50 protein-coding genes (1 of these 50 only partly in view) are annotated in these 57,211 nt (G+C 69.2%); 31 read left to right on the top strand and 19 right to left on the bottom strand.

Features of this window, described 5'->3' with window-relative positions:
* Positions 1-29: 29 nt before the first annotated feature.
* Both ACFSVL_RS20940 and ACFSVL_RS20945 read right to left on the bottom strand, forming a co-directional pair.
* On the bottom strand, positions 30-1,223 hold the full coding sequence (locus ACFSVL_RS20940) for a cation:proton antiporter (protein WP_378306598.1): 1,194 nt from the start codon (positions 1,221-1,223) through the stop codon (positions 30-32).
* 40 nt (positions 1,224-1,263) lie between these two features.
* Positions 1,264-1,581 carry a hypothetical protein gene (locus tag ACFSVL_RS20945; protein WP_378306599.1) on the bottom strand — a complete coding sequence of 106 codons (318 nt, stop codon included), beginning with the start codon at positions 1,579-1,581 and terminating at the stop codon, positions 1,264-1,266.
* A 290-nt stretch (positions 1,582-1,871) separates the two neighbouring features.
* Here ACFSVL_RS20945 and ACFSVL_RS20950 point away from each other — a divergent pair, with 290 nt between their 5' ends.
* Positions 1,872-2,720 (top strand): chitosanase, encoded by an 849-nt coding sequence (locus ACFSVL_RS20950; RefSeq protein WP_378306600.1) that lies wholly within the window; start codon positions 1,872-1,874, stop codon positions 2,718-2,720.
* A 24-nt stretch (positions 2,721-2,744) separates the two neighbouring features.
* On the opposite strand, the gene ACFSVL_RS20955 is transcribed toward ACFSVL_RS20950, so the two are convergent.
* The 3 genes from ACFSVL_RS20955 to ACFSVL_RS20965 are packed head-to-tail and all read right to left on the bottom strand — an operon-like array spanning position 2,745 to position 4,920.
* Positions 2,745-3,740 carry a PHP domain-containing protein gene (locus ACFSVL_RS20955; RefSeq protein WP_378306602.1) on the bottom strand — a complete coding sequence of 332 codons (996 nt, stop codon included), beginning with the start codon at positions 3,738-3,740 and terminating at the stop codon, positions 2,745-2,747.
* A gap of 18 nt (positions 3,741-3,758) precedes the next feature.
* Complete coding sequence (locus tag ACFSVL_RS20960; protein WP_378306604.1) at positions 3,759-4,262, bottom strand: metallophosphoesterase family protein; 504 nt, start codon at positions 4,260-4,262, stop codon at positions 3,759-3,761.
* Between the two features lie 4 nt (positions 4,263-4,266).
* Positions 4,267-4,920, bottom strand: coding sequence for a GntR family transcriptional regulator (locus tag ACFSVL_RS20965; RefSeq protein ID WP_378306606.1), 654 nt, complete (start codon positions 4,918-4,920; stop codon positions 4,267-4,269).
* 119 nt (positions 4,921-5,039) lie between these two features.
* On the opposite strand from ACFSVL_RS20965, the gene araD reads away from it, so the two are divergent.
* Both araD and ACFSVL_RS20975 read left to right on the top strand, forming a co-directional pair.
* Positions 5,040-6,758, top strand: a complete 1,719-nt coding sequence (gene araD / locus ACFSVL_RS20970) for an L-arabinonate dehydratase (protein ID WP_378306608.1) — start codon at positions 5,040-5,042, stop codon at positions 6,756-6,758.
* Positions 6,759-6,882: 124 nt separating this feature from the next.
* The gene (locus ACFSVL_RS20975) at positions 6,883-8,661 is read left to right on the top strand and encodes a VanW family protein (RefSeq protein ID WP_378306610.1); all 1,779 of its coding nucleotides are present in this window, start codon (positions 6,883-6,885) and stop codon (positions 8,659-8,661) included.
* On the opposite strand, the gene ACFSVL_RS20980 is transcribed toward ACFSVL_RS20975, so the two are convergent.
* Complete coding sequence (locus tag ACFSVL_RS20980; protein WP_378306612.1) at positions 8,642-9,319, bottom strand: TetR/AcrR family transcriptional regulator C-terminal domain-containing protein; 678 nt, start codon at positions 9,317-9,319, stop codon at positions 8,642-8,644. The two genes, ACFSVL_RS20975 and ACFSVL_RS20980, sit on opposite strands and share 20 nt — an antisense overlap.
* A 79-nt stretch (positions 9,320-9,398) precedes the next feature.
* On the opposite strand from ACFSVL_RS20980, the gene ACFSVL_RS20985 reads away from it, so the two are divergent.
* From ACFSVL_RS20985 to ACFSVL_RS21005, 5 genes are all read left to right on the top strand, one after another.
* Positions 9,399-9,956 (top strand): ester cyclase, encoded by a 558-nt coding sequence (locus ACFSVL_RS20985; protein WP_378306614.1) that lies wholly within the window; start codon positions 9,399-9,401, stop codon positions 9,954-9,956.
* Positions 9,957-9,998: 42 nt separating this feature from the next.
* Positions 9,999-10,769 (top strand): ABC transporter ATP-binding protein, encoded by a 771-nt coding sequence (locus ACFSVL_RS20990; protein WP_370935257.1) that lies wholly within the window; start codon positions 9,999-10,001, stop codon positions 10,767-10,769.
* Positions 10,745-12,328 (top strand): hypothetical protein, encoded by a 1,584-nt coding sequence (locus tag ACFSVL_RS20995; protein ID WP_378306616.1) that lies wholly within the window; start codon positions 10,745-10,747, stop codon positions 12,326-12,328. The genes ACFSVL_RS20990 and ACFSVL_RS20995 overlap by 25 nt, the downstream gene beginning before the upstream one ends.
* Positions 12,329-12,406: 78 nt before the next feature.
* Positions 12,407-12,766, top strand: coding sequence for a YciI family protein (locus ACFSVL_RS21000; protein WP_378306618.1), 360 nt, complete (start codon positions 12,407-12,409; stop codon positions 12,764-12,766).
* Complete coding sequence (locus ACFSVL_RS21005) at positions 12,763-13,953, top strand: RNA polymerase sigma factor (RefSeq protein ID WP_378306620.1); 1,191 nt, start codon at positions 12,763-12,765, stop codon at positions 13,951-13,953. The genes ACFSVL_RS21000 and ACFSVL_RS21005 overlap by 4 nt, the downstream gene beginning before the upstream one ends.
* Before the next feature lie 625 nt (positions 13,954-14,578).
* Here the strand turns inward: ACFSVL_RS21005 and ACFSVL_RS21010 are convergent.
* Complete coding sequence (locus ACFSVL_RS21010) at positions 14,579-15,931, bottom strand: TrpB-like pyridoxal phosphate-dependent enzyme (protein WP_378306622.1); 1,353 nt, start codon at positions 15,929-15,931, stop codon at positions 14,579-14,581.
* 218 nt (positions 15,932-16,149) lie between these two features.
* Here ACFSVL_RS21010 and ACFSVL_RS21015 point away from each other — a divergent pair, with 218 nt between their 5' ends.
* A complete protein-coding gene (locus ACFSVL_RS21015; protein WP_378306624.1) occupies positions 16,150-16,929 on the top strand; it encodes a PIG-L family deacetylase in 780 nt (259 codons plus the stop codon).
* 732 nt (positions 16,930-17,661) lie between these two features.
* Here ACFSVL_RS21015 and ACFSVL_RS21020 read toward each other — a convergent pair.
* The 3 genes from ACFSVL_RS21020 to pucD form a co-directional block, all read right to left on the bottom strand.
* Positions 17,662-18,144: a (2Fe-2S)-binding protein gene (locus ACFSVL_RS21020; protein WP_378306626.1), complete on the bottom strand. Its 483-nt coding sequence runs from the start codon at positions 18,142-18,144 to the stop codon at positions 17,662-17,664.
* Positions 18,135-19,013 carry an FAD binding domain-containing protein gene (locus ACFSVL_RS21025; RefSeq protein WP_378306628.1) on the bottom strand — a complete coding sequence of 293 codons (879 nt, stop codon included), beginning with the start codon at positions 19,011-19,013 and terminating at the stop codon, positions 18,135-18,137. Before ACFSVL_RS21025 ends, ACFSVL_RS21020 begins: the two co-directional genes overlap by 10 nt.
* 244 nt (positions 19,014-19,257) lie before the next feature.
* Positions 19,258-21,567, bottom strand: a complete 2,310-nt coding sequence (gene pucD, locus ACFSVL_RS21030; protein ID WP_378306630.1) for a xanthine dehydrogenase subunit D — start codon at positions 21,565-21,567, stop codon at positions 19,258-19,260.
* 83 nt (positions 21,568-21,650) lie between these two features.
* Here pucD and ACFSVL_RS21035 point away from each other — a divergent pair, with 83 nt between their 5' ends.
* Entirely contained in the window at positions 21,651-22,643 is a 993-nt protein-coding gene (locus tag ACFSVL_RS21035) for a LacI family DNA-binding transcriptional regulator (protein ID WP_378306632.1), read from the top strand.
* A gap of 25 nt (positions 22,644-22,668) precedes the next feature.
* Here ACFSVL_RS21035 and ACFSVL_RS21040 read toward each other — a convergent pair whose 3' ends face one another.
* Complete coding sequence (locus ACFSVL_RS21040; RefSeq protein WP_378306634.1) at positions 22,669-23,652, bottom strand: amidohydrolase family protein; 984 nt, start codon at positions 23,650-23,652, stop codon at positions 22,669-22,671.
* 340 nt (positions 23,653-23,992) lie between these two features.
* On the opposite strand from ACFSVL_RS21040, the gene ACFSVL_RS21045 reads away from it, so the two are divergent.
* The 6 genes from ACFSVL_RS21045 (at position 23,993) to ACFSVL_RS21070 (ending at position 31,328) form a co-directional block, all read left to right on the top strand.
* The gene (locus ACFSVL_RS21045) at positions 23,993-25,393 is read left to right on the top strand and encodes an amidohydrolase family protein (RefSeq protein ID WP_378306636.1); all 1,401 of its coding nucleotides are present in this window, start codon (positions 23,993-23,995) and stop codon (positions 25,391-25,393) included.
* Between the two features lie 32 nt (positions 25,394-25,425).
* Positions 25,426-26,784 carry a nucleobase:cation symporter-2 family protein gene (locus ACFSVL_RS21050; RefSeq protein WP_378306638.1) on the top strand — a complete coding sequence of 453 codons (1,359 nt, stop codon included), beginning with the start codon at positions 25,426-25,428 and terminating at the stop codon, positions 26,782-26,784.
* 209 nt (positions 26,785-26,993) lie between these two features.
* Positions 26,994-28,346, top strand: coding sequence for a nucleobase:cation symporter-2 family protein (locus ACFSVL_RS21055; protein WP_378306640.1), 1,353 nt, complete (start codon positions 26,994-26,996; stop codon positions 28,344-28,346).
* A 9-nt stretch (positions 28,347-28,355) separates the two neighbouring features.
* On the top strand, positions 28,356-28,961 hold the full coding sequence (locus tag ACFSVL_RS21060; RefSeq protein ID WP_378306642.1) for a UbiX family flavin prenyltransferase: 606 nt from the start codon (positions 28,356-28,358) through the stop codon (positions 28,959-28,961).
* Positions 28,958-30,319 (top strand): UbiD family decarboxylase, encoded by a 1,362-nt coding sequence (locus ACFSVL_RS21065; RefSeq protein WP_378306644.1) that lies wholly within the window; start codon positions 28,958-28,960, stop codon positions 30,317-30,319. The genes ACFSVL_RS21060 and ACFSVL_RS21065 overlap by 4 nt, the downstream gene beginning before the upstream one ends.
* Positions 30,320-30,332: 13 nt before the next feature.
* The gene (locus ACFSVL_RS21070) at positions 30,333-31,328 is read left to right on the top strand and encodes a CobW family GTP-binding protein (RefSeq protein ID WP_378306646.1); all 996 of its coding nucleotides are present in this window, start codon (positions 30,333-30,335) and stop codon (positions 31,326-31,328) included.
* Here the strand turns inward: ACFSVL_RS21070 and ACFSVL_RS21075 are convergent.
* Entirely contained in the window at positions 31,289-31,705 is a 417-nt protein-coding gene (locus tag ACFSVL_RS21075) for a RidA family protein (protein ID WP_378306648.1), read from the bottom strand. The two genes, ACFSVL_RS21070 and ACFSVL_RS21075, sit on opposite strands and share 40 nt — an antisense overlap.
* Before the next feature lie 43 nt (positions 31,706-31,748).
* On the opposite strand from ACFSVL_RS21075, the gene mtnA reads away from it, so the two are divergent.
* The gene (mtnA, locus tag ACFSVL_RS21080; protein WP_378306650.1) at positions 31,749-32,699 is read left to right on the top strand and encodes an S-methyl-5-thioribose-1-phosphate isomerase; all 951 of its coding nucleotides are present in this window, start codon (positions 31,749-31,751) and stop codon (positions 32,697-32,699) included.
* A gap of 414 nt (positions 32,700-33,113) precedes the next feature.
* Here mtnA and ACFSVL_RS21085 read toward each other — a convergent pair whose 3' ends face one another.
* Together ACFSVL_RS21085 and ACFSVL_RS21090 are read right to left on the bottom strand one after the other, a co-directional pair.
* Entirely contained in the window at positions 33,114-33,386 is a 273-nt protein-coding gene (locus ACFSVL_RS21085) for a ferredoxin (protein WP_378306652.1), read from the bottom strand.
* On the bottom strand, positions 33,332-34,522 hold the full coding sequence (locus ACFSVL_RS21090; protein WP_378306654.1) for a cytochrome P450: 1,191 nt from the start codon (positions 34,520-34,522) through the stop codon (positions 33,332-33,334). Before ACFSVL_RS21090 ends, ACFSVL_RS21085 begins: the two co-directional genes overlap by 55 nt.
* A gap of 148 nt (positions 34,523-34,670) precedes the next feature.
* On the opposite strand from ACFSVL_RS21090, the gene ACFSVL_RS21095 reads away from it, so the two are divergent.
* From ACFSVL_RS21095 to ACFSVL_RS21120, 6 genes are all read left to right on the top strand, one after another.
* Positions 34,671-35,792, top strand: a complete 1,122-nt coding sequence (locus ACFSVL_RS21095; protein WP_378306657.1) for a sensor histidine kinase — start codon at positions 34,671-34,673, stop codon at positions 35,790-35,792.
* Positions 35,789-36,445: a response regulator gene (locus tag ACFSVL_RS21100; protein WP_378306659.1), complete on the top strand. Its 657-nt coding sequence runs from the start codon at positions 35,789-35,791 to the stop codon at positions 36,443-36,445. The genes ACFSVL_RS21095 and ACFSVL_RS21100 overlap by 4 nt, the downstream gene beginning before the upstream one ends.
* A 124-nt stretch (positions 36,446-36,569) precedes the next feature.
* Positions 36,570-37,337, top strand: coding sequence for an FkbM family methyltransferase (locus ACFSVL_RS21105; RefSeq protein ID WP_378306661.1), 768 nt, complete (start codon positions 36,570-36,572; stop codon positions 37,335-37,337).
* Positions 37,338-37,384: 47 nt separating this feature from the next.
* The gene (locus tag ACFSVL_RS21110) at positions 37,385-38,119 is read left to right on the top strand and encodes an alpha/beta hydrolase (protein WP_378306663.1); all 735 of its coding nucleotides are present in this window, start codon (positions 37,385-37,387) and stop codon (positions 38,117-38,119) included.
* A complete protein-coding gene (locus ACFSVL_RS21115; protein ID WP_378306665.1) occupies positions 38,116-38,847 on the top strand; it encodes a class I SAM-dependent methyltransferase in 732 nt (243 codons plus the stop codon). Before ACFSVL_RS21110 ends, ACFSVL_RS21115 begins: the two co-directional genes overlap by 4 nt.
* A 50-nt stretch (positions 38,848-38,897) precedes the next feature.
* Complete coding sequence (locus ACFSVL_RS21120) at positions 38,898-39,650, top strand: maleylpyruvate isomerase family mycothiol-dependent enzyme (RefSeq protein ID WP_378306667.1); 753 nt, start codon at positions 38,898-38,900, stop codon at positions 39,648-39,650.
* A gap of 10 nt (positions 39,651-39,660) precedes the next feature.
* Here the strand turns inward: ACFSVL_RS21120 and ACFSVL_RS21125 are convergent, their stop codons facing one another.
* Complete coding sequence (locus ACFSVL_RS21125) at positions 39,661-40,059, bottom strand: hypothetical protein (RefSeq protein ID WP_378306669.1); 399 nt, start codon at positions 40,057-40,059, stop codon at positions 39,661-39,663.
* Positions 40,056-40,592, bottom strand: coding sequence for a MarR family winged helix-turn-helix transcriptional regulator (locus ACFSVL_RS21130; RefSeq protein ID WP_378306670.1), 537 nt, complete (start codon positions 40,590-40,592; stop codon positions 40,056-40,058). The genes ACFSVL_RS21125 and ACFSVL_RS21130 overlap by 4 nt, the downstream gene beginning before the upstream one ends.
* A gap of 63 nt (positions 40,593-40,655) precedes the next feature.
* Here ACFSVL_RS21130 and ACFSVL_RS21135 point away from each other — a divergent pair, with 63 nt between their 5' ends.
* The 6 genes from ACFSVL_RS21135 to ACFSVL_RS21160 all read left to right on the top strand — a co-directional run bounded on the left by ACFSVL_RS21135 (position 40,656) and on the right by ACFSVL_RS21160 (position 47,206).
* The gene (locus ACFSVL_RS21135; protein ID WP_378306672.1) at positions 40,656-42,089 is read left to right on the top strand and encodes an FAD-dependent monooxygenase; all 1,434 of its coding nucleotides are present in this window, start codon (positions 40,656-40,658) and stop codon (positions 42,087-42,089) included.
* Positions 42,090-43,508 carry an MFS transporter gene (locus ACFSVL_RS21140; protein ID WP_378306674.1) on the top strand — a complete coding sequence of 473 codons (1,419 nt, stop codon included), beginning with the start codon at positions 42,090-42,092 and terminating at the stop codon, positions 43,506-43,508.
* A 127-nt stretch (positions 43,509-43,635) separates the two neighbouring features.
* Entirely contained in the window at positions 43,636-44,838 is a 1,203-nt protein-coding gene (locus tag ACFSVL_RS21145; RefSeq protein WP_378306676.1) for a cytochrome P450, read from the top strand.
* Positions 44,839-44,910: 72 nt separating this feature from the next.
* Positions 44,911-45,477: a TetR family transcriptional regulator gene (locus ACFSVL_RS21150; protein WP_378306678.1), complete on the top strand. Its 567-nt coding sequence runs from the start codon at positions 44,911-44,913 to the stop codon at positions 45,475-45,477.
* Positions 45,478-45,893: 416 nt separating this feature from the next.
* Positions 45,894-46,820, top strand: a complete 927-nt coding sequence (locus tag ACFSVL_RS21155; RefSeq protein WP_378306680.1) for an aminoglycoside phosphotransferase family protein — start codon at positions 45,894-45,896, stop codon at positions 46,818-46,820.
* Between the two features lie 131 nt (positions 46,821-46,951).
* On the top strand, positions 46,952-47,206 hold the full coding sequence (locus ACFSVL_RS21160; RefSeq protein WP_378306682.1) for a hypothetical protein: 255 nt from the start codon (positions 46,952-46,954) through the stop codon (positions 47,204-47,206).
* 15 nt (positions 47,207-47,221) lie between these two features.
* Here the strand turns inward: ACFSVL_RS21160 and ACFSVL_RS21165 are convergent, their stop codons facing one another.
* Positions 47,222-47,848, bottom strand: a complete 627-nt coding sequence (locus ACFSVL_RS21165) for a YigZ family protein (protein WP_378306684.1) — start codon at positions 47,846-47,848, stop codon at positions 47,222-47,224.
* A 524-nt stretch (positions 47,849-48,372) separates the two neighbouring features.
* Between ACFSVL_RS21165 and gltB the strand changes: the two genes are divergently transcribed.
* Both gltB and ACFSVL_RS21175 read left to right on the top strand, forming a co-directional pair.
* Entirely contained in the window at positions 48,373-52,941 is a 4,569-nt protein-coding gene (gene gltB, locus ACFSVL_RS21170) for a glutamate synthase large subunit (RefSeq protein WP_378306686.1), read from the top strand.
* A complete protein-coding gene (locus ACFSVL_RS21175) occupies positions 52,934-54,385 on the top strand; it encodes a glutamate synthase subunit beta (protein WP_378306688.1) in 1,452 nt (483 codons plus the stop codon). The genes gltB and ACFSVL_RS21175 overlap by 8 nt, the downstream gene beginning before the upstream one ends.
* A gap of 341 nt (positions 54,386-54,726) precedes the next feature.
* Here ACFSVL_RS21175 and ACFSVL_RS21180 read toward each other — a convergent pair whose 3' ends face one another.
* The gene (locus tag ACFSVL_RS21180; protein ID WP_378306690.1) at positions 54,727-56,382 is read right to left on the bottom strand and encodes an amidohydrolase; all 1,656 of its coding nucleotides are present in this window, start codon (positions 56,380-56,382) and stop codon (positions 54,727-54,729) included.
* A gap of 5 nt (positions 56,383-56,387) precedes the next feature.
* Positions 56,388-57,211, bottom strand: the 3' portion of a protein-coding gene (locus tag ACFSVL_RS21185) for an MFS transporter (protein ID WP_378306692.1). Its footprint extends 487 nt past the window's final position; 824 of the gene's 1,311 nt are visible here — the last part of the coding sequence; its start codon lies beyond the right edge, outside the window; it ends in the stop codon at positions 56,388-56,390.

The raw sequence follows: 57,211 nt of genomic DNA on the forward strand, positions 1-57,211 counted from the left end.
GCCGCGAGTGACAGCCCTGGCTCCCCGGCTCACGGCACCGGGGCTGGCCGCGGCCGTACGAGCTTGGCCGGAAGCAGCCAGGTCAGCCGGTCCGAGCGGAGCACGGCGAGCGGTCCGATCACTGCCAGGAGCAGCACGTACCCGGCGACGAACGGGGCCACCCGCGAGTCGAGCCCGGCCGTGGTCGCCATCGCCGCCAGAACCAGCGAGAACTCGCCCCGGGTGAGCACGGTCAGCCCGATGTTCACGCCTTCCTGCCGGTCGAAGCCGTGCAACCGGGCGGCGAACGCTCCGGCGGCAAGGTTCAGCACCACCGTCAGCACGACCGCGGCGAGCACCGGGAGGACGACCGTGCCGACCGCGCCCGGATCGATCGACAGCCCGAAGATGAAGAAGAACAGCGCGCCGAACGCGTCCCGCAGCGGCAGCACCAGCTTGTGCACCCGCGGCGCGACCTGGGAATTGCCGAGCATCATGCCGACCATGAACGCGCCGATCGCATCGGACACGCCCACCTCCTCGGCCACCGCGGCGCCGAGCACGGCCACGCCGACGAAGCAGACGGTGAGCAGTTCGTCGTCGGCCGAACCGAACAGCCGCGACACCAGCCGTCCGCCCCAGCGGGCCAGCGCGGCGAGCACGAGCAGGAAGCCGAACGCCTTGCCGAAGTCGGCGAGCGCCGCGCCGAATCCGTCCGCACCGCTGAGCACCGGCTGCAGCAGGGCCAGATACAGCGCGAGGAAGAGGTCTTCCAGCACGATGATGCCCATGATCAGGCGGGATTCCCGGTTGTTCATCCGCCGGGTTTCCAGGAGCAGCTTGGTGACGATGGCCGAGGACGAGATGCCGATCGCGCCGGCGATCACCAGCGCCTCGCGCGCGCCCCAGCCCAGCGCGAAGCCGAACGCGAGCCCGCCGCCGACGTTCAGCACCAGGTACGCCAGGCCCGCGCCGGCGAGTCTGGCGCCGCCGCGGGCGAGGTCGTCGAGCGAGAACTCCAGTCCGAGGTAGAAGAGCAGGAAGACGAGACCGAGCCCGGCCAGTACGCCGAACTCGGCTGGATCGTCCACAAGGGACAGTCCGGGGGTGTGCGGGCCGAAGACGAAACCGGCCAGCATGAACAGGGGAATCGTGGGCAGCCCGATCCGGGCGCCGACGCGGGCGAGGGCGCCGGCGGCGAGAAAAGCGCCGCCGACGGCCAGCAAAGCATGACCGTTGCTCATAGTGTCCTCTTGAGAGCCGGGTACAGGGGGAACCGAGTACTCAGCAGTCGGGAGGAGCCCGCGCCGCGGCGGGCACGGGCGCGCGGTCCAGTTCGACCGGCGGCGCGCCGGGGAACGAGACGGTGCACCACTCCGGCCGGGCGAGGCGGATCTCGCCCGGGGCGTCGGCGAGCGGCAGCGGGTGCGCGGCGACGAGATGCGGGCCCTGTTCCTGCACCAGGGCCGGTTCGGGATCGTGCGGACGCGGGCCCGCCGGACCGGGGCCGGGCACGGCGACGCCGAGCAGCAGCAGGGCGGCGAGCACCACGACGAGGATGGACCGGTGCCGCGGCGCGGGAGCGGCGGCAGGAGTCGTCATCTCGATCCGAGTTTACCATGTCTTTAACCTGCGCCGATGGCTCCCGCTTTAGTCCACAGTGGACGCTCCACTGCCGAGACTTGCGGCATTGGCTGCTTTTCGGCCGCCTTCAGGCAATCTTCATCGTCCATAGTGGACCACTCGCGTTCACATCCGTGAAACCTCGGCGCATCCCTTGCCCTGCCGCTTCACGCTCGGTTATCGTGGCGCTACGCCGCAGCAGTACCCGGAACCGGTCCATTCGCCGGTCCGGCCGCCTTGCCCACGTACCGCGGAAAGGGATTCCCCTCATGCGCAAGACGATGCGGCCCACGCTGGTCGCCGGTCTCACGGCTGCCTCGGCCCTCGCCCTCGTGTTCAGCACTCCCGCGCTCTCGGCCGCCGCCGTGCCCGCCCCGCTCGCCGCCTCGGCGTCCGTGCTGGGTTCGGGCGGCGATCTCGCGTCTCCGGAGAAGAAGGAGATCGCGATGCAACTGGTGTCGAGCGCGGAAAACTCCTCGCTCGACTGGAAGAAGCAGTACTCCTATATCGAGGACATCGGCGACGGCCGCGGCTACACCGCGGGCATCATCGGGTTCTGCTCCGGCACCGGCGACATGCTCGAACTGGTGCAGGCCTACACCAAGTCCGTGCCGGACAACCCGCTGGCGAAATTCCTGCCCGCGCTGGAAAAGGTCAACGGCTCCGATTCGCACGAGGGCCTCGGCTCGGCCTTCGAAAGCGCGTGGAAGGAGGCCGCGGGCACCGAGGAATTCCAGTCCGCGCAGAACAGCGAACGCGACCGCGTGTACTTCGATCCCGCGGTGAACCAAGGAAAATCCGACGGTCTCGGCGCACTCGGCCAGTTCGTCTACTACGACGCCATCGTGATGCACGGCCCCGGCACGAGCAGCGACAGCTTCGGCGGCATCCGCGACGCCGCGCTGTCGAAGGCGAAGCCGCCGGCACAGGGCGGCGACGAAACCGCGTACCTCAAGGCGTTCCTCGACGCGCGCAAGGTGGTCATGAAGCAGGAAGAGGCGCACGCGGACACGTCCCGGGTGGACACCGAACAGCTGGTGTTCCTCAACGACGGCAACCTCGATCTGCACACGCCGCTGAAGTGGAAGGTCTACGGCGACCCGTACGAGATCAACTGACCCTCGTGAGTGGCAATGCCGGTTCTAACCGGCATTGCCACTCACGAGCACCTCGGCTGTCCGCGCATTAATCACCCGCTCCGCCCCAATCCCCGCCTTCTCCGCCCGCTCGCACCCGTAAACCTGCCAGTCGAGCTGCCCCGGCGCGTGCGCGTCGCTGTCGATCGCGAACTCGCACCCCAGCTCGACCGCCTGGCGCAGCAGCCGCGTCGGCGGGTCGAGCCGGTCCGGCCGCGAGTTGATCTCCACCGCCACCCCGTTCTCCCGGCAGGCGGTGAACACCTTCTCCGAGTTGAACTGCGACTCCGGCCTGCTGCGTCCGCCGACGAGCCGTCCGGTGCAGTGGCCCAGCACGCGGACGTGCGGGTTCTCGACCGCGGCCAGCATCCGCGGCGTCATCTCCCGCGCCGGCATCCGCAGCTTCGAATGCACGCTCGCCACCACGAAGTCCAGTTGCCCCAGCAGTTTCTCGGTCTGATCGAGCCCGCCGTCGTCAAGGATGTCGACCTCGATGCCGTGCAGTACGCGAAACGGCGCCAGCTGCTCGTTCACCCGTGCGACCTCGTCCATCTGCGCACGCAGCCGTTCAGCGGACAGGCCGCGCGCGACCGTCAGCCGCGGTGAATGGTCGGTGAGCACGATCCACTCGTGCCCCAGCTCGCGGGCCGTCTCGGCCATCTCCGCGATCGGGCTGCCGCCGTCGGACCAGTCGGAATGCGTGTGACAGTCTCCGCGAAGCGCCGTACGCAACGCACCGCCGTCCGGCAGCGTGCTGTGAGGCAGCTTCGCCGCGTACGCGGGCGTACGGTCGTGCCACGCGTCCTCGATGACTCCTGCAGTGGCTTTGCCGATCCCCTTCAACGCCTGAAGCGTCTTCGCGCCGACGCGCGACGCCAGCTCGTCCTCGGACAGCCGGTCGACCACTGCGGCGGCCTGACGGAACGCGCGCACCCGGTAAGTCGGTTCACCGGCGCGTTCGAGCTGGAAGGCGATGTCGCGCAGGGCGCGGGCCGGGTCCATGCCTCCTGTTTTACCCGCTCAGCCGCGCCGGGGCAGCTCGTGCAGCTCCACGTCGCCGAGACGGCCGTCGCGGATCTCGGCGGTCTGGTAAGTGCAGAACGGCTGCCGTCGCCGGTCGGTGGGCGAACCGGGGTTGAGCAGCCGCAGCCCGCCGGGCGTCACCGAATCCCACGGGATGTGGCTGTGCCCGAAGATCAGCACGTCGACGTCCGGATACGCCGCGTCGCACCGTGCCGGGCGGCCCTTCGCGTCGCCGGTCTCGTGGACGACCGCCAGCCGGACGCCCTCCAGCGTCTCCCTGGCGACCTCCGGCAGGCGTTTCCGCAGTTCGGGGCCGTCGTTGTTGCCGTAAACGCCGATCAGCCGGGCGCTTCGGGCGTCAAGAGCGTCGAGAGTGTCCACGTCGACCCAGTCGCCCGCGTGCACCACGACGTCCGCTCGCTCGACTTCGTCCCAGACCTGCGCGGGCAGTTCCTTCGCCCGCTTCGGCAGGTGAGTGTCCGCGAGAAGCAGCAACCGCACGCCGTCACTCCTCCCCGATCGCCTCGAGCACATGGTCGAGGAACGCCGCGATGTGCGCGCGCAGCAGCTCGGCCGCGCCGTCCTCGTCGCCCTTCTTCGCGGCGGCGAGCACCGCCTTGTGCTCGTTCCATTCCTTGCGCCAGCTGGGATTCGCGTCCCAGCCGACCACGGTGATCAACGCCGCGCGGTCGCGCAGGTCGTCCAGCATCGACACCATCAGCGGATTGCCGCAGCCCGCATACAGCGCACGGTGGAACCGCCGGTTCAGCAGGCTCAGCGTGGTCTGGTCGGCGTCCGCGGCCGACGCTTCCTTGAGGATCTGCCCGGCCTCGTCGAACGACGCGCGGTCCGCGGCGCGCACGGCGCGGCGCAGCGCTTCCGGCTCCAGCACCATCCGCACGTCGTAGACCGACCGCGCCAGCTCCGCGTCGACCACGCACACCGACGCGCCCTTGTAGGGGCTGAACGTGACCAGCCCGGTGTTGGACAGCACCTTGAGCGCCTCGCGCACCGGCGTCTTCGACACCCCGAGCCGCGCGGCCAGCTCCGCCTCCACCAGCTGCTGGCCGGGCAGCAGCTCGCGGGCGAGAATGCCGCGCCGGATCTCCTCCAGCACCACCTCGGTGCGGGAGGCGGGGAGGCTGAACGTGGACGGCATGCCGACCCTCCTGGCTTTCGCGCTCGTCCCCGCACATTCAACCAGGCGGGCGTCTCCGAGCGTCGACACGTACGATCATATATCAGATGCCATCCGTCGGCGAAGGGACCGCAGCAGCGATGAAAGCACCCGAGGACCTGCGCAGCCACCGCTGGTTCGGCGGCGGCGACCTGCGGAATTTCAGCCACCGCACCCGCGCCCGGCAGCTCGGCTACGAGCCGGAAGAGCACCTGGGCAAGCCGGTCATCGGCATCCTCAACACCTGGAGCGACATCAATCCGTGCCACCAGCACCTGCGCGAACGCGCGGAGCAGGTCAAGCGCGGCGTGTGGCAGGCGGGCGGATTCCCGCTGGAGTTCCCGGTCGCGACGCTGTCGGAGACCTATCAGAAGCCGACGCCGATGCTGTACCGGAATCTGCTGGCGATGGAGACCGAGGAGCTGCTGCGGTCGTATCCGGTCGACGGCGCGGTGCTGATGGGCGGCTGCGACAAGACCACCCCGGCGCTCCTGATGGGTGCGGCGAGCGCCGGGTTGCCGTCGATTTTCGTGCCCGCCGGTCCGATGCTGCGCGGAAACTGGCGCGGCGAGGTGCTCGGCAGCGGCACCGACATGTGGAAGTACTGGGACGAACGGCGCGCGGGCACGATCGGCGACCGCGAACTGGCCGAGCTGGAACGCGGCCTCGCCCGCTCCCCCGGCCACTGCATGACGATGGGCACCGCGTCGACCATGACGTCCGCCGCCGAGGTGCTGGGGCTGACGCTGCCCGGCGCGGCGTCGATCCCGGCGGTCGATTCCGCGCACCACCGGATGGCCGCGGCGAGCGGCGCGCGGATCGTGGACCTGGTGTGGGAAGACCTCACGATCACGAAGCTGCTCGACGAACGCGCGTACGCCGACGCGATCACCACCGTGCTGGCGCTCGGCGGGTCGACCAACGCGGTGATCCACCTGATCGCGATGGCCGGGCGCAGCGGGATCTCCTTGTCCCTGAAGGATTTCGACGCGATCGCGCGCCGCGTGCCGGTGCTGGCGAATATCCGGCCGGGCGGCGACTGGCTCATGGAGGACTTCTACTACGCGGGCGGCCTGCCCGGATTGCTGTCCCGCCTGACCGATCTGCTGCACCTCGACCGCATCACCGTCACCGGACGCCCGCTCGCCGATTCCCTCGCCGAAGCCCGCGTGCACAACGACGACGTGATCCGTCCGCGCGACAATCCGGTGGCGAGCGAAGGCGGCGTGGCCGTGCTGCACGGCAACCTCGCTCCCGGCGGAGCGGTGATCAAGCACATCGCCGCCGACCCCGCCCTGCTCACGCACACCGGCCCGGCGGTGGTTTTCGACAACTACGCGGACCTGAAGAAGCGCATCGACGATCCCGCGCTGGGCATCACCGCCGATTCCGTATTGGTACTGCGCGGGTCCGGTCCGCTCGGCGGTCCCGGGATGCCCGAGTACGGCATGCTGCCGATCCCGGCGCACCTGCTGGAGCAGGGCGTGCGCGACATGGTGCGGATCTCCGACGCCCGGATGAGCGGCACCAGTTACGGCGCGTGCGTGCTGCACGTGGCACCGGAATCACACGTCGGCGGACCGCTCGCGCTCGTCCGCGACGGGGACCTGATCACCCTGGACGTGCCGTCCCGGACCTTGCAGCTGCAGGTCGACGACGCTGAACTGGAGCGTCGTCTCGCTTCGTGGGCCGCCCCGGCGCCGCGGTTCGAGCGGGGTTACGGTGCCCTGTACGCGGAGCACATCACGCAGGCTGATCAGGGCTGCGACTTCGACTTTCTCGCCCGCGCCGGTGCCAATCCGGAGCCGGACGCAGGGTGACGCTCGGACCCCGCCACCCACGACACAGGGTGACCGGTTTGTTCCGCTGGGGGCAGTAGTCCGGCATGTCCGGCTCGGCCCGTACTCTGTGCCCTTGACCGCAGCGAATCGAAGGGGTCGTGAGGTGCAGTACGAACCGCGCTGGCCGGAAACCGACAGCGACCAGACCGAGATCCTGCCGGTCGTGCCTCCGGAAGAACCTCCGCCCCCGCCTCGCGGGCGAGGCCTGCGCAAAGCGGGCTGGATCAGCGGCGGCGTGCTCGGCGTGCTGGTCGTCGCCTACCTCATCGACCTGCTGACCAGCCAGGGCCGGGTGCCGCGCGGCGTCGTCGTGGCCGGCGTGGACGTCGGCGGGCTGGAGCGGCCGGTCGCCGAACGCGAGCTGCGCGGGAAGATCGAGCCGCGGCTCACCCAGCCGCTCACCGTCACCGCGGGCAACGCGCACACCAAGCTGTCGCCGACCGAGGCCGGGCTCGGCCTCGACTGGAGCGGCACCCTCGACCAGGCGGGCGACCAGCCGATCAACCCCTTCACCCGGCTCACGTCGTTCTTCAGCACCCGGGAACTCGGCGTCGTGTCGCACGCCGACGACGCCAAGCTCAACCCGGCGCTCGAGGAGCTGCGCGGCCGCGTCGACCGCGATCCGGTCGAGGGCACGATCCGGTTCGACGGTGCCAACCCGGTCGCGGTCCCGCCGCAGCCCGGGCAGAAACTGGACGTCGCGGCGGCTCGCGCGAAGGTGCTGAGCGGCTGGGCTTCCAGCAGCGAACTCACGCTTCCGGTCGCGCCGGCCCCGGTGCGCACCACCGCCGAGGGCGTCCAGCGGGCGCTCGCCGAATTCGCCAAGCCCGCGGTGTCCGCGCCGGTCGTGGTCAAGGGCGAAGGCGCGGACGCGACGCTGACGCCGGAGCAGATCGCCGGCGCGCTCACGTTCGTGCCCGGCGACGGCGGCAGCCTCGCCCCGCAGATCGACCCGAAGAAGGTCACCGACGCGCTCGCGCCGCAGCTGAAGTCCACCGAGCAGGAGGGCAAGGACGCGGCCATCGCGTTCTCCGGCGGCAAGCCGGTCGTCGAGCCGTCCGCGGACGGCAACACGGTCGACTGGGAGCAGAGCCTCAAGCCGCTGCCGAACACGCTCAAGCAGACCGACGCCCGCGAGCTGAAGGCGATCTACAAGAAGACGCCCGCGAAGGTCACCACCGAGCAGGCGGACAAGCTGGGCGTCAAGGAAGTCATCGGCGAATTCAGCACCGGCGGGTTCGCCCCCGACTCCGGCACGAACATCCGCGTGGTCGCCGAGAAGGTGAACGGCGCGATCGTGAAGCCGGGAGAAACGTTCAGCCTCAACGGGTTCACCGGTCCGCGCGGACGTCCGCAGGGCTACGTCGAGGCGGGCGTGATCGAGAACGGCGCGCCCGCGCGCGAGGTCGGCGGCGGCATTTCGCAGTTCGCCACCACGCTGTACAACGCGGCGTACTTCTCCGGGATGAAGGACGCCGGGCACAAGGAACACAGCTACTACATCAGCCGCTACCCGGCCGCGCGCGAGGCGACGGTGTTCCAGAATCCCAATGGCGCCAGCGTGATCGACCTGAAGTTCACCAACGACTCGGACACCGGCGTCGCGATCCAGACCGTCTGGACGTCGTCATCCATCACCGTGAAGCTGTGGGGCACCAAGCGATACACCGTCGAGTCGGTCCCCGGCGAGCGGACGAATCCGACGCCGCCGCCGACGAAACCGGGCCCGGCGGAGAACTGCCACGCGTCCAACGGCGCGCCCGGGTTCACCGCGAGCGACACCCGGATCCTGCGCGACGCCGCGTCGGGCCGGGAGGTTTCGCGGCACACGCGGTCGGTCCGCTACAACCCGCAGCCGAAGATCACCTGCGGGGAGCAGTAAGCCGCCGCACCACCGCGGAAACCGCGAGATCGACGGCGAAAGCGAACTCCGCCTCGTGATCGCACCGCGCCAGATGCGGCGCGGATTCGACGACGGCGGGCAGTTCGGTCTGCTCCAGATCGGCGCGGCGGCGGGCGATTCCGTCCTCGTCGGTGACGCCGAACGCCGGTCCCGCGCCCGCCTCGCGCAGGAGCGAGCCGACCACGACGGCCAGGAGCGAGCGCAGCAGGTGCACCGCTTCCTCGGGAGACGCGCCCGCCTTGCGCAGCACCGAAAGCACCGCCTCGACCGGCGCGAGCGCGGCGATCGAGGGCAGCTGCCTGGTGAGGACCAGCGCGGCGGCCTGCGGATGCGCTCGCGTCGCGGTCCGGAAGGATCGGGCGATCGCGCGGAGGTCTTCTTCGGGCTGCCCGGTCAGTTCCGGGAGGCCGATCCCGCCGAGCACGTGCCCGGCGACCGCGTCGAGCAGACCCTCTTTGCCGTCGATGTGGTGGTAGAGGCTCTTCGCGTCCACGCCGAGGCGCTGCCCGACGGTCCGCATGCTCACCGCTGCCGCTCCGCCGGCGTCGACCACTTCCAGCGCGACCGTCAGGATCGCCTCCCGCGTCAGCCGGGCGTCGCCCTTGCGCGGACGTCCCCGGCGAGTCGTGGTGTTCACGGGTCCATCATGGCGCACTTGCGTTAAACCCACGGCGTGGATTAAATTGCGGCTTCGCTTTCCCGGCTTGGAGGAACCCGTGGACCCGTTGGCCATGCCCGCGCCGGAAGTGCTGCACGCCCGGCAGAAGCTCGTCCTCGACCACTTCCGCGACGAGGTGCGCCAGGACTGGGACGACGTGCTGGCGACGTTCCCGCATCCGCGCTACGAGATCGTCCCGACGATGACCGTGCACGACGGCGATTCCGCGGTGCGCGGCTACTACGCCGAAACGCGCCGCGCTTTTCCCGACCAGGACCACGAAATCATCGCGCTGCGGCACAGCGCTGATGCGGTAATCGTCGAGTTCTGGCTTCTCGGCACACACCGCGGGCCGCTCGGCAAGATTCCCCCGACCGGACAGCGATTCCGGGTCCGGATGACCGCGTACTTCCTCTTCGACGCCGACGAACAACTGGTGTGCGAACGGATTTACTTCGACACGCTCACCATGCTGCGCCAGCTGCTGAGTGCGTACGACGTCCGGAAACCAGCCTCGTGGCCCAAACTCGTTCGGGCGGTGCGCGGGCTGCTGGCGATGTCCGGAACTCCGGATCCCCGTCTCTCCGACACCACTCCGCCCGCTTTTTGTCGGTGACCCCGCGTACAGTCGGGCGCACACCACGGGAAGGGGGAACCGGTGTCCGACGACGCGGCCATGGGGCTTTACGGACTCACCAAACGGTTCGGGACCACGCTGGCAGTAGACAATGTGGGGCTGGAGGTGCCACGCGGGTCGTTCTTCGGCCTCGTCGGCCCGAACGGCGCCGGGAAAACGACGTCGCTGTCGATGGCGGTCGGCCTGCTGCGGCCGGATGCCGGCGAGGCGCGCGTGTTCGGAGTGGACGTGTGGCGAGAGCCGGAACGGGCGAAAAGCCTGATCGGCGTTCTTCCGGACGGATTGTCCATTCCGGAGCGACTGACCGGGCGGGAACTGCTCACGTACATGGGCCTGCTGCGCGGGCTCGCGCCGGACACGGTCGCCGAACGCGCCCAGGAACTGCTCGGCGTGCTGGAGCTGACGGACGCCGAGCGCACGCTCGTCATCGACTATTCCGCGGGGATGCGCAAGAAGATCGGCCTCGCGACGGCGTTGCTGCACGGGCCGCGGCTGCTCGTGCTGGACGAGCCGTTCGAAGCGGTCGACCCGGTGTCGGCGTCGACGATCCGCACGATCCTGCAGCGGTTCGTCGCCTCCGGCGGCGCGGTCGTGCTGTCGAGCCACGTGATGGCGTTGGTGGAACAGCTGTGCAGCCACGTCGCGGTGATCACGCGCGGCCGCGTCGTCGCCGCTGGCGCGGTGGCGGACGTGCGGGGCGAAGGCACGCTGGAAGACGCGTTCGTGCACATTGTCGGCGGGCGGACCGGTGGAGCGGAGGGGCTGGCGTGGTTGGCGTCCTCGTCCGACTGAAGCTGCGGGTCCTGCGCAATTCGCTGCGCGGGCGGCAAATCGCCGGCATGATCATCGGCGGGATCTTCGGTCTGCTGGCGGCTCTGTTCACCATTGGTGTCGCGGTGGTCCCGGTGCCGGAAGCCCGGATCACGGTCGACCTGCTCACCTCGATCTACGCGGTCTGGATGGCGGGCTGGGTGCTCGCGCCGATCGCGACCGGCGGCGGGGACGACACCCTGCGGCCAGAACATTTCGCGCTGCTGCCCATCGGCCGGCGCAAGCTCGCGGTCGGCCTGCTGGCGGCGAGTTTCGTGGGCGTCACCGCGTTGGTGAGCCTGCTGGCGTTTCTCGGATTGGTGTTCTACGGGCTGCGTTTCGGGGCTGGCGCGGCGTTGGTCGGGCTCGTGTTCACCGTGCTGCAGCTGGCGTTCGTGGTGTTGCTGTACCGCGTGGTGATGGCCGCGCTCGGTGCGCTGCTCACGTCGCGCAAGGGCAAGGAGCTGGGCATCATCCTGGTGGCGCTCACCGGGTTGTCCGGCGTCGCGGTCAACTACGTCATCAACAGCCTCGGCCCGGCGATCGTCTCCGGCCGGATGCCCGGCTTCGTCAGCGTCGTGGACGCACTGCCGTCTGGCTGGGGCACGCTCGCAGTGCACGCGGCCGGGGCAGGCGAATGGGGCACCGTCGGCGGCCTTTTCGCCGCACTGCTCGGAGTCGTCGCGGTCTTGGTCGTCCTGTGGGGCGCGCTGCTGGCTCGCCAGGTCACCACCCCCTCGTTCCGCGGAGCCTCGCGCACCCGCGCGAAAAGCACCCGCACCCGCCGGAGCCTGCTGCCTCCTACTCCAGTAGGTGCCGTGGCACGCAAGGAGCTCTACACCTGGTGGCGAGACGCCCGCCGACGCGTCGCCCTGCTGTCGACGCTGCTCATCGGCTTCGCCATTACCGTGGTGCCATCCTTTTCCAACGGCCCGCAGTCGGTGATGCTGCCGTACTTCAGTGTCGCCGTGGTGATTTTCGCGTCCATGCAGTCCGGCAACCTGTACGGAATGGACGGCAGCTCGCTGTGGCACACGCTGGTCGTCCCCGGCGCCGAACGCGCCGACATCCGCGGCCGCCAGCTGGCGTGGGCACTGATCGTCGCCCCTCTGGCCGTGGTGCTGGCCCTAGTCCTGCCCGGCGTCACCGGCGTACCAGGTGCGTACCCGTGGGTCCTCGGCCTGGTCCCGGCAACGCTGGGCGCGGGAGCCGGAGTCCTGATGCTGCAGTCCGTCTTCCTCGCCTTCCCGCTGCCAGATCAACGCCGCAGCGGCAGCCCGTGGTCGTCCGGCGGACGCCCCGGCTGCGCCCGAGCCGCCCTGATGCTGGCGACGACGCTGCTCATCGTGCTCGGCGCGTTGCCGGTAGTGGCGCTGTGCGTGGCCGGGCAACTGGCGGACCTGCCGGTGCTGCAGTGGCTGGGCGTCCCGGCCGGGATCGCGACCGGCGTCGCACTGGCGTGGTGGTGGGGTTCGCTCGCACAACAACGGCTGGTGACCCGGGGCCCGGAACTGCTGGCGACGGTCTCCAAAGAACGGTGACGTTTTTCTTGCCGAGGTGTCGAATGGCGTCCAGCGCGTTCGTAGCCAAGGTAAGAGACCCCGTTTGAGGAGTTCGCCATGAAGCAGTACCTGCTAGCCGTGCACGCAGACGAAACCGCCCTGGAGACCGGTGCCGAACTAGCCGCCCAGATGGCCCGCACCACCAAGGTCACCGACGACATGAAGGCCGCCGGCGCCTGGGTGTTCGTCGGCGGCCTGCGTCCTTCGCACGCCACCACCGTGGTCCGCCCCGCGAACGGCGGCGTCACGATGACCGACGGCCCGTTCGCCGAAACGAAGGAGCAGCTAGGCGGTTTCTGGGTCATCCAGTGCGCGGACCTGGACGAAGCCCTGTCCTGGGCCGACAAATGCGCACAGGCCTGCGGCCGCCCCATCGAAGTACGCCCGTTCGCCGACGGCCCGGAAGACGTCGCGTGACACTGGCCGCGATCTACCGAGCCGAGTACGGCCGCTGCGTCGCCACCCTGACCCGCCTCCTCGGCGACATCGGACTAGCCGAGGAAGCGGTTCAGGACGCCTTCGCCACCGCCGTCACCGCCTGGTCCGAGTCGTTGCCAGCCAACCCCGGCGCCTGGATCGTGACCACCGCCCGAAACCGCGCGATCGACCGCCTGCGCCGGGAATCCACCCGCGAAGCCCGCCACGCGCAAGCCTTGCTCCTCCACCAACCCGACGAACCAGCCGAGGTGGGCCCCGTGCGCGACGACCAGCTTCGGATGATCTTCACCTGCTGCCACCCCGCGCTGTCCCCGCTCGCGCAAACCGCCCTGACCCTGCGCCTGCTGGGCGGCCTGGAAACCGCCGAGATCGCGCGGGCGTACCTGGTACCGGAACCGACGATCGCCCAGCGCATCGTCCGCGCCAAAAAGAAAATCCGCGACGCCGGCATCCCGTACCGAGTCCCCGACGAAGCCGCCTTGCCAGACCGCCTGGCGTCCGTCCTGACTGTCCTGTACCTGGTATTCAACGAGGGCTACACCTCGACTTCCGGCACGCTGGTGCGCACGGACTTATGCCTGGAAGCCGTCCGCCTGACCCGCGCCCTGGCCGACCTGATGCCCGACGAACCGGAAGTCCAAGGCTTGCTAGCCCTGCTCCTCCTGACCGAAGCCCGCCGCCCAGCCCGCGTCGACTCCGCCGGTGCCCTGGTCGTCCTGGCCGCACAAGACCGCTCCCTCTGGAACCAGGACCTGATCGCGGAAGGCCACGCTTTGGTACGCCAATGCCTGCGCCGCGGACAGCCCGGACCGTACCAACTGCAAGCCGCCATCAACGCCGTCCACACCGACGGCGCGACAACAGACTGGCCGCAAGTCCTGGCTCTCTACGACCAACTCCTGGCCCACACCCCGACCGCCGTCGTCGCACTGAACCGCGCCGTCGCCGTCGCCGAGGTCCACGGCCCGGAGCTGGCCCTGGCCCTCGTGGACACCCTCGACCTGCCCGGCTACCACCTGCTCCCCGCCGCCCGAGCGGATTTCCTGACCCGATTGGGCCGCACCACCGAGGCTTCCGCCGCCTACACCGAGGCGATCGCGCTGGCCACCAACGAGACCGAACGGACTTTCCTGGAAACCCGGCGGTCCCGCCTCGCTGAGGGCTGAGCCTGGCCTCGGCTGCTGCCCAGACGGTGGCCCTGTCGAGGTCCATGCCATGACTGGGTTCGGCAGGGCTGTTCGGCTTCTGCCACCGGATCTGGGGCTGCCGCCGGGTCCGGTTCTGCCCCCGGGTCTGGGGCTGCCGCCGGGTCCGGTTCTGCCGCCGCGTCCGGCTGATCCCGCTCGCGCGCCATCGCCTGCGCAGGTGGACCCGCTCGCGCGCCATCACCTGCGCAGGTGGACCCGCTCGCGCAGCGTCGCCTGCACCCGCCAGCCCGCCACCACGGCACTGCCCGCGCAGGTCACCATCAGCGCGTCACCGCCCACGCAAGCCAGCCCTCGCCAGCACAGCACCATCCGCACAGGTCAGCCCATCACCGAGGCATCACCCGCGCGCACACCGGCCACCAGCCCCAGCGTCGCCTGAACAGCCCACCAACACGGCACCGCACGCACCCGTCCAGCCCGCCAACAGAGCACCGCACGCACCGTCCAGCCCGCCAACACAGCACCGCCCACGCCCGGCAAGCCCGCCAACACAGCACCGCCCGCGCCTGGCAAGCCCGTCAGCCCAGCGTCGCCCTCCGTCTAATTCCCTCAGCCACTCCTCTCCATCCGCCACCCGCACCCGCTACGGAAGCGCCGCCAACGACTCCTCCAACGCCGCGTCCGGAAGTTCGTTGTCCACCATGTTCCCCGCCAGATACGCGCCGTACGCGGGCAGATCGAGGTGCGCGTGCCCGCACAGCGCCGTCAAAATGACCTTCTCCTCTCCAGTTTCCTTGCAGCGCAACGCCTCCTGAATACACGCCGCCAAAGCATGCGTTGGCTCAGGCGCAGGGATGATGCCTTCCGTGCGAGCGAACTGCACTCCTGCGGCGAAACATTCCTGCTGCCCGATCGCGAGCGCCTCGATGAGACCCAGTTCGTAGATGTGCGAGATCAGCGGCGACATCCCGTGATAGCGCAGACCGCCGGCGTGGATCGGGTCCGGGATGAAGCCGTGGCCGAGCGTGTGCATTTTCAGCAGAGGCGTGAGACCCGCGGTGTCGCCGAAGTCGTAGGCGTAGCGGCCGCGGGTGAGGGTCGGGCACGCCGCCGGCTCGACCGCGCGGATCACCGGGTTCATCCGCCCGGCCAGTTTCTCCCGCAGGAACGGGAAAGCGAGCCCGCCGAAGTTGGAGCCGCCGCCGGTGCAGCCGACGAGCACGTCCGGGGTGTCGCCGGCCATCTCGAACTGCCGGAGGGCTTCCTCGCCGATCACCGTCTGATGCAACAGCACGTGGTTGAGCACGCTGCCCAGCGCGTACCGCGCACCCGGATCCGCCGCGGCCTGCTCGACCGCCTCGCTGATCGCGATGCCGAGGCTGCCCGTCGACTGCGGGTTCTCCGCCAGGATCGCCCGGCCCGCCGCCGTGCGGTCCGATGGACTCGGGTATACCTGCGCGCCGAACGTCTCCATCATCAGCTTGCGGTACGGCTTCTGGTCGTACGACGCCCGCACCTGCCAGACCTCGCACGACAGCCCGAACGTCGCGCACGCGAACGCCAGCGCGCTCCCCCACTGCCCGGCGCCGGTCTCGGTGGTGAGCCTCGTGACGCCTTCGGCCGCGTTGTAGAACGCTTGCGGCACAGCGGTGTTCGGCTTGTGCGAGCCGACTGGGCTGACGCCCTCGTACTTGTAGTAGATCCGCGCCGGCGTGCCGAGCGCCTTCTCCAGCCGGCGGGCACGGTAGAGCGGAGACGGCCGCCAGAGCCGGTAGACATCCCGGACTTCCTCGGGAATGTCGATGTACCGCTCGCTCGTGACTTCCTGCTCGATGAGCGCCTGCGGGAACAGCGGAGCCAGGTCCGCCGGCCCGACGGGCTCGCGCGTTCCCGGATGCAGCGGCGGAGGCGGCGGCTCGGGAAGGTCCGGCACCACGTTGTACCACTGCGTCGGGAGATCGGCCTCGTCCAGGATGTATTTCGTCCGTTCCGCCATTCACGCCTCCTCGGTCGCGGAACCCAACGTAAGCCGGGCAGCGGGAGAAGCCAAGACCGAGACCGCGCGAGGGGACCCCTCGTGCGGATAAAACGGCAGGTCCACCCATGTGGGCTACCTGTCCACAATCTGTCCACAATGGAGGGTGTGACCAGTTTCCGGAAGCGGTTTCCGGCGGGCGCCGGTTTTTGTCGGTGGGTGCCGGTAGGTTCGTTTGCATGGCGACACTAGTGACGTTTCACGCTCATCCCGACGATGAAGCCATCATGACCGGCGGCGTGATGCGCAAGGCGGCCGACGAGGGGCACCGGGTGGTGCTCGTGGTGGCGACACGCGGGGAAAAGGGCGAGATCCCCGAAGGACTCCTCGCCGACGGCGAGCAGCTCGCGGACCGGCGGGTCAAGGAAACCCAGGAGGCGGCCGAGGTGCTGGGCGTCTCGCGAGTGGAGTTCCTGGGATACCAGGACTCCGGAATGATGGGCGACCCGTCGAACGACGGCCCGGAGACCTTCTGGAGCGCGCCGGTCGAGGAGGCGGCGGAGCGGCTGGCGACGATCCTGCGCGAGGAGTCGGCCGACGTGCTCACCGTCTACGACGACTTCGGCGTCTACGGCCACCCGGACCACATCCAGGTCCACCGCGTCGGCATGCGCGCGGGCGAACTCGCGGGCACTCCCCGGATCTACCAGGGCTCGGCCAACCGCGACCGGATGCGCCAAGCCGCCGAAGCCGCCCGGGCGGCGGGCGAGGAAGGCATGCCGGACGAGGAGATGACCATCGGCAAACCGGAAGCCGAACTCACCGCGGAAGTGGACGTCACGGCGTACCTGAAGGTCAAGCGAGCGGCGATGCGGGCGCATCAGAGCCAGATCAGCGAGGAGTCGTTCTTCCTGGCCCTGCCGGACGACAAGTTCGGCCAGGCCTTCGGGACGGAGTGGTTCATCCGGGAAGGACAGGGACCGGGGGTGACGGAGACGGATCTGATGAAGGGGCTCTGACTGGGCTCGGGTGCGCCGTTGGCGTGGGTGCCCGGCGTGGGTTCGCAGGCCCGAGGCGGGGCGGCAGGTCGGCTTGGCCACGGTCCAGGCGGGGCGGCACGGGCACGAGGTGGCGACAGGTCAGCGCGGGTCTCTGGCCCGAGCCGGATCGGCAAGTCACCGCGGCCCGTAGGTCAGCGACGGGCCGGCCCGCAGGTCCAGACCGGACGGCAGGCCAGCGCGGGTCCGGCGTGGTGCGGCAGAGCCGCGGGCTCGGGCCGGATCGGCAGGTCGGCCCAGCTCCGCATGCCCGAGCCGGATCGGCAGGTCAGCCCAGCTCCGCATGCCCGAGCCGGGGCAGCAGGTCTGCCTGGCCGCGGTCCAGGAGGGGCGGCAGGTCGGTGGCGGGTGGTGGCGGGCCGCATCGTTGGCCAGGCAGGGAGGAGCCGCGGGCTCGTCTAGGGGCCGACGGCCCAGGGCGAAGCCGGCCATGGGCCGGGTTGGACGGGATTGTTCGCCAGACATGAGCCGGTGGGCCGGCGGCAGGGCACCGGCCGGGTTTCCAGGGCTGAGCGAGCTGGCCATGGCCGGATTGGACGGGATTGTTCGCCAGACATGAGCCGGTGGGCCGGCGGCAGGGCACCGGCCGGGTTTCCAGGGCTGAGCGAGCTGGCCATGGCTGGGCTGGGCCCGCGCGCAGGGCCGCGCACGGGCACAGGCGCGGGTGCGGCCTGCGGACCCGCCGTGGCTGGCTCACGCGGGGCCCGCGGGCTCTCCCACCCGTGCCGCGGCCAGGCGGACCGCGTCGAGAATTTTCTCGTATCCGGTGCAGCGGCAGAGGTTTCCCGCCAGGGCCTCGCGGATTTGCGGGTCTGTCGGCGCAGTCTCCCGGTGTACTAGTTCGTGTGCGGCGACGATCAGGCCCGGCGTGCAGAAACCGCACTGCACCGCGCCCGCGTCGATGAATGCTTGTTGGACTGGGTCCAACTGGTCACCGGTCGCCAAGCCTTCTACCGTGCGGACGTTTCTGCCTTCGGCTTGCCCGGCGGCGACCAGGCACGAGCAAACTGGGGTACCGTCCAAATACACGGTGCACGAACCGCATTCGCCCTGTTCGCAGGCGTTTTTCGAGCCGGGCAAGCCCAACTGGTCGCGGAGCACGAACAGCAGGCTTTGCCCTTCCCAGACCTCGTCGACAGTCCGGTTCTCGCCATTGACAGTGAGGTTCAGGCGCATTTCGGCTGCCCGCCTTTCCGATAGTCTTCCCAGGCCCAGCTCAACGTCCGGCGGGCCAGTACGGCGATCGTGTGGATGCGGTAGTCGGCGCTGCCCCGGACGTCGTCGATCGGGGACGCGGCGCTCGCGGCCAGGTCGCCGAAGCGGCGGATGACCGAGTCCGGCAGTGGCGAGCGGGAGGCCCAGCTGTCGGTGAGGGCGTCGCGGAGGAAGTCTTCGGCTGCGGTGGCTCGGCGCGGGGTCGGGGCGGCCGAACCCACTGCCGCGCCTACCCAGCCGGTTTCCGGGGCCAGGTCCAGTGCGAACGAGCACACCGCGATGACCATCGCGTTGCGGGTGCCGACCTTCGCGAACTGTTGCGGGCCGGTCGCGACTGGGAGGTGGATCGCGGCGATCAGCTCGTCCGGGGCCAGTGCGTTGCGTTTGACGCCTTGGTAGAACTCCGTCGCTGGGATCATCCGGACGCCGCGTATGGACGCCGCCTCGATCGTCGCGTCGCAGGCCAGTAGCGGCGGGTGGGTATCGCCGGCGGGAGAGGCCGCGCCTAGGTTGCCGCCGACGGTGCCTCGGTTGCGGATTTGCGGGGAGCCGACGGTGCGGCTCGCCATCGCCAGCCCGGGGAGGCGGGTGCCTAGTTCGGTGATGATCCGGGTGTACGGCACGCCTGCGCCCAGCCGGATCCGGCCGTCCTGTTCGGTCCATTCGGACAGGGGGCTGATCCGCGTGAGGTCGAGGAGGGCGGCGGGACGGCGGTGGTCGAAGTTCAGTTCGACCAGGACGTCGGTGCCGCCTGCCAACGGGACGGCGTCGGGGTGTTCGGACTTGGCGGCTAGGGCTTCTTCCCAGGTCGCTGGGGTCAGGAAATCCATGGGGCACCTCCGGGAGGCGGGTTGGGGAAGCGAGCCGATGCGATCGTCAGCCAGCGGGTTGGGGACGAAGTGGCCGGTTTTCCGACGCTGCCGGAGCTGGCTACCGTAGAGCGACTTCGCGCATGGCGAACCTGAGCACGAAGGCGGCTTCCAAGCCCGCGCCGAACCTGCTGATCGGACAGGCAACCGCCGCCCGCGACGAACCTTGCTGCCGGTCAACGAGCAACTAACCGCCGCACTGCCATCACGAACCGGCCGCCAGAGCGATGTCGTCCGGGCGGATCGGGGCGTTCGGCAGGGGCAGGCCGGTCGCCGTGCGGAGGGCGTTCAGGATCGCGGGGGTCGACGACAGCGTGGGCGGTTCGCCGACCCCATTCAGCCCGTAAGGCGAGTCCGGATGCGGGAATTCGAACAGGCTGATCGGCATCGGCGGAACGTCCAGCACGGTCGGGATCAGGTAGTCCGTGAAGGAAGGGTTCCGCACCCGCCCCTCGGCGTCGACCAGGATTTCTTCCATCAGCGCCAAACCCAGGCCCTGTACGCTGCCGCCTTCGATTTGGCCTTCTACTGCCAGCGGGTTCATTGCCTTGCCGACGTCTTGGGCGGTCGCCAGTTCTACCACCTTCACCAAACCCAGTTCCACATCCACGTCCACCACGGCTCGGTGGGCGGCGAAGGCGAACGCGATGTGTGCGTCGCCCTGGCCGGTTTCTGGGTCGATGCCTTGAGTCGGGCGGTGGCGGTATTCGAAGGTGTGCTCGACGGTGTCCGAGCCCACCAGGTCGGCTACGGCGCAGACTGGGTGTCCGGAGGTGTCCAGGACTTGGTCGCTGGCTAAGGAAAGCGCGGAAGCGGGGAGGCCGGAAGCCTCGGCGGCGCGGCGTAGGAGTTCGCGGGCGATGTGGCGGCAGGCGCCTTGTACCGCACCGGTCGACATCCAGGTCATTCGGGACGCGGACGCGGAGCCGGCGTCGCCGATTTGGGTGTCGGCGGGGAGGACGACTACGCGGGATACGCCTAGTTCCGTGCTCGTCACCTGTGCTTGGACGGTCGTGACGCCCTGTCCGCATTCCGCGGCCGCGGTGTGTACCGACGCGACCGGGGTGCCGTTGACCACCGCCAGAGTCACGCGGGCTGTTGAGATGTCGTCGACGCCGCCTGAGTAGCCGATTGCTTTCACCCCGACTGCGTAGCCGACTCCGCGGCGCACCCCCTCGCCGTGCGTCGTGTTGGCGGCTCCGCCGGGCAGGGAAAGCAGGTCGGTGCCAGCGGCGGGTGGTAGTGGGCGGTCGCGGAGGGCTTGCAGTAGTTCCGCGACGGGGGCGGGGCCGTCTACGGCTTGGCCGGTTGGCAGGACGGTGCCGGTGGTCATGGCATTGCGCAGGCGTAGTTCTATCGGGTCCATGCCCAAAGCGTGCGCTAGTTTGTCCATATTGGACTCGCAGCCATAAGCTGATTGGACGGCGCCGAAGCCACGCATCGCGCCGCAGGGTGGGTTGTTCGTGTAGACCGCTAGGCCGTCGATTTCGGCGTTCGGGACGTCGTAGGCACCGGTGACGAAATAGCAAGCGTTGGCGATTACTACCGGCGAGGTCGAGGTGTAAGCGCCGCCGTCCAGGACCAGGCGGGCTTTGACGTAGACCAGGCGACCGTCCTTTGTGGCCCCGTGCTCGTAACGCATCTTCGCGGGGTGGCGGTGTACGTGGCCGAAGAAGGATTCGTAGCGGTTGTAGGACATCTTCACCGGACGGCCTAGGCGCAGGGCGAGCATGCAGGCGTGCACGTGGACGGAGAGGTCTTCTCGGCCGCCGAAGGCACCGCCGACGCCGGCAAGGGTCAGCCGTACTTTGTCGGGCGGCAAACCCAGGCAAGGGGCCAGCTGTTCGAGATCTTTGTGCAGCCATTGGGAAGAAACGTAAAGTTCGACGCCGCCGTCTTCGGCGGGGATCGCCAGGCCGGATTCCGGGCCTAGGAAAGCCTGGTCCTGCATGCCGACTTCGTATTCGCCGGTGACTACGACATCGGCCTTAGCGCGGGCCACGTCGCCGTGCCGGATTTTTACGTGTCGTACCAGGTTTCCGGCTGGGTGGATGGGGCGGACGCCGTCGTCTAGAACCGTCATGGGGTCAGTCACCGGGGTTAGCGGTTCGTAGTCGACGATGATCAGTTTTGCCGCCTGGCGAGCGGTTTCCGGGTCATCGGCGGCGACCAGCGCGACGGGTTCGCCGTGGTAGCGGACTTCGTCCACAGCCAGGACCGGTTGATCGGCTGACTTCATTCCGTAGGTTTTCGCGCCGGGCACGTCCTCGTGCGTCAGCACGGCGTGCACGCCTGGTTGCGCGAGGGCTTTGCTTGTATCGATGGACCGGATCCGCGCGGCCGCGTACGGGCTGCGCAGCGTGGTCGCCCAGACCATGCCCTCGATCCACAAATCCGACGAATAGGCGAACCGACCGGTTACCTTCGCGGTGCCGTCCGGACGGAGGGCGCTTTCGCCCACCCCGGCGGCCTTCCCGGTTTCCGCGGCGCGTACCAGCGAGTCCACAGTGACCACCAGCTTTCCTGCGTTGCCGACTGCACGGGATTCAACACGTGTAGATTCGGACTGTCAACGGCTCTTCGGGTATCGTCTGGCGCATGCAGCGGGTCACCCGGGACGATGTCGCACGGCTGGCGGGCACCTCGCCGGCCGTGGTCAGTTACGTGCTCAACAACGGTCCGCGTCCGGTCGCGCCCGCCACCCGGGCGCGGGTCGAGCAGGCGATCGCCGAACTCGGCTACCGGCCGAATCTCGTCGCGCGGGCGTTGCGGTCCACGCGCAGCAATGTGCTCGGGCTGGTCGTGCCGGACAGCAGCGAAGGGTATTTCACCCAGCTCACGCACGCGGTCGAGCGGGCCGCGTTCGCTCGCGGATCCCTGGTATTGCTGGGGAATTCGGCGTTCTCCCGGGAGCAGGAGCTGCGGTACGCCGAATCGCTGGCGAACATGCGCGTGGACGGCCTGCTGCTGGTCCGCGCCGAGATCGCCGGGGCGGCGGCGACGCATTCCACTTTGGACGTCCCGGTCGTCTACCTTCACCACCACGCTCCGGCAGGCACCGCCGCGCCGTCCGTGGTGCTGGACAACAAGGCAGGCGGGCGGCTGACCACCGAACATCTGCTCGGGCACGGCTACCGGGAGATCGGGTGCCTCACCGGAACCGCGCGGTCCGGGCCGGTGGCCGATCGGGCCCGAGGCTGGACGGAGGCGATGCGGGCGGCGAAGAGGAGTGCGGGCAACGTTGTTCGCACCGGTCTCGATCGGCATGCTGCCCGTGCGGACATCCGGCGGTGGCTGCGGTCGCCGGAGCGGCCGCGGGCGATCATGGCGACGGCGGACGGGCTGGCGCTCGACACGCTCACGGTCGCGGCCGAACTCGGCTTGAGGGTGCCGAAAGACCTTGCGGTGATTGGCTTCGGCGGCACCGAAGCGGCCGCGCACAGCTGGCCAGAGCTGTCCACCGCCGGGCATTCCTTCGACGATTTCGCGGACGCCGCGGTGTCCACTCTGGACAAGCTCAAAGAGGACACTCAGCCGGAAGACCGCATCCTCGACGTGCAGCTGACCGCGCGCGCCAGCTGCGGGTGCTGACCCCGCAGCCGGCGCGCCGAAAGCATCAGGAGTTCGCGGTCTCCGCCCACGCCGAGGGCGTATAGCCGAGATAGTGCGACGCGTGCGTATTCGCCGCGGACGCCTGCGGAATGTCCCCGCGCAAATACGCCTCGGCTTCGGCCTTGTCCTTCGGCGGCGGCGTCGGCGCGAGGCCGAGCAGCTTGGCCATGTTGTTGCCGAGATAGCCTTCCAGGTCGTCCTCGGAGAGGTTCAGGCCCTGCGGCGGCTGGTGGCACAGCACTTCCAGCTCCCGCGCCCACATGCCGGGCTCGTTCGGCGGCGAATCGGTGCCGAAGACCAGGTCGCTCTTCTTCATTTCCTTGGCGAATTCGACGATCCGCGACTGCAGCAGCCAGCCCGATTCGCCGATCACGTTCGGCGAGTCCTGGATCATCCAGAACGCCTCGAAACAGTAGACGCCGCCGGTCTGGATGCCGAAGTGGCCGAGGATGAACGTGACGTTCGGGAACTCGCGGATGATGGGGTAGAACTGGGTCGGGATCGAATACGGCCCGTCCCCGGTGTGGATCAGCACGATCACGCCGAGTTCGTCGCACACCCGCATCACCGGCCGCAGCCAGTCCAGCGCCCGGTCCGGGCGGTAGGAATGCATGTTGGCGTGCAGTTTGAGCATCTTGTAGCCGTATTCCTTCACGTGGAAGGCCAGCTCCGCCGCGCCGTTTTCCGGGCCGAAGCGCGGGTTGTACATGAAGTTGCCGACGAACCGGTCCGGGTACCGCTGCACGAGCGAGGTCACGTACGCCTGGTACTCGCGGATGCCCTCGCGACCGGTTTTGTTGCCCTCGCGCCAGGTCGTATTCCCGGGCGGCGGCATGATGCAGCTGACGTCCACGCGCCGCGGCTTGCCGTTGATCCAGAGTGGACCGTCCATCATTTCCAGCGTGCGTTCGCCGGTGAACGGGGTTCCGGTGTGCCGCCAGGCTTCGTCGACCAGATTCGTCGGATGGACATGGGTATCGATAATCACCGGATGTCTCCTTACGCAAGATCCTGAGTAAAGGACTCCCCGGCCGCGCTTCACCGCACCTACGGGACCCGGAAGCGCGATCCGCGCTCCGGCGCAACCGAGTGCAGCACCTTCGCCGCCCGCTGTCAACACATGATCGCCGGATGCCTTGCGCGGCAAGACTTTTCCGGAACCCGCTCTTGACACCGGACGCGGAAGGGCTTTGCATTGAACGACCCGGCGGCGCTGCCGGGCGCCGGTGACCTCCCGTTTGGGCCAACCGTTCGGCCAGCTGCCTCCAGCCGCGCGCTGGAGCCGAACGCCGGGCCGGGTCCGCCCCCGCCCGGGGAAGGGCGGCCCGATGTCGGCTGCGGAACCCTGCGACCTCCTCCTGACCGGCGGCACCGTCGTCACGGTCGACGACCAGCGCACGGTCCACCAGAACGGCCACGTCGCGATCACCGGCGACCGGATCGCTGGGGTCGGAGCGGGAGAAGGCACCGAACGCTGGCAGGCCGGGCAGGTCATCGACTGCCGCGGCAAAGCGGTGTTGCCTGGCTTGGTCGACGGGCACAACCACCTCTACCAAGCGCTCGCTCGCGGCCTCGGCGAAGGCATGTCGATCGTGCCGTGGCTGTGCGAGTTCATGTGGCCGTATTCGATCGCCATCACCGGGCCCGAAGCGGTGGCCGGGGCGCGGCTCGGCGCGGTGGAGGCGTTGCGCGCCGGCATCACGACGGTGATCGACAACCATTACGCGCCAAGCGATCTTGAAACGACGCTCGCGGTCGCGGACGTCATCGAGCAGGCCGGGCTGCGCGGTGCGGTCGCCCGCGGAATGCTGGGCGAACGCACCGAAATCGCCGACCGTCGCGGCCAGCCGGCCGAACTGTTCCGGTATTCGAGCGAGGACGAATTCGCGATCACTCGCGAGGCGATGGAACACCGGCCGCCGTCCTCGAAGGTCGCGGTGTGGCCGGCCGCGCTCAACCTCTGTTATGTGGACCAAAAACTCGTCCGCCGGACGGTCGGCCTGGCCCGGGAATTCGGCACTCGCTGGCACACCCATTGCTGCGAGAGCGCCACCGATCCGGTCAGCTACCTCGAAACCCACGGGGTCCGGCCGGTGGAATGGCTGGCCAAAGAAGGACTCCTCGACGAACGGGCCACCCTCGCGCACGCGATTTGGCTCGACGACGCCGAAATCGAGCAGGTCGCGGCCGCAGGGGCCGGGATCTCGCACAACCCCGCGTCCAACGGCTATCTCGCGTCCGGCACCGCGCGGATCGCGAGCCTGCGGAAACAGAACGTGCCGGTGGCGCTCGGCACCGACGGTCCCAGCTGTGGCCACCGGCAAGATCTTTTCGAGGCCATGAAACTCAGCGTCTTCGGCCAGCGAACGGCCACTTTGGACCCGACCGCGCTGCGGGCCGAGGACGCGCTGGAAATGGCCACCCGCGAGGGAGCCCGCTACGCGGGAATCGACGCGGGAGCCCTCAGCGAGGGCAAACTCGCCGACGTCATCGTCACCGCGCTCGACCGTCCACATGTGCGCCCGGTGCACCGGGCCGTCGCCGCCCTCGTCTACTCCGCCCGCGGGTCCGATGTGGAGCTGACGATCGTGGGCGGCGAGATCGTCTACCGCGACGGACAGTGCGTCCGCGTGGACGAAGCGGCCGCCGCTGACGAGGCGGAACGGCACGCGGCCCGGCTGCTGACGCGCAGTGGCATGGGCGGACTGCTCACTCCCTGGGCGCGGTGATCCGCGCCCCCGTCCCCGCTGTGGAGGAAACCATGCGATTCCGTCCGCGCACCACCCGAGCCGAAACCACCCGCGACGCCGTCGACACCGTCCCCCGGCTGCGGCAGCTGCTCCCGCTCGGCGTGCAGCATCTGCTGGTCGCCTACTCCGGAATGGTCACCGTGCCGCTGCTGATCGGGATCGGCGTCGGCCTGTCCACCGCGCAGATCGCCACGCTCATCACGGCGAACGTGCTGGTCAGCGGCGTCGCGACGCTGCTGCAGACGCTCGGGATCGGCAACGTCGGGGCCCGGCTGCCGATCGTGATGGGCTCGACCTTCACCGGCATCACCCCGGCGATCATCGTCGGCAAGGAGGCCGGGCTGCCCGCGGTCTTCGGCGCGACGATCGTCGCCGGGCTGCTGACCTGGCTGGTCGCGCCGTGGTTCAGCAAGCTGATCCGGTTCTTCCCGCCGATCGTCACCGGGACGATCATCGCGATCATCGGGTTCTCGCTGCTGCCCTCCACCGCGACGCTGATCGCCGGGTCCAATCCGGACGCCGCCGACCACGGTTCGGCCGGACGGCTGATTCTCGGGCTGGGCACCATTGTGCTGACTGTCTGTTTGGAACGGTTCGCCCCACCCGCGGTGCGCCGCTTCGCGATCCTGATCGCACTGGCCGTCGGCACCCTGGTGGCGGTTCCGCTCGGCATGGCGGACTTCAGTTCGGTGGCCAATGCGGAGTGGGTCGGCGTGGTACAGCCTTTCGAATTCGGCCTGCCCGCTTTCGCGTTGTCCGCGCTGCTGCCGATGATCATCGTGCAGCTGGTGAACATGGTGGAATCGACCGGTGACACGCTCGCCATCGGGCAGATCGTGGGCCGCGACGTCGGTCCGCGCGAGATTTCCCGGGCCTTGCGCGCGGACGGGATCGGCACCGCGTTCGCGGGCGTGTTCGGTTCGTTCACCGTCGTCACGTTCGGCGAGAACGTCGGCCTGGTCAGCATTACCCGGGTGATGAGCCGGTTCGTGGTCGCCACCGCGGGCGCGGTGCTCGTGCTCATGAGCCTGGTGCCGAAGCTCGGCGCGGCCGTCGCGTCGCTGCCCGGCCCGGTGCTCGGCGGCGTCGGGGTGGTCATGTTCGGCACCGTCGGGGCGGTCGGGCTGCGCATCATGGGCCAGGCGGATCTCAGCAACGGGCGCAATATCCTGATCGTCGCCATCTCGTTCGGCTTCGGCCTGCTGCCGGTCGGCGCGCCAGAGTTTTACCAGCATCTGCCCGTTGTGGTGCAAACCGTACTGACGAGCGGGATCGCGGCCGGCGGCATCGCGGCCTTCCTGCTGAACCTCGTGCTCAACCGCCGCGAGCGCGCCCCGCGCACCGGACCGGAAGCCGCGCCCGGGTATTGACCCTCGGCGGCTTCCGATGCACCATAGTCGAAACTCCTTGCAGGGAAGGAAAAATCTTCGGACATCCCATAACCCCGTAGGTGCGGCGGCAGGATTCGCGCGCGGCCGGGGGTCTTCGACGCCGGCCGCCCGTCCGGCTCCGGCGACGACCCACGATCCGCCCGGCAGGCCGCTTCCCGGCCCGGCCGGCCCAACGAGGTGAGGGAAGCATGGCCAGTCCCCTGTCCCCAGTGGACGAACGTCCCCGATTCGGTCCGTTGGTGCTGCTGGGTTTGCAGCACGTGCTCGTGATGTACGCCGGTGTCGTCGTGGTGCCGATCGTGGTCGGCGCCGGGCTGGGGCTGCCGCAGGCGCAGATCGCCGACCTGGTCAGCGTCGACCTGGTGCTCGCCGGGATCGGCACCCTGCTGCAGGCGCTCGGCGTCTGGAAATTCGGCATCCGGATGCCGCTCGTGGTCGGCGCCGCGTCCAACGGCATCGTCCCGATGGTGCTGATCGGCAGCACGCAGGGCCTGTCCACAGTGTACGGCTCGCTGCTCGTGGTCGGCGTCCTCTGGGTCCTGATCGCGCCGTTGTTCAGCAAACTGCTCAAGCTGTTCCCGGAAGTCGTCACCGGAACGGTCATCACGTTGATCGGGCTGACGCTGATTCCGGTCGGGCTGAAACTCATCGCCGGCTCCAATCCGTCCGCACACAACTACGGTGCGCCAGCGAATCTCGCGCTCGCCGGGTTCACGCTCGCGCTGATCGCGGTCTTCTACCGGGTGTTCCGGGGTTTGCTCGGCCAGCTCGCGATGCTGATCGCGCTGACCGTCGGGGCGGTCGTCGGCTGGCTGACCGGGCTGGGCAGCCTCGCCGGAGTCGCCGACGGCCCTGTTTTCGGACTGCTGAAACCACTGCACTACGGAGCGTTGCATTTCGACATCCCGTCGATTCTGCTGTTCCTGGTGATCGTTTTCGTGCTGATGGTCGAGGCCTCCGGGCAGGGGCTCGCGGTCGGCCAAGTGGTCGGGAAGAAGGTCGGGCCGCGCGACGTCGCCAACCTGCTGCGGGTCGACGGACTGCTCACCGCGCTCAGCGGCGTGTTCAACGGATTCGCTTACACCACCTTCGGCCAGAACATCGGCCTGGTCGCGCTGACGAAGGTGCGCAGCCGTTACCCGGTCGCGGTCGGCGGCGTGATCCTCATTGTTTTCGGGGTGGTGCAACCGGTCGGCCGGGTGATCGCGGCGATTCCGCAACCGGTGATCGGCGCGGCGGCCGTCGCGACGTTCGCGGCGTTGACGGTCTCCGGCATTCAGCTGCTGTCCCGCGTGGACTTCAACCAGACCGGCAATCTCGTGATCGTCATGCTGTCGCTCGGGGTCGGGCTGATCCCGGCGGGTGCGCCGGAGTTCTATAAGCAGTTTCCGTTCGCCGCCCAGGTTTTCCTGAAGAGCGGCGTGGCCACCGGCACCGTCCTGGCGGTACTGCTGAACCTGCTTTTCTTCGCCCGCCGGAAACAGCGGCCGGAAGAGCCGCTCGTACAGCCAGAACCCGCCGCGAAGCTTTCCCAGTCCTGAAAGGACATCATGGGCACCGAACCGCAGCGGCCCCGGCTGATCGTCGGCATCACCGGGGCCAGCGGCCCGCATCTGGCCGTCCACCTGCTGACCGCGCTGCGCAAGCTCGGCACGGTGGAAACACATCTCGTCATGTCCCGGGCCGCGCACCGCACCATCGAACTGGAAACCGGAATGCCGCCCGCCGAAGTCGCCGAACTGGCCGACGTCCGCCATTCGCGCGGGGACATCGCCGCGTCGATCGCATCCGGTTCCTTTCGCACCATGGGCATGGTCGTCGTGCCGTGCTCGATGAAAACCGTCGCCGGGATCGCGCACGGCTACAGCGACGACCTGCTCGTCCGCGCCGCCGACGTCACGCTGAAGGAACGCCGTCCGCTCGTACTCGTGGCCAGGGAAACCCCGTTGAGCCTCGTGCACCTGCGCAATCTGGTAGCGGTGACCGAGGCGGGCGCGACCGTGCTGCCCCCGGTGCCCGCTTTCTATCACCAGCCCGAGTCCATTGAGGACATCCTCGCCCACCTGACCGGCAAGGTGCTCGACCAGTTCGGCATCGACCACGAACTGTTCGCCCGCTGGCAGGGAACGCCCGTCTCGCAAGGAGTTTCGCGGTGAACCACCGGCAAGATCCCCATGCTTTTATCGACCAGTACCGCCGCGACTTCCCCGGCGACGTGCTCGTCCTCGACGATCCGGTCCCGGCCGACGAGGGTGTCACCGGCGTGATTTACGAACTCGCCGCGGCCGGGCGGCGCGAGATGGTGCAGTTCCGGAAGGTGACCGGACTCGACGTGCCGGTGGTCAGCAACATGTTCGCGTCGCGGCAGCGCATCGCCCGCATGCTCGATACCGGACCGTCCGGTTTGCACAGTGCGTACCAGCAGCGGGCGCGCCGCCCGGTGCCACCGAGAGTGGTCGACAGCGGCCCGGTGCTGGACAACGTGACCACCGAAGTCGACTTGGCGACTGTCCCGATGCTTCGGCATTTCGCCAGCGACCGATCCCCTTATGTCACCAGCGGAATCATCGTCGCCGAGGATCCGGACACCGGCGTCGGCAACCTCAGCTATCACCGTGCGATGCCGCACTCCCGCACCGAGCTGGCGACCAGTCTGCATTCGCGCGGCGATCTGTGGCGGATGCTGCAGAAGTACGCGGAGCGCGGCGAGCCGATGCCGGTCGCGATGGTGCTCGGCGGGCATCCGCTGTTCATGCTCGCCGCGTCCGCGCGGGTCGGCTACGACGTGGACGAGCGCGCGGTAGCCGGCGGGTTGTTCGGCGAGCCGCTGGAAGTCGTCCGCACGCCACGGCACGGCATCGGTGTCCCGGCCTGGTCTGACTTCGTGCTGGAGGGCACGATCGACGCCGCGGAACGCGCCGAGGAAGGCCCGTTCGGCGAATTCTCCGGCTATTCCTCGAACCGCTCGACCAACAACGTGCTCCGGGTGCAGACAATCCTGCGCCGCTCCGACGCCATGCTCATCGACGTTGTCGGCGGCAACACCGATGAGCACCTGAATCTCGCCCGCGTGCCACGGGAATCCGAAATGGCCGAGAAGCTCAAGGCGCGATTCCCGGACGTCACTGCGGTGCATTACCCGACGTCCGGAACGCACTTCCACTGCTATGTCGCACTACGCCAGCGACGCCCCGGCCAAGCCCGGCAAGTGATGCTTGGCCTCCTCGGCTGGGACCCGTATGTGAAGACGGTGATCGCGGTGGACGAGGACGTCGACGTCACCAGCGACAACGACGTCCTCTGGGCACTTGCCACGCATTTCCAGCCGCACCAGGACTTGTTCACTGTGGACGGTCTGCCCGGCTCGCCGCTCGACCCGTCCTCGGGCTCCGATGGCACGACGTCCCGGATGGGCCTGGACGCCACCCGCGGCCCGCATTTCGACGGCAACCGCATCGTCGTTTCCGAAGAAGCACGTCAGCACGCTCGCCGGATTCTCGGCGAGAATGGTTAAGGAGGGAATCAGCATGACCAAAATCCCGGTGACGGTACTGACCGGCTTTCTCGGCTCCGGCAAGACCACGCTCGTCAACCACATCCTCACCGCGAACCACGGGCACCGGATCGCCGTGATCGAAAACGAGTTCGGCGACATCCCGATCGACAACGCACTCGTGCTCGGCGGTGACGAGAAGATCATCGAAATGAGCAACGGCTGCTGCCTGTGCTGCACCGCGCGCACCGACCTGATCGAAATCCTGCAGTCGCTGCTGCGCCGCCGCGAACGGTTCGACCGGATCCTCATCGAGACCAGCGGCATGGCCGACCCGAACCCGGTCGCGCAGACGTTCTTCGTGGACGACGAGGTGTCCGCCGCCTTCGCACTGGACGCGATCGTGACGCTGGTCGACGCGCGGCACGTCGGCAGCCACCTGGAAGAGGGCGAGCACGACGGCGTCGGCGGCCAGGTGAGCAACCAGATCGCGTTCGCCGACCGGATCGTGCTCAACAAGATCGACCTGGTCACCGAGCCGGAAATCGAGGAACTGCGCGCGCGGCTCCGTTCGGTGAACGCGACCGCGGACATCATCCCGTCCAGCTACGGCGACGTCGACCTGGACGATCTCCTCGGCATCAACGCCTTCGACCTGAACCGCACCGTCGCCGCCGACCCGGACTGGCTCGAAGACGAGTCCCACCACCACGATCCGACGCTGGAGTCCGTCTCGCTGGAACTCGGCTGCCCCCTGGACCGCGCCGCGTTCGAGCAATGGCTCACCGCCCTGCTGGCCGAACGCGGCGACGATCTCTACCGGTTCAAGGGAATCCTGGCCTTCGACCGCCGGACGGTGCTGCAAGGCGTGCACCGGATGTACGAATTGACCGACGCCGGCGAGTGGGGCGCGGCACCGCCGGTCAGCAAACTCGTCCTCATCGGCCGGAACCTGGACCGCGCGGAGCTGACCGACACGGTGTCCCGCTGTCACGCGGGCGCCGCGGTCACGTCCAGTTCGACGAGCTGACCCCGGAAGCCAAGACAAGTCACGCCGACAAGGGTGCTCGCCGTGGTGAACGCCGCCGCGATCGGGGAGTTCACGAACCGTTGCCACACCTCCGCGAGAGTCGGCTCGTCCGAGGTAGCCACGTAGATCACCGTCCGCACGACGTCCTCCGGGGTCGCGCCAGCGTGCGCGAGCGCGACCTCGGTGTTGGCGACGACCTGGTCCACCTGTGCGAGGACGCCACCCGGCACGACCTCGCTGTCGGCCGTCAGCGGACACTGCCCGGCAAGATGCACGGTGCGGCGCGAGTCGACGGTGGTCACGTGGTGATAGCCGGGTGTCGGATGCAAGGCGGGCGGGTTCTGCCGTTGAATGGTCACCGGCGGATCGTCGCTCATCGCGACAGCGGATCGCCACGGGATTTTTCGACCGGGAGGGCGTATGCGCAGGACCATCGACTGGGCCGACGGGGCGATCGTGATCGTGGACCAGGTCGCACTTCCGGCTGAGTACCGCACACTCACGCTACGCACCGTCACCGAACTGGTCGACGCCATCCAACGGCTCGCCGTACGCGGAGCACCAGCACTGGGCGCAGCCGGCGCGCTCGGTGTCGCACTAGCAGCCACTCAAGGCGGAGACGTCCGAGCAGAAGCCGACCGAATCGCCCACGCCCGGCCAACCGCCGTCAACCTGGCCTGGGGCGTTTCCCGAGCACTAGCCCAGCTACCCCACGGCCCCAACGCGGTACTGGCCGAAGCACAAGCCATGCTCGACGAGGACGAACAACGCAACCGAGCCGCCTCGGCACACGCGGCAGAGATCGTGCTGGACTCCTGCCCCCGAAGGACATTGCGGTTTCTCAGCCACTGCAACACCGGCCATCTGGCGACCGTCGCCTGGGGAACAGCACTCGGCGTCGTCTGGCACCTGCACGCTAGAAACTTGGTGGAATCGGTACTGGTAGACGAAACCCGGCCGCTGCTGCAAGGCTCCCGACTCACCGCCTGGGAGCTAGCGCAAGCCGGAGTGCCCTACCGAGTACAAGCAGACGGCGCGGCCGCCGCAGCAATGGCGCGCGGGTTAGTGGATTGCGTGCTGGTAGGCGCAGACCGAATCGCCGCGAATGGGGATGTGGCCAACAAAATCGGCACTTACGGACTGGCCATCGCCGCCGCACACCACCGAATCCCGTTCATAGTAGTAGCCCCAACGTCCACTGTGGACACATCCCTGGCCACCGGCGCAGACATCACCATCGAAGAACGAGCAGCCACCGAACTAACAGAATCCGCACCCCCCGGAGCAACCGCCTTCAACCCAGCCTTCGACGTAACCCCGAACGCACTAATCACCGCAGTAGTAACCGAAAACGGCGCGTTCCACTCGTAGCCGTCCGTGAGGGGAACCTTCACAGACCCAGATTCCCTCAGGGTTCCCCTCACGACCCATTGCCACCAGCGAAGTCCGTGAGGGGCCCCTTCACGGACGTAGATTCCCTCAAGGAGTCCTTCACGGACCGCACCCGCCCGCCGCCCGAAGCGCCCCAATGTGGCATTGGGTGCATCCCACGCAACCAACGCCACATTGGGTGCGTCACATGCACCCAACGCCACATTGGGGCGCAAGCCCCCACCCCGAACCGCAGCCGATGCACCCAACCAGCGAGGCACCCAGCCCCACCCCCGCACCCCGATACGAAGCCTCCCTGCGCTCGGCGGGTGCTTGTCAAGGCATCTTTCCCGCCTTGACAAGCACCCGCCGAGCGTCAGCACAATCCGGCTTCGGGGTGCCCCACGCAACGCACTAAGGCCGAGGCCCCACCACCTCAACCCCATCCCGCACCAAAATCGCCATCGCAGGACAAGAATCCGCCGCGTCCAACACAGTCTCATCCGCCTCAACAGACCCAACCACCGGCCGAGCCGTAGCCCCCTCCAACACAAACACCTCAGGCATCAACGAAGCACACATCCCACTCCCGATGCACACCCCGCCGTCAACCTCAACACTCCAGCTCACAGTCACCACCCCACCGGCATAGACCGAGGCCCGCGAACCAACATCTGCGTCTTCCACTCAATCCCCCCAGCCAGCCGCAACTCCGGCAATTCCCGGGTCAACGCCCGCAACGCCTCCTGCAGCTCCAGCCGCGCCAGCGGAGCCCCCAAACAGTGATGCACCCCGTGCCCAAACCCAAGATGATGGTTGTCCCCACGATCCAACACCAGCTGATCCGCGGTCCCGAACTGCAGCCGATCCCGGTTAGCCGCCCCAATCGCCACCAGCACCGGCTCCCCTTGGCGCACCAGCACGTCCCCGACCTGGACATCCTCCACCGCATACCGGGCAAACCCAGCCCCCGCGCCCAGCGGCACGAACCGCAGCAACTCCTCCACCGCGGTCGGAATCAACCCAGGATCAGCACACAACCGCTCCCACTGCGCACGCTCATTCAGCAACGCATACACAAAGTTAGGAATCTGGCTGGCAGTAGTCTCATGCCCCGCCACCAAAATCCCGACACATAGATCGACCAGCTCCAGCTCAGTAAGCCGATCCCGCACATCCCGAGCCTCGATCAGCGCAGTCATCAAGTCATCCTGCGGCGCAGCACGATGCTCAGCGATCAACCCAGCCATATACGCCCGCAGCTCCTCACGGCTGCGCTCCGACTCCTCCGGAGTGAGGCGCGTGGTCGACAGCGCCGCGTCGCTCCACTCGCGGAACTGCGGCCGGTCGCCGACCGGGACGCCGAGCAGTTCGCAGATCACCGCGACCGGGATCGGCAACGCGTACAGGTCGACCAGGTCGGCCGGCTGCCCGTGCTCGCGCAACTGCTCGATCAGCTCGCCGGCCAGCCGCGCGACCCGGGGCCGCAGTTCCTCGACCCGCCGCGCGGTGAACGCCTTCGCGACGAGTGTGCGCAGCCGGGTGTGATCGGGCGGGTCCATCGAGAGGATGCCGCCCGGACGGCGGTAGTCCGACATCCGCGGCTCGTCGTTTTCCTGTGCCAGGGCGCGGGAAAACCGCCGGTCGCCGAGCACCAGCCGGGCGTCGGCGTAGCGGGTGGCGAGCCAGGCGGCCTCGCCGTGCGGCATCTGGACGCGGATCATCCCCTCGCTCTCGCGAGCGGCGGTGTAGGCCTCGTTGAGCGCGAGACCCGCCTCCTCGTTGAACGGGTAGGCGAGCGGTTCGGTGTGCGTGGTGGTCATGCCAACGACTCCCCGGGTCCCTTTGTAAGCAGGTGCTTACATGCTTACTCCTGGGACCGCTTCCCGGTCAACCGCGCGGAGGGGTAATCCCGCGGGCGTAGTCCCGCGAGCGGATGTGGACGGCGGCGCGCTGGCTACGATCAACGGCATGCCCGAAGCCAACCTGGCGCGACCGCCGACGGGCGCGAAAACGGTGGTGGCGTGGGCGGCTTTCGCACTGTCGCCGTTGGTGCTGGCCGCCTGGGCGGCGGTCGGCGGCCCGCCTTCGGTAGTGCCGGTGCTCGCCATGGCGCTGCCGTTCGGGGTGGTTCGGCGGCAGCCATGGGCAGTGCTGGGCCTGCTGGTGGCAGAGCTGGCACTCAGCCCGCTGGTGCCGGAGTCGCACTCCTTCGTCCGTTATCTGCAGATCGTCAGCATCGACCTCGCGGTCGGCTGTCTCGCCACTGTCCGCCGGCCGCGGGTGTCGGTCGGCGCGGCCGCGGCGGTGCTGGTCGCGCAGGCAATCGTGGCGAACGTCTTCCCGCTGTGGCCCGGTTACGGCGCGCGCGGGTCGGTCGAAGCGGTCGCTGGGCTGGTCATCGCTTGGCTGGGCGGGAACACGCTGCGCTTGTGGCGGCAGAACGCCCAGGCACGGCGAGCGCATGCCGCCGCCGAAGCGGTACAGGCCGAACGGCTGCGGATCGCGCGGGAGCTGCACGACATGGTCGCGCACAGCATCGGGGTCATCGCGATCCAGGCCGGCATGGGCCGCCGCGTCATCGACACCCAGCCCGGCGAGGCCGGGGCCGCCCTGCACGCCATCGAAGACGCCAGCCGGGACACTCTGGCCGGGCTGCGGCGGATGCTCGGCGCCCTGCGCAGATCGGACGCCGAACCCGTCGCCGCGCCGCTGGGCCTGGCGGACCTCGACGCTCTGGTCGCGCGCTCGGCGGACGCCGGGCTCCGCGTGCGGCTGCGCCGGCTCGGCGATCCGCGCCCGCTGCCGCCCGAGATCGATCTGTCCGCGTTCCGGATCGTCCAGGAGTCCGTCGCCAACGTGGTCCGGCATGCTGGCACCAGCGAGTGCCAGGTGGTGCTCGACCAGCGCGACGAGGAGCTGTTCATCGAGGTGACCGACAACGGACGCGGCCACGTTCAAGGCGACGGCTACGGCATCCCCGGAATGCGCGAACGCGTCGCACTGCTGCGCGGCGAGTTCTCCGCCGGGCCGCGTCCCGGCGGGGGTTTCCGGGTGACTGCCCGGCTCCCGACGTTCGAAGGCGCCCGGTGACGGTCCGCGTCCTGCTCGCCGACGATCAGCCGCTGATCCGCAGCGGCCTGCGCGTCCTCATCGCCGACCACGACGATCTGCTCGTGGTCGGCGAGGCCGGGACCGGCGCGGAAGCGGTCGAACTCTCCCGCGAAACCCGGCCCGACGTGGTGGTGATGGACATCCGGATGCCCGGCATGGACGGCATCGAGGCCACCCGCCGCCTCACCGCCTCGGCCGAACCGCCCCGGGTGCTGGTGCTGACCACCTTCGACGAGGACGACTACGTCTACGGCGCACTCCGCGCCGGAGCCAGCGGCTTCCTCGTCAAAGACATGGCGCTGGAAGAGATTCTCTCCGCGATCCGGGTGGTCGCGGCCGGAGACGCGCTGCTCGCGCCGAGCGTCACGCGCCGGCTTATCGCGCACTTCGCGCTCCGCCCCGAACCAGCCCGGCCGCACCGGCCGTCCGACGGCATCACCGGACGCGAGCGCGAAGTGCTGACGCTGGTCGGCTCGGGCAAGACGAACCACGAAATCGCCGCCGAGCTGTTCATCAGCGCCGCCACCGCCAAAGCGCACGTCGCCCGGCTGTTCACCAAGCTCGATGCCCGCGACCGCGTCCACCTCGTCATCATCGCGTACGAAATGGGCCTCGTCCGGCCGCCCGGATGACGCGCGCTTACTCCCGCGGGCGTATCCCGGTCGCTGGCAATGCGTCCTGGCGGCCGATGAAGCAGCGGGCCGCGATCGGCATCGTCGAAGACCTCATCTTCGCCGACCGACAGCCGAGGAACCGATGCCCCGACTCGACCGCTCCGCACTGACCGCCGCGACGGTCAACCTGCTCGCCCGGCGGACACCCTGGCTCGAAACCGAAGTGCACACGCTGCGCGGCCTGGTCCGCCCCGGCGACGTCTGCGTGGACGTGGGCGCGGCGGCGGGCCTGTACAGCCAAGCCCTCGCGCACCTGGCCGGGCCCGCCGGGAAGGTGCACAGCGTCGAACCGCTGATGTTCTCCCATCCGGTGTGGTCTCGCGTGCTGGGCGCCTGGGAGCGGCCGAACGTGGTCCGGCACGCCGTCGCGCTGGACACGCACGCCGGGCAAGCGACGATGCGGGTTCCCTTCACGTCTTACCGACCGGCCACCAGCCGCGCTTTTCTCGGCGTTGACGCCCGGAATCTGGGCTCTACCCGGGATTTCCCTTATCACGTCGACATGCGGGCCGAGGTCAGCACGCTCGACAAGCTTCGCGCGGACGCGGGCTTGACCCGGCTCGACTTCCTCAAGATCGACGTCGAAGGAGGCGAACTGCGCGTCCTGGAAGGCGGCGAGCGCACCATCGCCGATTTCCGGCCCTCGGTGCTCGTCGAAATCGAGGCGCGGCACACCGTGCGCTACGCCTATTCACCCGACGACGTCGTGCGCTGGTTCGCCGCGCGCGGCTACCGGATGTACACCTGGCGTCGCGGCTGGCAGGCCGTCGACCAGGTTTGCTTGCACGCCAACAACTATCTCTTCCGCCCGGCCTACTCCCCCGGAACGACCGCGGCGCCGGCATTGTGAACGACGGGCCGATGCCGTGAAGCCGCGCGGCCGACACCGTTGTCCTCGTGACCAGAATCCCAGACCTCAGTGCAGCGCAGGTGTTCGGAAGTCCGGCGACCGCGGACCGGATCGCCATCCTGGTGCCGGGGGTGGCCAACCGGCCGGACACCTTCTGGACCGGCGTGGGCGGCTTGCGGCACCGGGCTCCGGCCGTGCAAGCGGCCGATTTGCACCGGTCCGCCGCCGAGCAGGGCATCGCGGACAACTTCGCGGTCATCGCCTGGCTCGGTTACGAACCTCCCGGCGGAGTGGGAATCGCCGCCGCGCGCCAGGATCTGGCCCGCGCGGGAGCCGCCGCGCTGAACCGGTTCGTCCGCGGCCTCCTCGCGGTCCGTCCACAAGCGACAGTCGCGCTTCTCGGGCACAGCTACGGATCGACCGTGCTCGGCCTCGCCGCTCCGGACCTGCCTCGCCAGGTGACCGACCTCGCCAGCTTCGGCAGCCCGGGCATGGGCGTCCGCCATGTCACCCAATTGCGCACCACCGCGCGGGTCTGGGCCGGACAGTCCTCCCGAGACTGGATCAAATGGGTCCCCGGGGTCCGGTTCTTCGGCCTAGGCCACGGCACCAAGCCAGCCGACCCCGCCTTCGGCGCCCGGGTTTTCGCTACGTCGGACGTCGCCGACCACGACCATTACCTCAGCCCCGGGACCGATTCGCTGGCCGCACTGACCCGGATCGCGACCGCCCGGCAAATCACGAGACAGGTCCCTCCCGCCACCCTAGGCTCGATCCAATGACTTCCGCGTGGACGAACGAAGCCGCCATCCAGCAGTGGGACACCACCAGCACCCGGGAATCGATGGAAGCGACCGCCGAACGCGGTGATTTCGCGAAGCAGCATCTGGTCAACCCCGTCCTCCTCCGGCTTCTCGGCGACGTGCGCGGCCGAACGGTGCTGGACGCGGGCTGTGGCAATGGCTACTTCAGCCGGATCCTCGCCGCGCGCGGGGCCGAGGTGACCGGGGTCGAACCCGCCGGGAGCCTGATCTCGTTCGCGCGGGAGAAGTCTGCGGAAGATATTTCTTACCTCCAGGCGGATCTCGCCCAACTGCCGGAACTGGAGCCGTTCGACGCTGTCGTGTGCAGCATGGTCTTGATGGCGATTCCGGACTGGAAGCCCGCGATGCGCGCCTGCGTCGAGGCGGTGCGGCCGGGCGGGCTGTTCGTGTTCGCGATCGTCCATCCGGCGTTCGAGGAGCTGTTCGGCACCTGGCGCGAGCACGGCGAGTACCGCCGGAAGGAGTACCTGGCGGAGTACGAGATCGCCAGCGGCCACGCGGCCGACTTCCATCGGCCGATTTCCGCGTACCTCAACGAGGTGGCCGCGCTCGGCTGCCGGGTACGGGAGGTCGTCGAGCCGGGGCTGGACCCGGAGGTGGCCAAAGCGAGCGGAATCGAGAGTTACGTGCGGATGCCGAACTTCCTGATCGTCGCGGCGGAAACCGGCTGCCCGTCTGGCCTATAACCGCTTCCCGAAAGGCCCAGCGACGGCCGCGTTGCCGATAGCGTGGTCGCATGCTTGATTACGGCCTGGATTTGTCCGAAATAGCCCGCGAAGTCGCCTTGCCGGACTTGCTCGCCGAAGGCGACGACCTCGACGCGGTCGCGGCCGCGGAACCCGACTGGTCGAGACCCACCCCGGCGAAGGGCTGGACGATCGGCCACCAGATCGCACATCTCGCGGCGGCCGACGCGAACGTGCTCCTCGCCATCCGGGACCCGGAGAAGTTCGCCGCGGTTCTCGACGAGAACGCCGACGACGTAGCGGCAGAAGGGGCCGCGCGGCCGCGAAAAGAACTGCTGGACCAGTGGCGCGCCGGACGTGCCGAGGTGGCGGCGGCGCTCGGCGAAATCCCGCTGGACCAGGCGTTCCCGTGGTATGGCTCGGAGGCCACCGCGACGCTCCTGGTTCCGCTTCGGCTGCTGGAAACGTGGGCGCACGGGCAGGACATCTACGACACCGTCCGAATCGAGCACCGCCCGACGGACCGGCTCAAGCACATCGCCGCGCTGGGCGTGGCCGCGTGCGGGCTCTCGTTCTACGCCGCCCAGCGCCCGCTGCCGACCGAGCCGATCCGGGTCGAGCTGACCGGCCCGGACGGCACCGTCTGGACCTGGGGCCCGGAGGACGCCGCGCAGCGGATCCGGGGCAGCGCAAGGGATTTCTGCCTGCGCGCCACTCAGCGCCGCGCCCTGTCCGAAACCGCGCTGGCCGCGGTCGGCGAGGACGCGAAGACGTGGCTGCAGAACGCCCGGGTCTTCCTCTGACGGCTGACGGCTAACGGCGCTTGGGCCGCAGCAACGCGACGCCCACCGTCAACGCGCTTGTCGACGCCACGTGGATCGCCAGCGCTTTCCGGTTCGGCGCCCACACCCCGGTCGTCGGGCCGCCCGACCACATCGCCGCCACGAAACCGCCTGCGGCACAAGCCATTGCCCGCCACAACGCCGGCGACCGGCGCGATCCGGCCGCCAGTCCGCTGCCTACCGCACCGAACGCGCCCGCGGTGATCAACGCTTCGCGCGCCATGTGGTACTGCACGTGGCCTTCGCCGTGGCGGACCTCCGGTGCGCGGTAGCTCGGATCCGTGATGTGCGTGACTGTCTGCCACACCGACGGCACCGCGGCGGCCACGCCCGCGAGCATCGCCGCCGTGCCAAGGACTTCCCGTTTCATGAAGACTCCTTCCCCTTGAGGTGATGCGAAACCCGCCGCAGCGCGTCGTTCACCACGTCGATGGTTTCCTGGTCGAGAACGTTCGCGATCTCGCGTTCGATCTCGGTCTTGAGCTCGAACGACGCGAGCGCCTGCCGTTTGCCCTCCTCGGTGAGCGACACGAACACCGAGCGCCGGTCGCCGGGGTCCTTGTCGCGGCGGACCCAGCCGCGCGATTCGAGCCGGGTGATCCGGTGCGTGACCGAACCCGAGGTCAGCTCGACCGCGGCCATCACCTGCCCCGGCGTGAGCCGGTGCCCGGGCGCGCGCTTGAGCGCGGCGAGCATTTCCAGCTCCCACAGCTCGATCCCGTGCGCGGACAGTTCGCGGCGCATCGCGAGTTCCAGCTGGTGCGCGACCCGGCGCAGCCGGTAGGACAGCGATTTCGCGCCCAGCACGCTCTCGTCGCCGCCCCCGCGCCGGACGGCGTCGACCAGGTCGTCGACCGCGTCCCTCGGCGATGCGTTCACCGGCACGGCCCTTTCTCTCGACATCAAGACAGTGAGATAATACCTTGACGTCAAGAGAGTTCGCGAGGCGAGCAACGGAGGGGAACCATGGAGATCGAGGTCGCAGTGATCGGCGCCGGGCCCGTCGGCATGGCGGCGGCAGCGTTCCTGCACCGGGCGGGGGTCGCGGTCCGGGTGTTCGAGGCGAATCCGGACCGCGTGTGGCAATCGAGGGCGACCACGATCCACCCGCGCACCCTGGAAATCTTCGACTCGCTGCCGGACGAACGAGGGTCGCTGGCCGCGCGCATGGTCGCCGAGGGAAACCCGGTGCCCGCCACCCATTTCGCCGCCCTGCCGAACCGGCTGAGCTACGCCGGGCTCGACACGTCGTTCCCGTTCGTCCTCCTGCTCCCGCAGCCGGACACCGAGCGGCTGCTCGCCGGGCATCTCGCCGAACAGGGCGTCGGGATCGAGCACGGGTGGAAACTCGCTGACCTGACCCAAGACGAGCAAGGCGTCACCATCGTCTCGGAAACCGGCGACACCCGGCGGGCCCGCTACGTCGTGGGCGCGGACGGCGCGCACAGCGCGACCCGGCACGCGCTCGGCGTCGCCTTCCCCGGAAATCCCGCGTCCACCATGGGTTTCCTCGCCGACGTCCGCCTGGAGCGCCCGCCCGCGCAGCCGCACAACTGGGACTACCAGCGCGGCTCGTACAGCGCGCTTCCGCTGCCCGGCGGCATTTACCGCGTGTTCGGCCACGAGCCCGGCGACACCGGCCTCACCCCGGAGGAAGCCGCCCGACGCCAGGCCCAGATCCCCGACGAAGCCGAACTGCGCGAAACCCTCAAACGTCTCGCGGACGACGATCTCGGCATCACCGAGGTGCTCTGGGCGTCCCGGACCGGCGACACCACGCGGCACGCCGAGCAGTACCGCACCGGCCGGGTGTTCCTCGCCGGCGACGCCGCGCACGTCCACCTTCCGGCGGGCGGCCAGGGCCTCAACGTCGGCGTGCAGGACGCGGCGAACCTCGCGTGGAAGCTCGCCGCGGAGGTGCACGGCCGCGCGCCGCGCCGGATCATCGACGGCCCGCAGTCCTACGACGCCGAACGCCGCCCCATCGCGGCCCGGCTCGCGGCGAACACCCTCGCACAGGCCGCGCTCATGGTCACTTTCACGCCGGGCGGGAAAGCGTTGCGGGACTTGATGTCCGACCTCATCGGCCGCGACGGCGACACCGCGGACGAGCTTCGCGGCTGGCTGTCCGGACTGGACGTTTCCTATGCCGAGGACGGCAGTCTCGCCGGCCGTCGCGTGCCCAACCTTCCGCTGACCGACGGTCGCACGCTCCACCGTGCGCTGCGACCGGACCGTCTCACGCTGGTCGCCTTCGGCAGCACCACCGTCCCGGAGGCCGCCGTGCGCTCTACCCGGGACTGGCACGGCTTAGCCGCCGTCCTCGTCCGCCCGGACGGTTACGCCGCCGAAGTGTGGGTGCCGGACGAGAAGATCACCAACGACTGGATGGAGCACTGAATGGGTGCCGACACCGCACGCGGGCGCTTCGGGATTCTGGCGATCCTGTGCTCCAGCATCCTCGTCGTCGCGATGGACAACACCATCGTCAACGTCGCACTCCCGGTCATCCGCACCGATCTCGGCGCCTCGATCAACGGTCTGCAATGGACGATCGACGCCTACACGCTCGTCATCGCCTGCTTCCTGATGCTCGGCGGGGCCACCGGAGACCGGTTGGGGCGCAAGCGAACCTTCATGGCCGGATTAGTCCTGTTCGGACTCGGCTCGCTGCTGTGCAGCCTCGCCCCGTCGATCGGCTGGCTGGTGGCCGCCCGGATCGTGCAGGCGCTCGGCGGCGCGATGCTGAACCCGGTCGCGATGTCGATCATCACGAACGTCTTCGCCGACCCCGGCGAGCGGGCGCGGGCGATCGGCGTCTGGGGGTCGATCGTCGGGATCTCGCTGGGCGTCGGCCCGGTGCTCGGCGGCGCGCTCACCGAGAGCATCGGCTGGCGGGCGATCTTCTGGGTCAACGTTCCGGTGGTCATCGCCGCGCTCGTGCTGACCGCCCGCTACGTGCCGGAATCCCGCGCGCCGCGGCCCCGCCGGCCGGACCCGGTGGGGCAGGTGCTGGTCGTGGTGCTGCTCGGTTCGGTGGTGACCGCGGCGATCGAGGGCCAGCGGCTCGGCTGGGATTCGCCAGCGATCCTCAGCCTCGCCGGACTCGGCACGCTGGCCTTGCTCGTACTGATCCGCTGGGAAACCCGCCGCCGGGAACCGCTGGTCGAACTGCGGTTCTTCCGGAGCGTGCCGTTCTCGTCGGCGACCCTCAGTGCGGTGTTCGGGCTCGCCGCGTTCGGCACCTTCCTGTTCCTCTCCCCGCTGTACCTGCAGGACGTGCGCGGGCTGTCGGCGCTGCAGTCCGGCCTGATGCTGCTGCCGACCGCCGCTGCCGCGACCGCCGCCGCGATGGTGGCCGGCCGGCTGATCGCCACTCGCGGCGCGCGGATCCCGATGCTGACCGCCGGGATCTCGATGACCGCCGTCGCCGTCGTGCTCGCCACCGCGTCCGCCGACACGCCGCTGTGGGTGCTCGCGATCGCGTACGGCGTGTTCGGCATGGGGTTCGGGCTGCTGAACCCGCCGATCACCAATGCCGCGGTGAGCGGCATGCCGCGCTCGCAGGCCGGGGTCGCGGCGGCAGTCGCGTCCACTTCGCGGCAGGTCGGGCAGACCCTCGGCGTCGCGGTCGCGGGCACCATCCTCGCCGCCGCGGTCACCCCGCTGACCGGCTACGCCACCGCCTGGTGGACCGTCGCGGGCGGCTCCGTGCTCATCGTCGCGCTCGCCGTCCTCGCCACCACCGCGTGGGCGCGCGCCGGAGCCGAACGGGTCGCCCGCCGTTTCGCCGACGAGCCGATCGCCGAACCGGTCTAACCGGGACGGGGTGAATCGGGCAGAGCTGTGGTCCTTACGTCGTCTATCCAGGGCGATCGCGGCGCGACGGGGCGGACGTCTCCAGAGTGGAAGATGCCCGCACCGTCGGAGGAAAGGCGCCATCCGCATGCCGCACAAGACCCCGGCTCTCCCGACTGAACGCACCGCTGGCTGCCCGTTCGACCCGCCCGCCGGGTACGCCGAACTGCGGGAGACCGCGCCGGTGTCGCGGATCCGCTGCCCGGCCGGGTTCGACACCTGGCTGGTCACCCGCTACGACGACGTCCGCGCCGTGCTCGCCGACCCGGCGCTCAGCTCGCGCGGCGCCTCGTCGGTGCACGTCAAACCCGATCTGGACCCGTACGACGACGTCGACCCCGGTTCGATCATCCAGCTCGACGGGGCGGAGCATTCCCGGCTGCGCAAGATGGTCGTCGCCGAGTTCACCGTCCGGCGGGTGGAGCGGCTGCGCGAATACGTCCGCGAGCAGGTCGAGAGCCACCTGGACGCGATGCTCGCCAAGCCCGGCCAGGCCGACCTGGTGCAGGACTTCGCGCTGCCGATCCCGTCGCTGACGATCTGCGAGCTGCTGGGCGTCCCGTACGCCGATCGCCAGCGGTTCCAGAGCCAGAGCAGCCTGCTGGTCAGCACCGACCAGGAGACGGGCACCACCGACCAGGCCTACCGCGAACTGGCTGGCTACCTGGGCAAACTCTTCGCCGGCAAGCAGCAGGACCCGCAAGACGACCTGTTCAGCAAGCTCATCGTCCGGGCCGAGGCCTCCGGGGAGCCGCTCGACCTGGACGAGCTGATCATGCTCGGGCTCAGCCTCCTGGTCGCCGGGCACGAGACCACCGCCAACATGATCGCGCTCAGCACGCTTCTGCTGCTGGAGCGCCCGGAACAGCGCGCGCAAGCCCTCGCCGACCCGCCGCGCGCGGTCGAGGAACTGCTGCGGTACCTGTCGGTCGTGCAGTTCGGCGTACTGCGTTACGCCACCGAAGAGGTCAAGGTCGGCGACCAGACGGTGGCCGCGGGTGACTGGCTGATCGCCGCGCTGAACTCGGCCAACCACGACGAGGACCGCTACCCGCACGCCGATCAGCTGGACTTCACCCGCGAATCGCCCCGGACGCACGTCGCCTTCGGGTTCGGCGCGCACCAGTGTGTCGGCCAGCAGCTCGCCAGGGTCGAGATGCAGGAGGCGTTGACCGCGTTGTTCCGCCGCGTGCCGGACCTGCGGCTGGCGGTGCCGAAGGAATCTTTGGCGTACAAGCACAACACGCTCGTCTACGGCGTCGAGGAGCTGCCGGTGGCCTGGTCCGCGTAGTTCGCCCGGCCGCAACGCGGCCCGCCGGGTTAACCTCGTCGCGCACACCAGCGCACACCAGGGGGAAACGGGATGGCCGCGGACCAGCCTTCGCGCAAACGCGACGCCACGGCCACCAAGGCCGCGTTGCTGGACGCCGCGGCCGACCTGTTCGCCGAACGCGGCTTCGACCGGACCACGGTCCGTGACATCGCCAACCGCGCGGGTGTCAACCAGGCGCTGCTGTTCCGGTACTTCGGCAGCAAAGACGCGCTGTTCGAGCACGTGATGGCGCGCGGCGGCCTGGCCCAGGTCGAAACGACGCCACCCGAACGGCTGTTCTCCGCGGCCCTGCGCAGCCTGCTCGAACGCGACGACGCGGCGTCCCGCTCCATCGAGACCTACCTGCGGTCGTCCGGCACCAACCGCGCCGACGAAGCCCTCCGCGCGCAACTCGACGCCGAGTACACCCGCGCGCTGTCCGGGCTCACCGACGCGCCGGACGCCGAACTCCGCGCCGACCTCGCGATGGCCTGGCTGCTCGGCATCGGGCTGGTCCGCTCGATCACGCGCAAGGAACCGCTGGCCACCGCGCCCGCGGACGAGATCGAACGGCTCATCGGGCCGGCGGTGCGCACCTTGCTCGAACGCAGCCGGTAATCCACCGCCCTCGCTGACCTGCCTGAAGTCCGTGAGGGGAACCTTCACGGACTCTGCGTACCTAGCCAGGAACTTAATCTGCACGGCCGCACACTTGCCAACCATCCACAAAGGACGCCACCTTCGTCGAAATGCCCTATTTGTTCTCCCGTGACCGTCTCCGGAGGTCCGTGAGGGGAACCCTCAGGGACTCTGATTCCCTCAGGGTGCCCCTCACGGACGACAAACCCGGCCCCGGCAACAGCCGAACTCGGCACCGTCAGGCCTCTCGGTCTGGGCAGAAGCACCTCAACCACACCCGCGGTGCTGCCTTAGCCCTGGCCATGGGCGGCGGAGGGTCGTGAGGGGAACCCTCAGGGACTCTGAGTCCGTGAGGGTTCCCCTCACGGACCGGTGGCAGCGGATACGGTCACCGCATGTTCCCGCCCGCCGCCACCGCGGCCGAGTTCGACGAGCTGACCCGCGAGGGCCTCCTCCCCGCCGCACGCGACCTCCTCCGCACCCTCGGCGAGCCCGGCGAACCAGTGCCGTTCGCCGACGGTTCGCTGCCGGTGTACGCCGTCGGCGAGCAGCTCGTCCTGAAGCTCTATCCGCCGCTCTACCTCGACGAGCTGGCCACCGAACGCACGATGCTGGAGGTCCTGCACGGCAAGCTCCCCATCCCCACGCCGGGCGTCGTGCATGCCGGAACGCGCGACGGCTGGGGTTACGTCGTGATGGAACGGCTGCCCGGGCGCACGCTCAAGCAGGTCTGGCCGGAACTGTCCACAGCGGACCGGCTCGCGCTCGCCCCGGAGATCGGCGAGGCGCTGTCCACTTTGCACTCCGTGCGCGACCCGGCGCTGTCCGTGCTCGGCCCGCCGGACTGGGCCGCGTTCCTTGCCGGGCAACGCGAAAAGCTGGTCGAGCACCACCGCAAGACCACTTTGGACGAACACTGGCTCGCCCAGCTCCCCGAGTTCCTGCGCACGGTCGACCTTGGCACGCCGGAAACCGCGCCGTTGCACACCGAAGTCATGCGTGACCACCTGATGGTCGCCCGGGACGGGGACAACTGGCGGCTGACCGGGCTGTTCGATTTCGAACCGGCGATGCGCGGCGCGCCGGAATACGAGTTCGCCGCGGCCGGCCTGTTCGTTTCCGGCGGCGACGCGACAGTTTTCCGGCGGCTTCTGCTCGCTTACGGTTACCGCCCCGCCGACCTCGGCCCGGACTTCTCCCGCCGTTGCCTCGCGTACGCGCTTCTCCACGTCTACAGCAACTTCCGCTGGTACCTCGACGTGCTCCCGGCACCGCCGGAACCTACTTTCGTATCGCTGGCGCAGGCATGGTGGGGCGTATGAGGGGTACCCCGAGATTACCCCGCGACATACCCCCGTAAAAAGGAGTGAAATACGCGACAACCCGGCAATCGCGACGGACACTGGAACCGTTCCCGGGGTACTCAGGGGCCGGGACAGAAGGAGGGACCGCCGTGACTGCCGAGCTGAACCATCGGGAGCGGGCCACCCTGCGTGCCGTCGCCGAAGGGCACGCGGAAATCAGCTGCAGCTGCGAACCGGACTTGTTCGTCGACGGGCTGAGCTGCTGCGACCAGGGCACCGTCCGCGACCTCGTCCGCAAGGGGCTGATCGCCCGCGCCGAGGACGGAGAGTGCGGGGAACGGGTACGCGCGGTGCTCACCGAGGCCGGGGCGCGCGCGTTGGACGGAAAGCCCGTGGCAGCTTGATCTTCGGGGGCGCGGCTACCCGCGCACCCACTCCTCCCCCAGCTCGACCGCGACGGCCTCGCCTCCGGTGAGGTCGGCCAGCCAGCCGCTGAATCGTTCCTCCTCGCCGGGCGTCAGCCCGACTTCGAAGTGCGCCGCCGCCTCGAAACGCGTCTCGTGCAGCACGTACGGCGAGGCGCGGAGATCGTTCTCGAAGCGGCCGGCTCGCGTGTAGTCCATCGTTACGTCGAACAGCCGCAGCCGCCGGTACTCCACCAGGCCTACCGCGTCGAGCGCGTCCGACACCGCCTGCCCGTACGCGCGGATCAGCCCGCCCGCGCCGAGCAGCACGCCGCCGAAATGCCGCGACACCACCGCGACCGTGTCGGTGACCTCGCGGCGGCGCAGCACCTCCAGCATCGGCACTCCGGCCGTCCCGGCGGGCTCGCCGTCGTCGCTGGAGCGCTGAGTGCGGCCGTCCGGGCCGAGCACGAACGCGTGACAGTGGTGCCGGGCCGAGGGCTCGGCGCGCCGCCGCCCCGCGATGACCTCCCGCGCGGCGGCCTCGTCGGCCGCCGGAGCGAGCGCGCACAGGAACCGTGAACGCCGTATTTCGATCTCGTGCAGCCCGGATCCCGCCACGGACAGATAACGATCAGTCATCGGCGTTCCCCCTCATGACCCCCAGTCAACCAGGAGCCACGGCGGGGTTGACACCGGGCAGGCGGGCAGGTTTATGCAGGTCAGCGCGCTGGCTGACCGCGTGCCGGGAGAGACGGCCCGACATATGGGAGTACCCCGGAGGGCGTCAACGTATGCGTGGTCTTTCCCACGAGAGCGCGATGACGTATGTCGATCACAGCGAATTCACACTATCGTCATAAGACCCGGCGAACCCGGGAGTCACCACCACGCGCCCGGCAGGCCCCCACCACACAGGCCTACCGACACCGGCGCGTGCGCCTGTACAGCGACGTGCAGAACGTTTTTCCGCCGCCCATCGCCGTGCGGTGACAAACCATCCGGCACCCGGACCGGTCCGTGACCGGCCGCGGTCAGCCACGCATCGCGACGCAGTGCCGCGCCTCGCGAGTGCGAAGGCACCGGATGGTTTCCCTTCTCGACTGACCATCGCGGTTTCGGACCACTTCGTTAACCGGTTCAGTGCTGAACCCCTCTTCGGAGCAATGAAACCGCGCCAACGCCTTGGGAGGCGGCCAGCCGTGACCCACCGTTCGAGCACCCCGGCCACTGACGGCCTCTACGACCCCGCCTACGAGCACGATGCCTGCGGGGTGGCGTTCGTCGCGGACCTGACCGGTCGCCGAGACCATCAGATCGTGGCGAAAGCCCTTGTCGCGCTGAAGAATCTGGAACATCGGGGGGCACGCGGGGCGGAACCGGACACCGGGGACGGCGCGGGCCTGCTCATCCAGGTTCCGGACGCCTTCTACCGCGAGGTCGCCGGGTTCGAACTGCCACCGGTTGGCAGTTACGCCGTCGGCACCGCGTTCCTTCCGCAGGACGACAAACGCCGCGGCCGCGCCATGACCACCATCGAGCGGATCGCCGCCGAGGAGGACATGCGCGTGGTGGGCTGGCGCGAGCTGCCGGTCGACACCGCGCACTGCGGTCCGACCGCCGCGCAGACCATGCCGCATTTCACCCAGCTTTTCCTGGCCGGGCACAAAAACGATCTCGACGGCCTCGCGCTCGAGCGCGCCGCCTTCTGCGTGCGCAAGCGCGTCGAGCACGAACTGGTCGAGGACGACGTGTACTTCCCGTCGCTCTCCTCGCGCACGATCGTCTACAAGGGAATGCTGACCGAGCCGCAGGTCGAGAGGTTCTTCCTCGACCTCACCGACGAGCGTGTGACGAGCGCCATCGGCCTGGTGCACTCCCGCTTCTCCACCAACACTTTCCCGTCGTGGCCGCTCGCGCACCCGTACCGCTACGTGGCGCACAACGGCGAGATCAACACGCTCAAGGGCAACCGCAACTGGATGGACGCCCGCGAGGCGCTGCTGGAGACCGATCTGGTCCCGGGCGACCTCAAGCGGATCTACCCGGTCATCACGCGCGGCGCGAGCGACTCGGCGTCCTTCGACGAGGTGCTGGAGCTGCTGCACCTGGGCGGCCGGTCGCTGCCGCATTCGGTGCTGATGATGATCCCGGAGGCGTGGGAGAACCATCAGGAAATGGACCCCGCGCGCCGCGCCTTCTACGAGTTCCACTCCACGCTCATGGAGCCGTGGGACGGGCCGGCGCTGGTGGCCTTCACCGACGGCGCGCAGATCGGCGCGGTGCTGGACCGCAACGGCCTCCGTCCCGGCCGCTACTGGGTGACCGACGACGGGCTCGTGGTGCTCGCCAGCGAGGTCGGCGTGCTGGAGCTGGACCAGGCGAAGATCGTCCGCAAGGGACGGCTGGAGCCGGGCCGGATGTTCCTCGTGGACACCGTCGCCGGGCGGATCGTCGAGGACGAGGAGATCAAGGGCGAACTGGCTTCGCAGCACCCGTACGACGAATGGGTCGACGCCGGGCTGCTCCGCCTGGAGGAACTGCCCGAGCGCGACCGCGAGGTCCCGCTGCACGCCGCGCTCGTGCGGCGGCAGCAGGCGTTCGGCTACACCGAGGAAGAGCTGGAGACGATCCTCGAGCCGATGGCCCGCACCGGTGCGGAGCCGATCGGGTCGATGGGCAACGATTCGCCGCTCGCGTCGCTCTCGTCGCGTTCGCGGCCGTTGTTCGACTACTTCATCCAGCTCTTCGCCCAGGTGACCAACCCGCCGCTGGACGCGATCCGCGAGGAGCTGGTGACCGCGCTGGGCACGCAGATCGGCGCGGAGCCGAACCTGCTGGCCGCGGACGCGTCGTCGTGCCGCCGGATCGTGCTGCCGTTCCCGGTGCTGGACAACGACCAGCTGGCGAAGCTGGTGCACGTCAACGACGACGGCGACCTGCCGGAGTTCCAGGCGGTCACCGTCATGGGCCGGTACAACGTGCACGGCGGCGGCGAGGCGCTGCTGCAGCGGCTCGACGAGATCCGCAGCGAGGTGTCCGAGGCGATCGAGGACGGCGCGCGGCTGATCGTGCTGTCCGACCGCGGGGTCGACGCGGACCACGCGCCGATCCCCTCGCTGCTGCTCACCGGCGCGGTGCACCACCACCTGGTGCGGGAGAAGACGCGCACGCAGGTCGGCCTCATCGTGGAGGCAGGCGACGCGCGCGAAGTGCACCACATCGCGCTGCTGGTCGGGTACGGCGTGGCCGCGGTGAACCCGTATCTGGCGATGGCGACCGTCGAGGAGATGGCGCACCGGGGTCTCATCCCGGGCGTGACTCCCAAGCAGGCCACCACGAACCTGATCAAGGCGCTCGGCAAGGGTGTCCGCAAGACCATGTCGAAGATGGGCGTTTCGACGGTGGCCTCGTACACCGGCGCGCAGATCTTCGAGGCGGTCGGCCTCGGCGCCGAAGTGATCGACACCTGTTTCACCGGAACCACTTCGCGGCTCGGCGGCGTCGGCTTCGACACCCTCGCCGAGGAGGTTTCGCAGCGGCACGTGCGGGCGTTCCCGGCCGACGGCGTCCGGGCGAGCCACCGCGAGCTGGAGACCGGCGCGGACTACCAGTGGCGGCGCGAAGGCGAGCCGCATCTGTTCAACCCGCAGACGGTGTTCAAGCTGCAGCACTCCACGCGCGCCGGGAAGTACGACGTCTTCAAGGAGTACACGAAGTCGGTCAACGACCAGGCCGAGAAGCTGCTGACGCTGCGCGGGCTGTTCGACTTCAAGTACGGCGACCGCACGCCGGTGCCGATCGAGGAGGTCGAACCGGTTTCGGAGATCGTGAAGCGGTTCGCCACCGGGGCCATCTCGTACGGCTCGATCTCGATGGAAATGCACCAGACGCTGGCGATCGCGATGAACCGCCTCGGCGGGAAGTCGAACACCGGCGAGGGCGGCGAGGACCCGGAGCGGCTGTACGACCCGGAACGCCGCAGCGCGGTCAAGCAGGTCGCGAGCGGCCGGTTCGGCGTCACCAGCGAGTACCTGGTGAACTCCGACGACATCCAGATCAAGATGGCGCAGGGCGCGAAGCCCGGCGAGGGCGGGCAGCTGCCCGGCGGCAAGGTGTACCCGTGGATCGCGAAGACGCGGCACTCCACGCCGGGCGTCGGGCTGATTTCCCCGCCGCCGCACCACGATATTTACTCCATTGAGGACCTGGCGCAGCTGATCCACGACCTCAAGAACGCCAACCCGGACGCGCGCATCCACGTGAAGCTGGTGTCCGAGGTCGGCGTCGGCACGGTCGCCGCGGGCGTGTCCAAGGCGCACGCGGACGTCGTGCTGATCTCCGGGCACGACGGCGGCACCGGAGCCTCGCCGCTGTCCTCGATCAAGCACGCGGGCGGACCGTGGGAGCTTGGCCTGGCCGAAACGCAGCAGACGCTGCTGGCCAACCGGCTGCGCGACCGGATCGTGGTGCAGACCGACGGCCAGCTCAAGACCGGCCGCGACGTCATGATCGCGATGCTGCTCGGCGCCGAGGAGTTCGGCTTCGCGACCGCGCCGCTGGTGGTGTCGGGCTGCATCATGATGCGCGTGTGCCACCTCGACACCTGTCCGGTCGGCGTCGCGACGCAGAACCCGAAGCTGCGCGAGAAGTTCAGCGGCAAGGCGGACTACGTGGTGAACTTCTTCGAGTTCATCGCGCAGGAGGTCCGGGAATACCTGGCGGAGCTGGGTTTCCGGTCCGTCGAGGAGGCCGTTGGCCACGCCGAGCTGCTCGACAAGCGCAAGGCGGTGGACCACTGGAAGGCCGCCGGGCTCGACCTGTCGCCGATCTTCCACGTGCCCGAGCTGCCGCCGCGCGCGGTGCGGCACCAGACCGTCAAGCAGGACCACGGGCTGGACAAGGCGCTGGACAACACGCTGATCCAGCTCGCCGAGGGCGCGCTGGCGGCGGGCGACAAGGTGCGGCTGGAACTGCCGGTGCGCAACGTGAACCGCACCGTCGGCACCATGCTCGGCTCGGAGCTGACGAAGAAGTGGGGCGGCGAAGGGCTTCCCGACGACACCATCGACGTCACCTTCACCGGCACCGCGGGCCAGTCGTTCGGCGCGTTCGTGCCGAAGGGCATCACGCTGCGGCTGTACGGCGACGGCAACGACTATGTCGGCAAGGGCCTGTCCGGCGGGCGGATCGTCGTGCGGCCGCCGAAGGAATCGCCGATCGTCGCGGAGAACCACATCATCGCGGGCAACGTCATCGCGTACGGGGCCACGAGCGGCGAGATCTTCATCCGCGGCCAGGTGGGCGAACGGTTCTGCGTGCGCAACTCCGGCGCGCTGGCGGTCGTCGAGGGCGTGGGCGACCACGGCGGCGAGTACATGACCGGCGGCCGGATGGTCGTGCTGGGCAACGTCGGCCGCAACTTCGCGGCGGGCATGTCCGGCGGCGTCGCGTACGTGCTGGACCTGCCGGCGCACCGGGTCAACCCGGAGATGGTCGACATCGACCCGCTCGACACCGCGGACGTCGACTTCCTCCGCGAAACCATCGAAAAGCATTACAACGAAACCGAATCCGCCGTCGCGCGGGCATTGCTGGCGGACTGGGACAGTGCGGTCGACCGGTTCGGCAAGGTCATGCCCAAGGACTACAAGCGCGTGCTCGCCGCTCAGGTGGCCGCCGAACGCGAGGGCCGGGACGTGAACGAGGCGATCATGGAGGCCGCACATGGCTGACCCCAAGGGCTTTCTGACCACCACGCGCGAAGAACCGAAGCGGCGTCCGGTGGACCTGCGGCTGATGGACTGGCGAGAGGTCTACGAGGACTTCGCGTCGACCAAGCTGGAGAAGCAGGCCGGCCGCTGCATGGACTGCGGGATCCCGTTCTGTCACCAGGGCTGTCCGCTCGGGAACCTGATCCCGGAGTGGAACACGCTGGTGTGGCGGGAGGACTGGCAGCAGGCCGCAGACCGGCTGCACGCCACGAACAACTTCCCGGAGTTCACCGGCACGCTGTGCCCGGCGCCGTGCGAAACCGCTTGTGTGCTCGGGATCAACGACGATCCGGTGTCCATCAAGCGGGTCGAGATCTCGATCATCGACCGGGCCTTCGAGGAGGGCTGGGTCACGCCGCAGGTGCCGGTCACGAAGACCGGCAAGAAGGTCGCCGTGGTCGGGTCCGGCCCGTCCGGGCTGGCCGCCGCGCAGCAGCTGACCCGCGCGGGCCACAGCGTCGTGGTCTACGAGCGGGCGGACAAGATCGGCGGGCTGCTGCGGTACGGCATCCCCGAGTTCAAAATGGAGAAGTTCCGCCTCGACCGCCGACTCGACCAGATGCGCGCCGAGGGCACGGAATTCCGGACGTCGGTGAACGTCGGCGTGGACGTCACCGTCGAGCAGCTGCAGTCCGACCACGACGCGGTGGTGCTGGCGGGCGGCGCGACGGCGTGGCGCGATCTGCCGATCGAGGGCCGGTCGGCCGAGGGCATCTACCAGGCGATGGAGTTCCTGCCGCCGGCCAACCGGGTCGCTTCCGGCGACCTGGAGGAGTCCCCGTATTCGGCCAAGGGCCTCGACGTCGTGGTCATCGGCGGCGGCGACACCGGCGCGGACTGCGTCGGCACGTCGCACCGGCAGGGCGCGAAGTCGGTGACCCAGCTGGAGATCATGCCGAAGCCGCCGGAGTCGCGTTCGGAGGCGCACCCGTGGCCGACGTACCCGATGATCTACCGGGTCACGTCCGCGCACGAGGAGGGCGGCGAGCGGCTGTACTCGGTCAACACCCAGGAGTTCCTGTCCGATGAGGACGGTCGGGTGCGTGCGCTGAAGCTGGTGGAGGTGCGCAACGAGGGCGGCAAGTTCGTGCCGGTCGAAGGCACCGAGACCGAGCTGCCCGCGCAGCTGGTGCTGCTGGCGATGGGCTTCCTCGGCCCGCAGCGCGAGGGCCTGCTGACCGACCTCGGCGTGGAGCTGGACCAGCGCGGCAACGTCGTGCGCGACAAGAACTTCCAGACCACTGTGGACAATGTGTTCGTGGCGGGCGACATGGGCCGCGGGCAGTCGCTGATCGTGTGGGCGATCGCGGAAGGCCGCTCGTGCGCGGCCGGCGTGGACGCCTTCCTCACCGGCCGGGGCGTGCTCCCGGCCCCGATCGCGCCGACGGACCGGCCGATCTCCTGATGACTCGGAGCAGGCGCGTCAACGTCGCCGCGCCTGCTCCGTTCAGTTTCGGGACCAGCGCGTCACTGCCGCCGCGCTGATCCCGGCTGCCGGGCGGGTGCGACAATGGCGTCGCACCCGCCCTTCTTACTGCGCGGGCCGCGACAGGTCCGTGAGGGGAACCTTCACAGACGCTGATTCCCTCAGGGTTCCCCTCACGGACTTTCGGATATGGCCACACGGGCATCAATCGGGCAATCCGGCGGATCTGGCGTCCTTTATGGATGGTCCAGCAGTCGCGGAGTGCCCTCCGCTGTCCGTGAAGGGCCCCTTCACGGACCTAGATTCCCTCAAGGAGTCCTTCACGGACTTCCGAGTGCGGCCCCGTCGTTGTAGGCGACCTCGCCACCCACCACAGTCGCGCCAACGCTGATCTCCCCGATTCGTTCCGGCGCAACGGTAAGCAAGTCATCACTCAACACCGTGAAATCGGCCAGCTTCCCCCGGCTCAGCGTGCCCTTAACCGTCTCCTCATGCACCGCATACGCCGACCCAACCGTGTAAGCGCGCAACGCTTCCTCCGGAGTCACCGCCTCGTCCAGCCCGATCGGCTGCCCCGACGCGGTACGGCGGTTGACCATGTCGTGGATGCTCAGCAACGGCGACGCGGCGACCACCGGCGCATCCGTGCTGCCCGGCAAAACCACTCCAGCGTCGAGGAAACTCCGCATCCGATACGCCAGCCGACTACGCTCCGGGCCAAGCGCGGCGAGCAGCCCGTCGCCGATCTCGGACAGGAATCGCCCCTGTGGCACGGGAATCACGCCGAGCTGGGCGATCCGGGCCACCGCGGCGTCGTCGGCGACCGCGCAGTGTTCGATGCGGTGCCGGACATCCTTGCGCGGGTACTTCTGCTGCGCCTCCTCGTACGCATCGAGCACGGCACCGAGGGCCGCGTCGCCGATCGCGTGTGTGGCGATCTGCCAGTGACACCGGTGCGCTTCCAGGATGTAGCGACGCAGTTCGTCCGGCTCGAACAGCATCAACCCCTGGTTGCCGGGCGTGTCCTCGTACTCGCAGCACATCGCGGCGGACCGGCCGATCAGCGAGCCGTCGGAGAGGATTTTGACCGGGCCGATGCGCAGCCGGTCGTCGCCGATTCCGGTGCGCAGGCCGAGATCGAGCCCGAACCAGTCGCCGCCCGGTTCGAACGGGCCGCAGTCGCGCAGCGCGGTGATGTAGGGCATCACCGTCATCCGCACGCCCAGCTGGCCGCGTTCCCGGGTGCGTTGGAAGGAGTCGAGGTCCGCACGGCCGTGGCCGATGCCGTCGACGGTGCCGATGCCGGGTTCGGTGACGCTGGTCAGTCCGTCAGCGAGCGCTGCGTGCGCGCCGGCGGCGATGTTGGCGATGACTTCCTCAGTCGCCTCGGGGCGCAGCAGGCGGTCCACAAGCACGGTCGCGCGTTCCTGCAACAGCCCGGTGGCGCGGCCGTTCTCATCGCGCACCACCGTGCCGCCGGGGACGTCCGGCACGCCCAGCCGGTCCGGATAACCGGCCAGGGCAAAGGCTTCGGTGCTTGCGACCGCCATGTGCCGCGACGTGTGCGTAAGCCAGACCGGACGTCCTCCGGCGGCTCGGTGCAGGGCCTCCGCGGTGGGGTGCGCGCCGATCTTGTTCTGGTCGTAGCCAGCGCCGGTGACCCAGGCGTCGGCGGGCAGGTTCGCGGCTCGCTCCTCGACCGCGCGGTAGAGCGCGTCGAGCGTCGGCGCGGCCTCGGCGGAGACGTCCAGCTCGCGGATCCGCTTGCCGCGCATGCTCAAGTGGTGGTGCGCGTCGTTGAGGCCGGGGACGACCGGGGCACCGCCAAGGTCGACCACCACGTCCGCCGAGAGGCCCTGGACGTCCTCGTCGAAGCCGACGATCCGGCCGCCGATAACACCCAGCGCGGTCGCGTGTGGACGGTCGCGGTCCAGCGTGGTGAATCGTCCATTGTGGAATAAAGCGTCGAGACGCACTTGACTCATCCTTGTCGGGTCGGGATTTTCTCGGCTTCGGCGACGGCCGCGGTCCGGCGGGCCAGCGCGAGCACACAGGTCAGGGTCAGCGCGAGCAGCGCGACGTGGTAGATCACGACCGGCCAGATCGCGCCGTGCGTCGCGTTGAGCAGTGCTTGCGCGATGAACGGCGTGGTGCCGCCGAAGATCGTGCTGCACAGCTGGTAGGACAGCGAGATTCCGGTGTAGCGCAGATGGATCGGGAACCCGCGGGTGAGGAATCCGGCGAGCACCGCGTAATAGCCGGAACCGAACACGGTCGCGACCGCGATGCCAACGAACGCCAGTCCCGCGTCGCCGGACGCGATCAGCAGGTACATCGGCACCGTCACCACGATGTTGCCTGCCAGCGAAACGGCCATGAACCGGGTTTCGCCGAAGCGTTCGGCCAGCCGCGCCGCGAACGGCTGCCAGCAGAACTGCACGACGGACACGCCGAGCAGCACGTACAGCATCGTCTGGCGGCCGATGCCGAGTTCGTTCGTGGACCAGGCGAGGACGAAGGTGTTGCTGAAGTACGCGGCCGCGATGCCCATGATGCTCGCGCCGATGCCGAGCAGCACAGTACGCCAGGCCGTCCGCAGCACCTCGACCAGCGGCACCTTCGCGACGGCCGCGTTCGCCTTGGCCCGCACGAACGCCGCCGGTTCCTCGACCTTCAGCCGGATCACCAGCCCCAGCGCGACAAGCACGCCGGACAACAGGAACGGCACCCGCCAGCCCCAGGTCAGGAACTGCTCGTCGGGCAGTGCGCTGACCGCCAGGAAGACCACTGTGGACAGAATCGACC

The organism is Amycolatopsis silviterrae (genome assembly GCF_042684085.1).
Lineage (GTDB): Bacteria > Actinomycetota > Actinomycetes > Mycobacteriales > Pseudonocardiaceae > Amycolatopsis > Amycolatopsis silviterrae.

What these genes read in the sequence shown, in the direction of transcription:
- ACFSVL_RS20940 (WP_378306598.1), bottom strand. Translation starts at nt 1,223, where the DNA reads ATGAGCAACGGTCATGCTTTGCTGGCCGTCGGCGGCGCTTTTCTCGCC.
- ACFSVL_RS20945 (WP_378306599.1), bottom strand. Translation starts at nt 1,581, where the DNA reads ATGACGACTCCTGCCGCCGCTCCCGCGCCGCGGCACCGGTCCATCCTC.
- ACFSVL_RS20950 (WP_378306600.1), top strand. Translation starts at nt 1,872, where the DNA reads ATGCGCAAGACGATGCGGCCCACGCTGGTCGCCGGTCTCACGGCTGCC.
- ACFSVL_RS20955 (WP_378306602.1), bottom strand. Translation starts at nt 3,740, where the DNA reads ATGGACCCGGCCCGCGCCCTGCGCGACATCGCCTTCCAGCTCGAACGC.
- ACFSVL_RS20965 (WP_378306606.1), bottom strand. Translation starts at nt 4,920, where the DNA reads ATGCCGTCCACGTTCAGCCTCCCCGCCTCCCGCACCGAGGTGGTGCTG.
- araD (WP_378306608.1), top strand. Translation starts at nt 5,040, where the DNA reads ATGAAAGCACCCGAGGACCTGCGCAGCCACCGCTGGTTCGGCGGCGGC.
- ACFSVL_RS21000 (WP_378306618.1), top strand. Translation starts at nt 12,407, where the DNA reads ATGAAGCAGTACCTGCTAGCCGTGCACGCAGACGAAACCGCCCTGGAG.
- ACFSVL_RS21010 (WP_378306622.1), bottom strand. Translation starts at nt 15,931, where the DNA reads ATGGCGGAACGGACGAAATACATCCTGGACGAGGCCGATCTCCCGACG.
- ACFSVL_RS21015 (WP_378306624.1), top strand. Translation starts at nt 16,150, where the DNA reads ATGGCGACACTAGTGACGTTTCACGCTCATCCCGACGATGAAGCCATC.
- ACFSVL_RS21020 (WP_378306626.1), bottom strand. Translation starts at nt 18,144, where the DNA reads ATGCGCCTGAACCTCACTGTCAATGGCGAGAACCGGACTGTCGACGAG.
- ACFSVL_RS21025 (WP_378306628.1), bottom strand. Translation starts at nt 19,013, where the DNA reads ATGGATTTCCTGACCCCAGCGACCTGGGAAGAAGCCCTAGCCGCCAAG.
- ACFSVL_RS21035 (WP_378306632.1), top strand. Translation starts at nt 21,651, where the DNA reads ATGCAGCGGGTCACCCGGGACGATGTCGCACGGCTGGCGGGCACCTCG.
- ACFSVL_RS21045 (WP_378306636.1), top strand. Translation starts at nt 23,993, where the DNA reads ATGTCGGCTGCGGAACCCTGCGACCTCCTCCTGACCGGCGGCACCGTC.
- ACFSVL_RS21050 (WP_378306638.1), top strand. Translation starts at nt 25,426, where the DNA reads ATGCGATTCCGTCCGCGCACCACCCGAGCCGAAACCACCCGCGACGCC.
- ACFSVL_RS21055 (WP_378306640.1), top strand. Translation starts at nt 26,994, where the DNA reads ATGGCCAGTCCCCTGTCCCCAGTGGACGAACGTCCCCGATTCGGTCCG.
- ACFSVL_RS21060 (WP_378306642.1), top strand. Translation starts at nt 28,356, where the DNA reads ATGGGCACCGAACCGCAGCGGCCCCGGCTGATCGTCGGCATCACCGGG.
- ACFSVL_RS21070 (WP_378306646.1), top strand. Translation starts at nt 30,333, where the DNA reads ATGACCAAAATCCCGGTGACGGTACTGACCGGCTTTCTCGGCTCCGGC.
- ACFSVL_RS21075 (WP_378306648.1), bottom strand. Translation starts at nt 31,705, where the DNA reads ATGAGCGACGATCCGCCGGTGACCATTCAACGGCAGAACCCGCCCGCC.
- mtnA (WP_378306650.1), top strand. Translation starts at nt 31,749, where the DNA reads ATGCGCAGGACCATCGACTGGGCCGACGGGGCGATCGTGATCGTGGAC.
- ACFSVL_RS21090 (WP_378306654.1), bottom strand. Translation starts at nt 34,522, where the DNA reads ATGACCACCACGCACACCGAACCGCTCGCCTACCCGTTCAACGAGGAG.
- ACFSVL_RS21095 (WP_378306657.1), top strand. Translation starts at nt 34,671, where the DNA reads ATGCCCGAAGCCAACCTGGCGCGACCGCCGACGGGCGCGAAAACGGTG.
- ACFSVL_RS21105 (WP_378306661.1), top strand. Translation starts at nt 36,570, where the DNA reads ATGCCCCGACTCGACCGCTCCGCACTGACCGCCGCGACGGTCAACCTG.
- ACFSVL_RS21115 (WP_378306665.1), top strand. Translation starts at nt 38,116, where the DNA reads ATGACTTCCGCGTGGACGAACGAAGCCGCCATCCAGCAGTGGGACACC.
- ACFSVL_RS21120 (WP_378306667.1), top strand. Translation starts at nt 38,898, where the DNA reads ATGCTTGATTACGGCCTGGATTTGTCCGAAATAGCCCGCGAAGTCGCC.
- ACFSVL_RS21125 (WP_378306669.1), bottom strand. Translation starts at nt 40,059, where the DNA reads ATGAAACGGGAAGTCCTTGGCACGGCGGCGATGCTCGCGGGCGTGGCC.
- ACFSVL_RS21130 (WP_378306670.1), bottom strand. Translation starts at nt 40,592, where the DNA reads ATGTCGAGAGAAAGGGCCGTGCCGGTGAACGCATCGCCGAGGGACGCG.
- ACFSVL_RS21135 (WP_378306672.1), top strand. Translation starts at nt 40,656, where the DNA reads ATGGAGATCGAGGTCGCAGTGATCGGCGCCGGGCCCGTCGGCATGGCG.
- ACFSVL_RS21140 (WP_378306674.1), top strand. Translation starts at nt 42,090, where the DNA reads ATGGGTGCCGACACCGCACGCGGGCGCTTCGGGATTCTGGCGATCCTG.
- ACFSVL_RS21145 (WP_378306676.1), top strand. Translation starts at nt 43,636, where the DNA reads ATGCCGCACAAGACCCCGGCTCTCCCGACTGAACGCACCGCTGGCTGC.
- ACFSVL_RS21150 (WP_378306678.1), top strand. Translation starts at nt 44,911, where the DNA reads ATGGCCGCGGACCAGCCTTCGCGCAAACGCGACGCCACGGCCACCAAG.
- ACFSVL_RS21155 (WP_378306680.1), top strand. Translation starts at nt 45,894, where the DNA reads ATGTTCCCGCCCGCCGCCACCGCGGCCGAGTTCGACGAGCTGACCCGC.
- ACFSVL_RS21165 (WP_378306684.1), bottom strand. Translation starts at nt 47,848, where the DNA reads ATGACTGATCGTTATCTGTCCGTGGCGGGATCCGGGCTGCACGAGATC.
- gltB (WP_378306686.1), top strand. Translation starts at nt 48,373, where the DNA reads ATGAAACCGCGCCAACGCCTTGGGAGGCGGCCAGCCGTGACCCACCGT.
- ACFSVL_RS21175 (WP_378306688.1), top strand. Translation starts at nt 52,934, where the DNA reads ATGGCTGACCCCAAGGGCTTTCTGACCACCACGCGCGAAGAACCGAAG.